The 57,671-nt window shown below is 61.3% G+C and carries 55 protein-coding genes, 1 tRNA gene and 1 riboswitch (2 of these 57 cut by a window edge); of the genes, 23 read left to right on the top strand and 33 right to left on the bottom strand.

Annotated features, from left to right (window positions below):
• The 16 genes from glmM to secA all read right to left on the bottom strand — a co-directional run.
• Window positions 1-1,027, bottom strand: the 5' portion of a protein-coding gene (gene glmM, locus JK176_RS00840) for a phosphoglucosamine mutase (RefSeq protein ID WP_211585941.1). The gene continues 332 nt to the left of window position 1, outside the view; only the first 1,027 of its 1,359 coding nucleotides appear in the window; the start codon lies at window positions 1,025-1,027; the stop codon falls past the left edge of the window.
• Window positions 1,028-1,123: 96 nt separating this feature from the next.
• Window positions 1,124-3,028 (bottom strand): ATP-dependent zinc metalloprotease FtsH, encoded by a 1,905-nt coding sequence (ftsH, locus tag JK176_RS00835; RefSeq protein ID WP_099285457.1) that lies wholly within the window; start codon window positions 3,026-3,028, stop codon window positions 1,124-1,126.
• Window positions 3,029-3,199: 171 nt separating this feature from the next.
• Window positions 3,200-4,381, bottom strand: coding sequence for a tRNA lysidine(34) synthetase TilS (tilS, locus tag JK176_RS00830; protein WP_211585939.1), 1,182 nt, complete (start codon window positions 4,379-4,381; stop codon window positions 3,200-3,202).
• A 62-nt stretch (window positions 4,382-4,443) separates the two neighbouring features.
• The gene (locus JK176_RS00825) at window positions 4,444-5,319 is read right to left on the bottom strand and encodes a tol-pal system YbgF family protein (protein WP_211585938.1); all 876 of its coding nucleotides are present in this window, start codon (window positions 5,317-5,319) and stop codon (window positions 4,444-4,446) included.
• A gap of 144 nt (window positions 5,320-5,463) precedes the next feature.
• Window positions 5,464-5,943, bottom strand: a complete 480-nt coding sequence (gene pal, locus JK176_RS00820; protein ID WP_062029150.1) for a peptidoglycan-associated lipoprotein Pal — start codon at window positions 5,941-5,943, stop codon at window positions 5,464-5,466.
• Window positions 5,944-6,229: 286 nt separating this feature from the next.
• Window positions 6,230-7,741: a glycoside hydrolase family 32 protein gene (locus JK176_RS00815; RefSeq protein ID WP_211585937.1), complete on the bottom strand. Its 1,512-nt coding sequence runs from the start codon at window positions 7,739-7,741 to the stop codon at window positions 6,230-6,232.
• Window positions 7,742-7,846: 105 nt separating this feature from the next.
• On the bottom strand, window positions 7,847-9,208 hold the full coding sequence (gene tolB / locus JK176_RS00810; RefSeq protein ID WP_194261903.1) for a Tol-Pal system beta propeller repeat protein TolB: 1,362 nt from the start codon (window positions 9,206-9,208) through the stop codon (window positions 7,847-7,849).
• A 16-nt stretch (window positions 9,209-9,224) separates the two neighbouring features.
• Entirely contained in the window at window positions 9,225-10,220 is a 996-nt protein-coding gene (locus tag JK176_RS00805; protein ID WP_099285462.1) for an energy transducer TonB, read from the bottom strand.
• Between the two features lie 12 nt (window positions 10,221-10,232).
• A complete protein-coding gene (gene tolR, locus JK176_RS00800) occupies window positions 10,233-10,673 on the bottom strand; it encodes a protein TolR (protein ID WP_211585936.1) in 441 nt (146 codons plus the stop codon).
• Window positions 10,674-10,676: 3 nt separating this feature from the next.
• On the bottom strand, window positions 10,677-11,468 hold the full coding sequence (gene tolQ, locus JK176_RS00795; protein ID WP_194261901.1) for a protein TolQ: 792 nt from the start codon (window positions 11,466-11,468) through the stop codon (window positions 10,677-10,679).
• 29 nt (window positions 11,469-11,497) lie between these two features.
• Entirely contained in the window at window positions 11,498-11,923 is a 426-nt protein-coding gene (ybgC, locus tag JK176_RS00790; protein WP_062029163.1) for a tol-pal system-associated acyl-CoA thioesterase, read from the bottom strand.
• 52 nt (window positions 11,924-11,975) lie between these two features.
• Entirely contained in the window at window positions 11,976-13,025 is a 1,050-nt protein-coding gene (gene ruvB / locus JK176_RS00785; protein WP_211585935.1) for a Holliday junction branch migration DNA helicase RuvB, read from the bottom strand.
• Window positions 13,022-13,624: a Holliday junction branch migration protein RuvA gene (gene ruvA, locus JK176_RS00780; protein ID WP_077802342.1), complete on the bottom strand. Its 603-nt coding sequence runs from the start codon at window positions 13,622-13,624 to the stop codon at window positions 13,022-13,024. Before ruvA ends, ruvB begins: the two co-directional genes overlap by 4 nt.
• Entirely contained in the window at window positions 13,621-14,127 is a 507-nt protein-coding gene (ruvC, locus tag JK176_RS00775; protein WP_041111979.1) for a crossover junction endodeoxyribonuclease RuvC, read from the bottom strand. The genes ruvA and ruvC overlap by 4 nt, the downstream gene beginning before the upstream one ends.
• Window positions 14,124-14,873, bottom strand: coding sequence for a YebC/PmpR family DNA-binding transcriptional regulator (locus JK176_RS00770; RefSeq protein WP_194261898.1), 750 nt, complete (start codon window positions 14,871-14,873; stop codon window positions 14,124-14,126). Before JK176_RS00770 ends, ruvC begins: the two co-directional genes overlap by 4 nt.
• A 34-nt stretch (window positions 14,874-14,907) precedes the next feature.
• Complete coding sequence (gene secA / locus JK176_RS00765; protein WP_211585934.1) at window positions 14,908-17,673, bottom strand: preprotein translocase subunit SecA; 2,766 nt, start codon at window positions 17,671-17,673, stop codon at window positions 14,908-14,910.
• Window positions 17,674-17,985: 312 nt separating this feature from the next.
• Between secA and JK176_RS00760 the strand changes: the two genes are divergently transcribed.
• The 5 genes from JK176_RS00760 to JK176_RS00740 all read left to right on the top strand — a co-directional run bounded on the left by JK176_RS00760 (window position 17,986) and on the right by JK176_RS00740 (window position 22,945).
• The gene (locus JK176_RS00760; protein ID WP_211585932.1) at window positions 17,986-18,918 is read left to right on the top strand and encodes a peptidylprolyl isomerase; all 933 of its coding nucleotides are present in this window, start codon (window positions 17,986-17,988) and stop codon (window positions 18,916-18,918) included.
• Window positions 18,919-18,925: 7 nt separating this feature from the next.
• Window positions 18,926-20,161 carry a bifunctional glutamate N-acetyltransferase/amino-acid acetyltransferase ArgJ gene (gene argJ, locus JK176_RS00755; RefSeq protein WP_211585931.1) on the top strand — a complete coding sequence of 412 codons (1,236 nt, stop codon included), beginning with the start codon at window positions 18,926-18,928 and terminating at the stop codon, window positions 20,159-20,161.
• A gap of 132 nt (window positions 20,162-20,293) precedes the next feature.
• Window positions 20,294-21,523, top strand: a complete 1,230-nt coding sequence (locus tag JK176_RS00750; RefSeq protein WP_211585930.1) for an NAD(P)/FAD-dependent oxidoreductase — start codon at window positions 20,294-20,296, stop codon at window positions 21,521-21,523.
• Between the two features lie 80 nt (window positions 21,524-21,603).
• Entirely contained in the window at window positions 21,604-22,353 is a 750-nt protein-coding gene (locus JK176_RS00745) for a 2OG-Fe dioxygenase family protein (protein ID WP_211585929.1), read from the top strand.
• Between the two features lie 52 nt (window positions 22,354-22,405).
• Entirely contained in the window at window positions 22,406-22,945 is a 540-nt protein-coding gene (locus JK176_RS00740) for a hypothetical protein (RefSeq protein ID WP_211585928.1), read from the top strand.
• Between the two features lie 22 nt (window positions 22,946-22,967).
• Here JK176_RS00740 and JK176_RS00735 read toward each other — a convergent pair.
• Window positions 22,968-23,041, bottom strand: a tRNA-Gly gene (locus tag JK176_RS00735).
• 117 nt (window positions 23,042-23,158) lie between these two features.
• Window positions 23,159-23,238: riboswitch (SAM riboswitch) on the top strand.
• Between the two features lie 73 nt (window positions 23,239-23,311).
• Here JK176_RS00735 and metZ point away from each other — a divergent pair.
• The 3 genes from metZ to JK176_RS00720 all read left to right on the top strand — a co-directional run bounded on the left by metZ (window position 23,312) and on the right by JK176_RS00720 (window position 26,271).
• The gene (gene metZ, locus JK176_RS00730) at window positions 23,312-24,505 is read left to right on the top strand and encodes an O-succinylhomoserine sulfhydrylase (protein ID WP_211585927.1); all 1,194 of its coding nucleotides are present in this window, start codon (window positions 23,312-23,314) and stop codon (window positions 24,503-24,505) included.
• 41 nt (window positions 24,506-24,546) lie between these two features.
• Window positions 24,547-25,020, top strand: a complete 474-nt coding sequence (gene apaG / locus JK176_RS00725) for a Co2+/Mg2+ efflux protein ApaG (protein ID WP_211585926.1) — start codon at window positions 24,547-24,549, stop codon at window positions 25,018-25,020.
• A gap of 84 nt (window positions 25,021-25,104) precedes the next feature.
• Window positions 25,105-26,271 (top strand): bifunctional 2-C-methyl-D-erythritol 4-phosphate cytidylyltransferase/2-C-methyl-D-erythritol 2,4-cyclodiphosphate synthase, encoded by a 1,167-nt coding sequence (locus tag JK176_RS00720; RefSeq protein ID WP_211585924.1) that lies wholly within the window; start codon window positions 25,105-25,107, stop codon window positions 26,269-26,271.
• Window positions 26,272-26,347: 76 nt separating this feature from the next.
• Here the strand turns inward: JK176_RS00720 and JK176_RS15070 are convergent, their stop codons facing one another.
• The 11 genes from JK176_RS15070 to aat form a co-directional block, all read right to left on the bottom strand.
• Window positions 26,348-26,479, bottom strand: a complete 132-nt coding sequence (locus tag JK176_RS15070) for a hypothetical protein (protein WP_264815912.1) — start codon at window positions 26,477-26,479, stop codon at window positions 26,348-26,350.
• 154 nt (window positions 26,480-26,633) lie between these two features.
• Complete coding sequence (locus JK176_RS00715; RefSeq protein WP_211585923.1) at window positions 26,634-27,329, bottom strand: ATP12 family protein; 696 nt, start codon at window positions 27,327-27,329, stop codon at window positions 26,634-26,636.
• The gene (locus JK176_RS00710) at window positions 27,326-29,857 is read right to left on the bottom strand and encodes an AsmA family protein (RefSeq protein WP_211585922.1); all 2,532 of its coding nucleotides are present in this window, start codon (window positions 29,855-29,857) and stop codon (window positions 27,326-27,328) included. The genes JK176_RS00715 and JK176_RS00710 overlap by 4 nt, the downstream gene beginning before the upstream one ends.
• Window positions 29,854-30,861 (bottom strand): RluA family pseudouridine synthase, encoded by a 1,008-nt coding sequence (locus JK176_RS00705; protein ID WP_211585921.1) that lies wholly within the window; start codon window positions 30,859-30,861, stop codon window positions 29,854-29,856. Before JK176_RS00705 ends, JK176_RS00710 begins: the two co-directional genes overlap by 4 nt.
• On the bottom strand, window positions 30,858-32,243 hold the full coding sequence (locus JK176_RS00700; RefSeq protein WP_211585920.1) for a replication-associated recombination protein A: 1,386 nt from the start codon (window positions 32,241-32,243) through the stop codon (window positions 30,858-30,860). Before JK176_RS00700 ends, JK176_RS00705 begins: the two co-directional genes overlap by 4 nt.
• 96 nt (window positions 32,244-32,339) lie before the next feature.
• A complete protein-coding gene (locus tag JK176_RS00695; RefSeq protein WP_249194081.1) occupies window positions 32,340-35,537 on the bottom strand; it encodes a DUF3971 domain-containing protein in 3,198 nt (1,065 codons plus the stop codon).
• 128 nt (window positions 35,538-35,665) lie between these two features.
• Complete coding sequence (bcp, locus tag JK176_RS00690) at window positions 35,666-36,169, bottom strand: thioredoxin-dependent thiol peroxidase (protein WP_211585918.1); 504 nt, start codon at window positions 36,167-36,169, stop codon at window positions 35,666-35,668.
• Window positions 36,170-36,232: 63 nt separating this feature from the next.
• The gene (locus tag JK176_RS00685) at window positions 36,233-36,622 is read right to left on the bottom strand and encodes a hypothetical protein (protein WP_099285587.1); all 390 of its coding nucleotides are present in this window, start codon (window positions 36,620-36,622) and stop codon (window positions 36,233-36,235) included.
• Between the two features lie 164 nt (window positions 36,623-36,786).
• Window positions 36,787-37,383, bottom strand: coding sequence for a hypothetical protein (locus tag JK176_RS00680; RefSeq protein ID WP_211585917.1), 597 nt, complete (start codon window positions 37,381-37,383; stop codon window positions 36,787-36,789).
• Between the two features lie 8 nt (window positions 37,384-37,391).
• Window positions 37,392-38,312 (bottom strand): hypothetical protein, encoded by a 921-nt coding sequence (locus tag JK176_RS00675; protein WP_211585916.1) that lies wholly within the window; start codon window positions 38,310-38,312, stop codon window positions 37,392-37,394.
• A complete protein-coding gene (aat, locus tag JK176_RS00670; RefSeq protein WP_211585915.1) occupies window positions 38,309-38,986 on the bottom strand; it encodes a leucyl/phenylalanyl-tRNA--protein transferase in 678 nt (225 codons plus the stop codon). The genes JK176_RS00675 and aat overlap by 4 nt, the downstream gene beginning before the upstream one ends.
• 130 nt (window positions 38,987-39,116) lie before the next feature.
• On the opposite strand from aat, the gene JK176_RS00665 reads away from it, so the two are divergent.
• On the top strand, window positions 39,117-39,335 hold the full coding sequence (locus JK176_RS00665) for a hypothetical protein (RefSeq protein WP_194261960.1): 219 nt from the start codon (window positions 39,117-39,119) through the stop codon (window positions 39,333-39,335).
• Between the two features lie 11 nt (window positions 39,336-39,346).
• Here the strand turns inward: JK176_RS00665 and JK176_RS00660 are convergent, their stop codons facing one another.
• Complete coding sequence (locus JK176_RS00660; protein ID WP_194261880.1) at window positions 39,347-40,186, bottom strand: EcsC family protein; 840 nt, start codon at window positions 40,184-40,186, stop codon at window positions 39,347-39,349.
• A 154-nt stretch (window positions 40,187-40,340) separates the two neighbouring features.
• Here JK176_RS00660 and JK176_RS00655 point away from each other — a divergent pair, with 154 nt between their 5' ends.
• Window positions 40,341-40,859 (top strand): hypothetical protein, encoded by a 519-nt coding sequence (locus tag JK176_RS00655; protein ID WP_211585914.1) that lies wholly within the window; start codon window positions 40,341-40,343, stop codon window positions 40,857-40,859.
• 12 nt (window positions 40,860-40,871) lie between these two features.
• On the opposite strand, the gene JK176_RS00650 is transcribed toward JK176_RS00655, so the two are convergent.
• Window positions 40,872-41,288: an EVE domain-containing protein gene (locus tag JK176_RS00650; protein ID WP_211585913.1), complete on the bottom strand. Its 417-nt coding sequence runs from the start codon at window positions 41,286-41,288 to the stop codon at window positions 40,872-40,874.
• Between the two features lie 212 nt (window positions 41,289-41,500).
• Between JK176_RS00650 and JK176_RS00645 the strand changes: the two genes are divergently transcribed.
• From JK176_RS00645 to JK176_RS00590, 12 genes are all read left to right on the top strand, one after another.
• Window positions 41,501-42,262: a heme ABC transporter permease gene (locus JK176_RS00645; RefSeq protein ID WP_099285589.1), complete on the top strand. Its 762-nt coding sequence runs from the start codon at window positions 41,501-41,503 to the stop codon at window positions 42,260-42,262.
• Entirely contained in the window at window positions 42,259-42,426 is a 168-nt protein-coding gene (locus JK176_RS00640; RefSeq protein ID WP_211585912.1) for a hypothetical protein, read from the top strand. The genes JK176_RS00645 and JK176_RS00640 overlap by 4 nt, the downstream gene beginning before the upstream one ends.
• Window positions 42,423-42,926 carry a cytochrome c maturation protein CcmE gene (ccmE, locus tag JK176_RS00635; RefSeq protein WP_172492861.1) on the top strand — a complete coding sequence of 168 codons (504 nt, stop codon included), beginning with the start codon at window positions 42,423-42,425 and terminating at the stop codon, window positions 42,924-42,926. The genes JK176_RS00640 and ccmE overlap by 4 nt, the downstream gene beginning before the upstream one ends.
• A gap of 7 nt (window positions 42,927-42,933) precedes the next feature.
• Complete coding sequence (locus tag JK176_RS00630) at window positions 42,934-44,913, top strand: heme lyase CcmF/NrfE family subunit (protein ID WP_211585911.1); 1,980 nt, start codon at window positions 42,934-42,936, stop codon at window positions 44,911-44,913.
• A 12-nt stretch (window positions 44,914-44,925) separates the two neighbouring features.
• Entirely contained in the window at window positions 44,926-45,480 is a 555-nt protein-coding gene (locus JK176_RS00625; RefSeq protein WP_194261876.1) for a DsbE family thiol:disulfide interchange protein, read from the top strand.
• Complete coding sequence (locus JK176_RS00620; protein ID WP_211585910.1) at window positions 45,477-45,947, top strand: cytochrome c-type biogenesis protein; 471 nt, start codon at window positions 45,477-45,479, stop codon at window positions 45,945-45,947. The genes JK176_RS00625 and JK176_RS00620 overlap by 4 nt, the downstream gene beginning before the upstream one ends.
• A 5-nt stretch (window positions 45,948-45,952) precedes the next feature.
• A complete protein-coding gene (gene ccmI, locus JK176_RS00615) occupies window positions 45,953-46,693 on the top strand; it encodes a c-type cytochrome biogenesis protein CcmI (RefSeq protein ID WP_206033016.1) in 741 nt (246 codons plus the stop codon).
• On the top strand, window positions 46,690-46,971 hold the full coding sequence (locus tag JK176_RS00610; protein ID WP_211585909.1) for a hypothetical protein: 282 nt from the start codon (window positions 46,690-46,692) through the stop codon (window positions 46,969-46,971). The genes ccmI and JK176_RS00610 overlap by 4 nt, the downstream gene beginning before the upstream one ends.
• Window positions 46,972-47,049: 78 nt before the next feature.
• The gene (locus JK176_RS00605; protein ID WP_211574008.1) at window positions 47,050-47,946 is read left to right on the top strand and encodes a DMT family transporter; all 897 of its coding nucleotides are present in this window, start codon (window positions 47,050-47,052) and stop codon (window positions 47,944-47,946) included.
• Window positions 47,947-48,072: 126 nt separating this feature from the next.
• Window positions 48,073-49,476 carry a lyase family protein gene (locus JK176_RS00600; protein ID WP_211585908.1) on the top strand — a complete coding sequence of 468 codons (1,404 nt, stop codon included), beginning with the start codon at window positions 48,073-48,075 and terminating at the stop codon, window positions 49,474-49,476.
• Between the two features lie 119 nt (window positions 49,477-49,595).
• Entirely contained in the window at window positions 49,596-51,092 is a 1,497-nt protein-coding gene (locus tag JK176_RS00595) for a S10 family peptidase (protein ID WP_211585906.1), read from the top strand.
• 132 nt (window positions 51,093-51,224) lie between these two features.
• Window positions 51,225-53,495 carry a histidine kinase dimerization/phosphoacceptor domain -containing protein gene (locus JK176_RS00590; RefSeq protein WP_211585904.1) on the top strand — a complete coding sequence of 757 codons (2,271 nt, stop codon included), beginning with the start codon at window positions 51,225-51,227 and terminating at the stop codon, window positions 53,493-53,495.
• Between the two features lie 70 nt (window positions 53,496-53,565).
• Here JK176_RS00590 and purF read toward each other — a convergent pair whose 3' ends face one another.
• The 3 genes from purF to JK176_RS00575 are packed head-to-tail and all read right to left on the bottom strand — an operon-like array spanning window position 53,566 to window position 55,898.
• Complete coding sequence (gene purF / locus JK176_RS00585; protein WP_077802325.1) at window positions 53,566-55,005, bottom strand: amidophosphoribosyltransferase; 1,440 nt, start codon at window positions 55,003-55,005, stop codon at window positions 53,566-53,568.
• 25 nt (window positions 55,006-55,030) lie between these two features.
• Window positions 55,031-55,594 carry a CvpA family protein gene (locus JK176_RS00580; protein ID WP_211585903.1) on the bottom strand — a complete coding sequence of 188 codons (564 nt, stop codon included), beginning with the start codon at window positions 55,592-55,594 and terminating at the stop codon, window positions 55,031-55,033.
• Window position 55,595: 1 nt separating this feature from the next.
• Window positions 55,596-55,898: a hypothetical protein gene (locus JK176_RS00575; RefSeq protein ID WP_194261868.1), complete on the bottom strand. Its 303-nt coding sequence runs from the start codon at window positions 55,896-55,898 to the stop codon at window positions 55,596-55,598.
• A 280-nt stretch (window positions 55,899-56,178) separates the two neighbouring features.
• Between JK176_RS00575 and JK176_RS00570 the strand changes: the two genes are divergently transcribed.
• A protein-coding gene (locus JK176_RS00570) for a Hint domain-containing protein (protein WP_211585901.1) crosses the window boundary here: on the top strand, window positions 56,179-57,671 show its 5' portion. The gene runs 370 nt beyond the window's last position; the window shows 1,493 of its 1,863 coding nt (coding positions 1-1,493); the start codon lies at window positions 56,179-56,181; its stop codon lies off the right edge, out of view.

Genomic DNA, 57,671 nt, shown 5'->3' with positions numbered 1-57,671 from the left:
TGGCATAATTCGACAAAACCATATGTCCGGACTGCTCACCTCCGAGATTGGCCCCAATCTCGCGCATCCGCTCCACGACATACCGATCACCAACCGATGTCCGCTGAAGCTCAAGCCCTTTTTCCGCCAGAGCTTTTTCCAGCCCCATATTGGACATCACGGTCGTAACCACAGTGTTGCCGCGCAACCGTTCATGTTGCTTCCAGAAGGAAGCGATCAAACCGATGATCTGGTCTCCATCAACGAGATCACCATTTTCATCTGCGATCAGAACCCGGTCCGCATCGCCATCCAGGGCAATGCCGAAATCCGCACCATGCTCCCGCACCGCCGCGCACAGGGTTTCCGGATGGGTCGATCCCACGTCGTCGTTGATGTTCAGGCCATCGGGCTCACAACCGATCTTGATGACCTCTGCCCCCAACTCCCACAATGCTTTGGGTGCCACGCGGTAAGCAGAGCCATTGGCACAATCAATGACGATCTTCAGGCCATCCAGACGCAACCCTCGTGGGAACGACGCCTTTGCGTTCTCGATGTAACGACCAGCCGCATCCGTCAGGCGGGAAGCGCGTCCAATCCGTTCCGGAGAGGCCAGTCGGGCAGAAAGATCCTGAGCCATCAGGTCTTCGATTTCGCCTTCAACTTCGTCCGAAAGTTTGAAACCATCCGGCCCGAACAGCTTGATCCCATTATCCGTAAAAGGATTGTGGGACGCTGAGACCATGACCCCAAGATCGGCCCGGAGAGAACGGGTCAGCATGGCGATGGCAGGCGTGGGCAGCGGACCAACCAGGATGACGTCCATCCCTGCCGACAGGAAACCCGCAACCAGAGCACATTCCAGCATATAACCTGAAAGGCGCGTATCCTTGCCCAGAACGACACTGTGTCGGCGATTCTGGCTTCGCATAAAATACAGACCCGCCGCCTGCCCCAGTCTCTGCGCGATTTCAACCGTCATGGGCGCGGTATTCGCCGTTCCCCGGATGCCATCAGTACCGAACAGAGACCTCTTGGTGGCCATAATGAAAAATCCTGCCTGTCTGCCAGAAATAAAAAAGGCGCGGCACCGGGGATAATTTCCTCGATGACGCGCCCGTTGGTGCGATTGGTTGCCTGATTAACCCGCCTGAGGCGCCGGATCAAACGCGCCAGGACGTGTGGTCGGAACGGATGCACGACGGTTATCAGGCACCTGTTCGTCATCCGCAGTCCGCTCGATAGCCTCACCGCGCATAATACGACCGACATCGTCACCCGTTAGCGTTTCATATTCCAGAAGCGCTGCGGTCAGACGATGCAGATCATCAAGACGGGTCGTCAGCAGATCATGGGCCTGCTTATAGGCCGTATCGATCAGAGCTTTGACTTCCTTGTCGATCTCTCGCGCGGTTTCTTCGGAAATGTTCTTGTTCTGCGTCACGGAATGACCAAGGAACACTTCCTGACCGTTATCGCCATAGGCGATCATGCCCAGCGTGTCGCTCATGCCCCATTCGGTCACCATGCGCCGTGCGAGATCTGTCGCACTCTTAATGTCACCCGATGCACCGGCGCTGACTTCCTCACGTCCGAAGATGATTTCTTCGGCAACGCGGCCACCCATGGCGATGACCAGTCGGGCCAGACACCATTTGCGGCTATAGGAAATGTTATCCTTCTCTGGCAGCGTCATGACCAGACCCAGCGCACGACCACGCGGCACGATTGTCGCCTTGTGGATCGGATCGCTGCCAGGAGTAAAAATCGCGCAGATGGCGTGGCCAGCTTCGTGATATGCCGTCGAACGCTTTTCGTCTTCGGTCATAACCATGGAACGGCGCTCCGCCCCCATCATGACCTTGTCTTTGGCTTCCTCGAACTGTGCCATACCCACGGTCCGGCGTCCCTGACGGGCAGCCATCAGGGCCCCTTCGTTCACGAGATTGGACAGATCCGCACCCGAGAAGCCCGGCGTTCCGCGCGCAATCACCTTCGGGTCCACATCCGAAGACAGGGGCACTTTCTTCATGTGAACGCGCAGGATCTTCTCACGACCGGCCACATCGGGGTTCGGCACCACGACCTGACGGTCGAAACGACCCGGACGCAGCAGAGCCGGGTCCAGAACATCCGGACGGTTGGTCGCGGCAATCAGGATAACACCTTCATTGCTCTCGAAACCGTCCATCTCAACCAGCATCTGGTTCAGAGTCTGCTCACGCTCGTCGTTACCGCCCCCAAGGCCTGCACCACGATGGCGGCCTACGGCGTCGATTTCGTCGATGAAGATGATGCAGGGCGCGGACTTCTTGCCCTGTTCGAACATGTCACGCACACGCGATGCGCCGACACCGACGAACATTTCCACAAAGTCCGAGCCGGAAATCGTGAAGAACGGAACGTTGGCCTCGCCCGCAATAGCGCGCGCCAGCAGCGTCTTACCTGTACCCGGAGGACCAACCAGCAGCGCCCCCTTGGGGATCTTGCCGCCTAGACGGGTGAATTTCTGCGGGTCGCGCAGGAACTCGACGATTTCCTGAAGCTCGGATTTCGCTTCGTCGATGCCCGCAACGTCTTCAAACGTCACACGGCCGGTCTTTTCCGTCAGCAGCTTGGCACGGGATTTGCCAAAGCCCATGGCCCGGCCACCACCGCCCTGCATTTGGCGGAAAACCATGAAACACAGACCCACCAGCAGCAGAACCGGCAGGTAAGCGCTGGCATAACGCAGAATCGGGCTTTCTCCGCTGTCCATCGGCTTGGCGGTCACTTCGACGCCAGCAGAAGTCAGACGGCCCGGAAGGCTCGGGTCAAGTGGGGCATAGGTCTCGAAAGACGTGCCGTTCGTCAGGGTTCCGGAGACATTCTGCTCCTGAATCACAACCGAACGCACCTGATGCTGGTCCACATCGTGAATGAAATCGGAATAGGCGATCTGCTGGGCTGCATGCTGTCCGCCACCGGGCTGGAAGGCTGTCAGCACTGCCATTCCGACCACGATGATGACCGCCCAGATCGCGACGTTACGGCCTAAATTGTTCATCTCGCTCTCTGTCGTCCTTCAGACTGTTCCGTCAGATGCAGTACGGGATCACCCCTCACAACTGGCCGACCGGTCACATTCTGCGTTGACTCCATAACATAAGCCTCCGCGTCCACGATCCTACCCCATCAAGGGCAGGAAAACGCATTTCTTGCATTTTTGAGGATCTTTTTATGCTGTGAGATGATTTTCTCCCGTCACGGGAACCGCGACAGCCCAGACAAAATCGGCCTCACCGGGCATTTGCCCTATTCGTGGCCACAGGATCAGCCGACCCTGATGCCACACACCCGGAAGACAGCGGGCAGCGGCATAGGGAATACCCAGCCTGCGCAGATCCAGTCCATGCACGGCGTCACCCAAAGGTCCGATCACACTGTCTGCCGGAATATCATGCGTCAGAAGACGCCAGCGTCCGTCCCACACACAACCTTCCCGTGCCACAACCGGGGCTGCAAGAGCGCGTTCCTCTCGAACGAGGATCACGCCGTTGCCAAAACGCCCGGCCGATTGAAGCTGAACTCCCGACAGCGTGCCGCATTCTTTTTCCAGCAACAGCCGCACGGCCTCTCGCGCGGGGCGGTACGCATGTCCTGAAACAAGCCGGATCAGAGCGGACAGAGTCTCTTCGTTCATCCCGGCCTGTTCCAGAAAAACCCATCCCTCGGGATGCCAGACGGCGTGGGATGCAAGATTTTTGGCCAGTACCGCCTCACGACTCCGGTTTTCCTGGCGTGCAGTCAGATGAAGGGTCTGGATATTGCGCCTTTGCTCAGGTGTCAGATCCTGCCGCCACCGCACCCGCTCGAACCGTCGGTTGGCATTCGACGGGTCCTCGATCCATGGCAGACCCGCGGCTTTCAAAGTCAGTCTCAGGCGCGATGGGTCAAGCGTTAAAAGCGGGCGGCACACCCGGATACGCCCCCGTACGGCACTCGGTTGAATACCGACCAACCCCAGAGGGCCGCTCGCGCGCAGGCTCCGCATCCAGACGGTTTCGTCCTGATCGCCCGCATGATGCGCCACAAGAAGATCCAGACACCCTGCTGCAACGCAGGCCGCCTCCAGCGCCTCGAACCGTGCCTCGCGCGCCCGTTCCTGCAACCGCCCTTTCGGAAACGGCGCGAGCGTCAGGAGGCGGGCGGGTACATCCATGACGGCAAGCCGTTCAACCGTTAGTCGTGCTTCGGCAGCCGATTCAGGCCGCAGGGCATGATCAACCACGAAAGCCACAATATTGCGGCGCCAGCGACGAGCCAGAAACGCGAGCGCCATAGAGTCGGCGCCCCCCGAAACGGCAAGGGCGACTGGCGCGTCCGGGATATCAGGTGGCCAAGGACCGAGACCTGACATCAGGTCCTGAAATTCGCATTCCCCGACCGGATGATCGGATCCTGCTTCCAACAACGAGGGTTTCAGTGACAGGCCGCACGGCTCCGGAATGTCGTCTCGGCGCTCTTCACCCGCGGCGCAGGGGCTGGGAATTCCGATTTCAGCTTATCAAGAGCCTGACACGCGGAGTTCTTGTCACCCAGCGCCAGCATCGAAGCGGCCACACCCAACAGGGAATCCTGCGCCTTCTGGGACTTCGGAGCCTTCGTATAGGCGTCATAATAAGCGACCGCAGACTGGCGATACTGCTTCTGCCCTGCCAGAGACTGGGCCAGAAGGAACTGGGCATCGACCTTGCCGGACAGACTATGGGCAGTTTTCACGGCAAAACGCGCATTGCTCTCTGCATCCGTATAATTCCCGGACCTGAGGGACGCATTCCCAACCTTCAACGCATCCAGAGCGGTTTTCGGCTGCTCGGCAGCGTCGGGAGTAACAGCGGAGCCTTTGTCCTCGGCTGCCGCAGGAGTTTTGGCTGGAGCAGGTGTCGAAGCCCCGCCACCGCCATTCTGGGAGGCAAACTGCATGTCCGAAATCTGTTTGGACACATTGGCCTGATTGTCGCGGACGGAATTGCTGAGCTGATCCAGTTCGCCACGCATCTGGCGGTTCTGTTCTTCCAGAGCCGAAACGCGTTCCAGAAGCTGCGCCGTCAGGTTGCCGTCACCCGCCGAAACCGGAGCCGCTGCCGTCGCACTGGGGGCACTCAGGCCGCCGCCATTCTGAACCTGTGAGAGCTGCTGACGCAGGGAGGCAATCTGGTTCTGCAAAGCAATCGCTTCGCGTGAGGAAATTTCCCCGCTATCCGGCGCATCCTGCGCCACGGCCGGAAGGGCGGGCGAAAGGACGGAAAAAGCTGTGCCCAGAAAGACGGCACGCAGGGAACGGGACAGCACCATAACGGATCTCCTGAGACAAACTCGCACTCACGGGCACGCAGGCAGGTCATGCGCACAACATGCGCCCAGTCATAAAACAGAAACGGCCGGGGGATAATCCCCCGGCCGTTCATCATCCCAGTCCGTCAGGCCTGAAACGTCGGTTCAGCGAACAGACGTGATGGCGTTACGGTTCTGTGCCCAGGCCTGCTCGTCGTCGCCATCGGCGGTCGGACGGTCCTTGCCGTAGGAGATCGTGGTGATGCGCGAAGCGCTCACGCCCTTGGCGACCAGATAGTCGCGGGCTGCGTTTGCACGACGCTGGCCGAGAGCAATGTTGTACTCTTCCGTGCCACGGTCATCGCAGTTGCCAGCGACCTGGATGCTGACCTGCGGGTACTTGGCGAGCCATGCAGCCTGCTTGTCCAGCGTAGCGCGGGCTTCTTCAGAGAGCTGGGACTGGTTCAGCTCGTAGAAGACGCGGTCGCCGACATTGGCAACCAGATCGGCTTCGCTGCCGGGCGTCGGGCCAGCTTCCTGAGCGACGGCGCCTGCGCCGTTGCTGTCACCCTTGTTGGTGTTGCCGTTGGAACAGGCTGCGAGAACAAGCGCCAGACCAAGCGCGCCAAATACCTTGAACTTCATGTGTCTCAATCCTGAGAACGGCCCCACAGCGGGAACCGAATGCGGAAAATGCCGCGTTATTCCGGACCACCTCTTTCCTGTTCGGAACAGACAGGAATCGGTTCCGATCCCTGCATGCCAACCTTGAAAATCAGTGGCCATAAGCGCCCATACTCATGACTCGAATCACCGGTCAAGTGCCGTGTTAACGCCGGTTAAATGTGAAAAGTTCGATTCATAATCGGAACCAGAAATTTCGGCATAAATGTCACAGCTATTCTGAAGAATGTGGCAGAATTCTGCCACATCATCGAAACCAGCGTGCTTTCACGCTCCTGAAACATGCGCTGCCTGCGTAGCTGCCCAGCGTTACAGTCGTAGCATGAGGAGAGGGAAAGACCACCTCCGTCATCCTGACGAGTCCGTCAGCAGCGAAAATCTCGACCGAACTCCGGTCCACAATAACTCTCAGACGAACACCCCCATCCTGTGGAGGAAGGGGTGCCACATGGCGCGTCGTAAAGGTCGTGTCCGGTACCAAAACCCCTGACCGACTGCGGTCTACAACCAGTTCCCGACGTGTGGGGTCGTAGAGGATCTCGGTGCCAAACATGCCATCCTCCGTCGCCGCCACAGTCAGCACCGCCACGTCTCCGTCAGGCTCAATAATCAGTTGGAGTTCAAGCACCGCATCCGCGAAATCCGTACAGTCCGCAACGCTATCGGGCAGCTTCCAGACCACTTCTGCTTCCGGGCGGATGTCGCTGGCCACAAAGACCTCGACCGGAGCGCCAAGACTGACTGGGTTTTGCTTCATCAAAAGCGTACCGTCCTCCTGCCGCACAAGGGACAGATGCGTCGGAAGCGTCATCTGGCCGCGCCATGGAACGGTCGGCGTCTGGTTGGCGTAGTTCCAGTTGCCCATCCAGCCGATACTGACGGGTGTGGGCGTTCCGGCGAAGCAGACAATCGCATAATTGTCCGGTCCATAATCCATCCAACGATACTGCCAGGGATCATCTGTGGCCGTTGGCTGCTCTGCGGGCGTGAAGATCGTGCCGTCGAACTCTCCGACGTAATAGAACGTCCCAGATCCACCTGTCAGACCACCGGGATTGACGCTGACGATCATCACCCAGCCGGAAGCCCCGGCCTCCCCCTCAATCGGGAGCCGCGTCAGAACCGGCACTTCCCACAACATGTCCGGCGTATGATAGCCGGGCGGCCGAAAGTCGCTGAGGAACTCCCAGTGCAGAAAATCGGTTGAGCGGAAGAGCTTGACCACCTGCTGTTCGGCCTCGACCGCCGTCAGCACCCAGTATCCACCCTCTTCATACCAGCACAGTGCCGGGTCCCGGAAATTTTGCGAGGGCGGATCAAGTGTCAGAACGGGATTGTGAGCGTAGCGCGTCCAGGTCGCGCTATGATCCAGACTGACCGCAACTGAAACCGCCTGCGTGCCGTCTTCCTGCTCACCCGGCATGTCGCGAAATACGCTGGTGTAAAGCGCCAGAAGCGGAGGATTTTCGTCTGTGCCCAGACCACTCCGATTATCCCGGTCATAAATCACCGTGCCGGAATAGATCTGCTCCTGCGGTGTGGACGGCAGCGCAATCGGTTGCTCTTCCCAATGCAGCAGATCCCGACTGGTCGCATGCCCCCAGGAAATATAGCCCATGACGGGCTCGACCGGATTGTGCTGGTAAAAGAGGTGATACACACCATCAATCAGGATCGGCCCGTTCGGATCATTCATCCAGTTCCGGGCCGGGGCATAATGCAGCAGCGGACGCCACTGCCGTGTCTCCTGAAGGGACATGGGGAATTCTCCTGTTCAAGCAGTCTTTGCGACGCCTTACAGGAAAAAGGGTTCCCCACCCTTTTGCAAATCCGCGCCTCCGAACCGGAAGCGCGGAACACAGCCTCAGCCGTTGCGCGGTGACCAGGCCGGGTCGGACGCACCCGTCGAGGTCCGGATCGGACGCTCGTTAAAGCCCGTAATGTCGATCGTCCCGATCCCCGATGCAAAGCCCGCACCGCCCGCACCGGCTGCGCTCTGGCGGCAGAACGCAAGCACACGGCCATTGGGGCAGAACGTCGCGCTATCAACGGTAAAGCCCTGCGTCAGAATACGCTCACCGCTGCCATCCGGGTTCATCACCCCGAGCGAGAATCCGCCGCCGCCGATGCGCGTAAAGGCGATCAGGTCTCCACGCGGGGACCAGACCGGCGAACCATACTGGCCGGTACCATAGGAAATCCGCTTCGCCGGACCACCCGACGCACTCATGATATAGAGCTGCGGGCTGCCACCGCGATCCGAGTTGAACACGATCTGGCTGCCATCCGGGCTGAAGCACGGGCTGGTGTCGATTGCGCCATTGGAATTGGTAATCTGACGCTTTGCACGTGAGGCCAGGTCGACAATGAAAATATCCGACCCGCTGCCACGCGTAGCGGACAGCACGACGGAACCGCCGGTCGGCGAAAAGCGCGGCGCAAAGGAAATGCCCGCGAACTCACCCAGAATCTGCTGACGACCGGATGCCAGATCGAACAGATACACGCGCGGACGGTTGTTGGCGTAGGACATGAACGCAATCTGGTCGCGCACCGGGTTGAAGCGCGGCGTCAGCGTCAGCCATTCGCCGTTCGTCAGCATCCGTTCGTTGGCACCATCCTGATCCATCAGGGCCAGACGCGTGATCTGATGATGGCGCGGACCAGTACGGGCGATGTAAGCGATGCGGGTGTCGAAATAACCCTTCTCGCCCAGCATCCGCTCATAGATCACGTCTGCAATAATATGCGCGATGCGACGCCAGTTGGATGTCGAGGCCGTATAGGCCGTGCCCTGAAGCTGCTGGCCGGACAGCACGTTCCACAGACGCATCTCAACGCGCACACTGCCCGAACCGATCGCCTGTCCGGACACGGCCGCACGGGCACCCTGCGCCTTGAGCGCGCTGAAATCGGGCGTAGAGCCGGGCGGCACGTCGCCGCTCATGACCTTGAACAGGCCGGTGCCATTCAGATCGGACGTGATGACACCGGAAATCTGCTCACCCAGACCCGCCCCGAAATTCGGAATGACAATGGGGATCGGCTCCTGACGGGCCTGATCGACGGTAATTTCAGCCTCACCGGGGCCAGAGGCAGCTGCGGACTGGGCAAAAGCGGCCAGAGGCGTTGCCAGAAGACCACCAGCAGCGGTAGCTCCCAGAACGGAGCGGCGCGAAAACAGCGCGCTCAGGGCCTCGGCGTCAGTATCGGGAATGAAGGACATGAGACTTCCTCGTGGATTACGGCCTGAAGACAAAACGCAGCTCATGCGTCTGACCAAGCATCTTGGAGGGAATGGGCAGATGGGCACAGGTGGGGCTCAACACCGCATCCCGCGCCCGCTCCGCCAGAACGCGGTAAGACGGGTCGGAGGCCATTTTCGCAGCCGTATCAGGCGCAAATTTGACAATCCGCGCCTCACCGGTCGCATCGACGGTCACGACCATATGCGCGACAAAACTCGCATAGTTCCGTGCTTCGGTATCTTCAGTATAGCAACGGCGCACGGAGCCGCCGATAGCCTTCTGATCCGCCATGGACAGCGACTTGGTGATGTCGCCGTTCGGCACACCACCCCCGTTCGGCGCACCGCCCTGCGGCGGATTGGCCTTTGCAGTCGGCGCATGGGTCTGCTTTTGATCGGCGCGGAAATTATCCAGCGTCGCCAGCAGCGAATGGCTGTCAGCTTCCGTTTTCTTCGCCGCGTTCGGCTGCGTCATATGCGAAAATTTCGGCATATCCGGCAGCTTGTCGGCTTTCTGTGTCTGCGGGCTCGGCGGCGCAACCATCGTCGATTTCGACGGCGGTGACGGCGTGGGCGGTGACGCTGGCACAGGCTGCGGGGACTCATCCGTCATTTTCGGCGGAAGCTTGATATCCGGCAGCTTCTGCGGCGGCGTCTCCGGCGGAGGCGGCACAGGCTGGGGCGGCGGAGGTGGCGGAGGCGGTTCTTCCGTCGGCGCCTTCAGAGGGGGCGTCGGAGACGGAGGGGCCTCGTTCTTCACGGGTGCGGGAGCCGGAGCGGGCGCAGGAGCCGGATGATCGGCCTTGACCGGGTGGGTCGGCGGACCTGCCTGCTCGAACTCCATCTGCACCGTGGGTGGTTCAGGCGGTTCAGGCGGTTTTTCTGGCGGGATTTGAACGATCAGATACGCGATCAGCCCCAGATGAATGGCGACTGATCCGTAAAGCGCATGACGAAAGCGCCTGTTGTCAGAGCGGCGTGGACGGACCACGGCAGGCGCCTCTTACTGGCCGCTCTGGGGCTGCTGCGCGAGAAGCGCAACATGCGTGAAACCGCCCGACGTGATCTGGCCCATGACCTGCATCACCTGTCCGTAGTCGATATGAGCATCGGCACGAACAAAGATGCGGTGGGTCGGATCGTTCTGCGACTGCGCCTTGAGCTGCTCGATCAACTGGTCGGACGTGACCTGCTGGTCTCCCAGATACAGCGAGCCATCCGTGCGCAGAGACACGGTGATCGGCTTGGAATCCGAATTGACCGGGCTGGCATCCGTCTTCGGCAGATCCACATTGACACCACTGGTCAGCATCGGCGCCGTCACCATGAAAATGATGAGCAGCACCAGCATGACGTCCACCAGTGGCGTGACGTTGATTTCCGAAGCGGGCCGACGCTTGCGGCGTCCGCCTCCTCCAGTCCGTCCTCCCGCAGACATCCCCATGGTTCAGGCCTTCCCGCCGGTCGTATCGTCCGCACGTTCCTCGGACTGACGCGACAGGATGGCCGCGAACTCGGTGCCGAAGGCTTCCATGCGGTCCGTGAACTTCTCGAACGAGTTGCTCAGACCGTTATAGGCAATATAGGCCGGAATAGCCGTCACGAGACCAATGGCCGTTGCGAACAGGGCTTCGGAAATACCCGGCGCCACAACGGAAAGATTCGTGTTGTGCATCTGCGCGATGGACGCGAACGAATGCATGATGCCCCAGACCGTTCCGAAAAGACCGACAAACGGCGCCACTGGGCCGATCGTCGCGAGGAAGATCAGGCGGCGCGTCAGACGGTCGTTCTCACGCATGATGGTGATGTCGATGGCGCGGTCCACGCGCTCGCGTACGCCACCTCGCGACAGATCGATGCCACCGATGCGGGCGGAACGGCGCCACTCGCCCATGGCTGCGCCGAATACAGCCGCCATCGGATGGGTGGGGCGCGCACCGTCGGATTCGTAAAGATCGTCGAGCGATCCGCCCGACCAGAAACGGTCCTCGAATTCCGTCGCCTCGCGGTTGACGCGACGGATGAGAATGATTTTTTCCGCAATGATCGCCCATACGCCAGCGCTGCACAGCAGCAGACCCAGCATCACCAGCTTTACAACGATGGAGGCGTGCAGGAACAGGTCCAGAGGCGAAAGACCGGTCGCACCGACCGCCCCAAGCGCACTCGAACTTACCTCATGATCCACTGTTCTCTCCTGTACAGATCCTGTCCCTTGCGGGTCAGGACTCTCCATTGCACTTCACGCGGAAACAGGAAAGTGGGTCAGACCTCTCCTGCCTCCAGTTTTCTCACTGCATCACGCCAGCGAGGCGGAATTTTGGCAGGTTTCATGTCAACGGCACTCAGACAGGCCAGTTCCACGTCGATAACCGTAGCGGTTTCGCCACCGCCGGAATAATTCCGGACGGTCTGACAAAGTTTGAGCCGCGTCGGGGTCATGGCGTCCAGCGCCGTCTCAATTTCCATTTCATCATCGAGTCGGAGCGGAGAGCGATACCGGATCGCTGCCTGACGCACGACGAAGACCAGTCCAAAATCGTTCAGAAGTTCCGTCACGGATGCATCCGCATCGCGCATCGCCTCGCTTCGCGCGCGCTCAGCAAAACCCAGATAGCGCGCGTGATAGACGATGCCACCCGCATCGGTGTCTTCGTAATAAACCCGGAACCTGATCTTGTGCGTGGCCATACTGTCTCTCCAGTCATGGTGCGCCCATCCCCCGAAGCGCGTTCAGGATCATTCAGGGCGCGGAATCGTCCTGCTCCAGCGTGGAAAGCAGGTCCACCTGGCTCGCTGGCGGCGTAAGACCGAGATGACGCCATCCCGCCTCACCCAGCATCCGCCCGCGCGCCGTTCTCAGAACGAGCCCTTCCTGAATGAGATAAGGCTCGATCACGTCTTCCAGCGTATCGCGTGCTTCGGCAAGTCCCGCCGCCAGTGTTTCCACACCGACCGGGCCACCGTGATGATGCTCGGCAATCCGCTTCAGATAGCGCCGGTCCATCGCATCCAGCCCGCGCCCGTCAACCTCAAGCCGCCCCAGAGCCGCATCCGCCAGCGCCCGGTCCACAACGGCCTGTTTCGAGACGAGCGCAAAATCCCGCACGCGGCGCAGCAGACGCCCGGCAATCCGGGGCGTGCCGCGCGAACGACGGGCAATTTCTTCGGCACCATCATCCGTCAAACGCATCCCGAGCTTCACAGCCCCGCGCGAGACGATCGCCCGCAGTTCTTCCGGCGTATAGAATACCAGCCGCAGCGGAATCCCGAACCGGTCCCGCAGAGGCGTGGCCAGCAACCCGGCCCGTGTGGTGGCCGCCACAAGCGTGAACGGCGCCAGATCAATCCGCACAGAGCGCGCGGCAGGCCCTTCGCCGATAATCAGATCGAGCTGAAAATCTTCCATCGCCGGATAGAGGACTTCTTCGATCGCAGGCTGAAGACGGTGAATTTCGTCAATGAACAGCACATCGCGCGGCTGGAGATTCGTCAAAATCGCCGCCAGATCGCCCGCACGCTGGATGACCGGCCCGGAGGTCGCCCGGAAACCCACGCCCAGTTCCCGTGCCACGATCTGCGCCAGCGTCGTCTTGCCCAGACCCGGCGGTCCGTGCAGCAGAACATGATCCAGCGCCTCACCACGAGCCCGCGCGGCCTCGATGAAAATCGCGAGGTTCTCACGGCTGGCTTTCTGGCCCGTAAAATCCGCAAGCGTTTCAGGACGCAAACCGCCCTCGCCCGTATCCTCAGGCTGACGGGACGGATCGGTTTCGCGATAGGTGTCACTCATCGCGCAAGATCCTTCAGGCTCAGACGGATTGCCAAATCCAACGTCGCATTCTCGTTCTCGGCCAGAACCTTGCTCAGAACCGGCCACGCCTCAGCCCGTCGGAAGCCAAGCCCCGCAAGCGCCAGCAGTGCATCATTCTCGACACTCGGCCCAGAGACGATTCCCGGCGCGGACACAGTCCCACCGCCGCCCGGCATTTTCGCAACTTTGTTGCGAAGCTCGCTCAAAATCCGATCCGCCAGACGCGGCCCGACACCCGCAGCCCGCGTCAGCGAGCCTTTGTCCCCGGCATTGATCGCCAGCAGAAGCTCGCCCGGACTGTTGGCCGACAGGATCGCCAGCGCCACTTTTGCACCCACGCCCTGCACGGTCGTCAGCAGACGGAACCAATCCCGCTCATCCGTCGTCGCAAAACCGAAAAGCTGGATCGCATCCTCGCGCACGATCGTTTCGATCAGCACGCGCGCCACGGATGGCGGCTGGGGCAGTGCCGCCAGCGTGCGGGTCGAGGCCGACACCACATAGCCCACGCCATTAACATCCACGATGCAACGCTCGCCCTCGATCTGCCCGACAAGTCCAGTCAGTTGCCCGATCATGCCATCCGCTTTCCGGCCACGACATGTGCCGCACTGGCCCGGTGATGGGCATGACAGATCGCAACGGCCAGCGCATCGGACGCATCGGCCTTGCGAATTTCCGCGCCCGGCAACAGCCGCTTCACCATCATCGTCACCTGTTCTTTGGTGGCAGACCCGGTCCCGACCACGGATTTCTTGACCGTCATCGCACCATATTCCGCAACCGGCAGCCCTTCATAGGCAGGCGTCAAAAGCGCCACCCCGCGCGCATAACCGAGCTTGAGCGTCGAAGAGCCATTGCGGTTGACGTAGGTTTCTTCAACGGCGGCTTCCGCTGGCGCATATTCGCGGATCAGCTTCTTCAGCGCCCCGTGCAGCTCGCACAGGCGCAGCGGCACGGATTCGGACCCATCGGTCCCGATGACACCCGACGCCACATGCTTCAGGTGATTGCCGTCCACGTCGATGATGCCCCAGCCCATGAACCGCAGGCCGGGGTCAATGCCCATCAGACGGATCAAGCAGCCAGCGCCTCGGCAACGTCGTCAGGAATATCGAAGTTCGCGTAGACGGCCTGAACGTCGTCATTATCTTCCAGAACGTCGATCAGCTTCATGACCGAACGTGCCTTGTCCTCGTCCAGCGTCACGCTGTTTTCCGGACGCCAGTCGAGCTTGGACGACTGCGGCTCGCCAAAACGGCTTTCAAGCGCATCGCGGACAGCAAAGAAATTTTCCATCTCGCAGGTGACTTCATGGCCGTCTTCGGTGGTCACGGCATTGTCCGCACCGGCTTCGATCGCGGCTTCCAGCATGTCGTCTTCGGACGCCACATCCAGCGGATAGTTGATGACGCCCAGACGCTGGAACATGAACGAAACCGAGTTCGTCTCACCCATCGACCCGCCATGCTTGGAGAACGCTGCGCGCACTTCGCCCGCCGTGCGGTTGCGGTTATCCGTCAGGCCTTCAACGATGATCGCAACGCCAGCCGGACCATACCCCTCGTAACGGACTTCGACGTAATCGTCGCCACCCGCCGTGCCGGATGCCTTCTTGATAGCGCGCTCGACATTGTCCTTGGGCATGTTGACTTCGCGCGCCATGGACAGCGCCGCACGCAGACGCGGATTGGACGCGGCTTCGGGCAGACCCGAGCGCACCGCAACCGTGATTTCACGCAGGACCTTGGCGAACTGCTTGGCCCGCTTGGCATCCTGCGCACCTTTGCGGTGCATGATGTTCTTGAACTGTGAATGACCGGCCATCGGTCGCTCCTTCCTCTATCGTCGCGTCAGAGGCTCAGGCGAGCCTGCCATGACAGTGTTTGAACTTCAGACCAGACCCACACGGGCACAGGGCATTGCGCGGCGTCTCGGCATTCCAGCGCTGAAGCGTCTCGGCATCAGGCTCCTGCCCTGCCGAAACAGGCTGCGGGCGCGGCGTGAACGGCATTGCAGGTGAGAAAGACGCCACCGGACCGGGCGCCGGAATTTCAGAACCCGTCGTACCCTGCGCGAACAGTCCCGCAGGCTCCTCGGATGGGCCGGACGTCTCGGTATTGATGACAGGGAACGGCGGCGGCTCGGACACGGCCTGAATGCGGCACATCGTCTCCGTTACGCGAACCCGCATGTCATCCAGCATCGCCGTGAACATCTGGAAGGCTTCCTGCTTGTACTCGTTCAGCGGATCGCGCTGACCATACGCCCGCAGACCAATACCCTGACGAAGCTGGTCCAGCCCGTGCAGATGCTCTTTCCAGACCGCATCGAAGGTTGTCAGCACGACCTGCTTTTCGATCAGACGCATCAGTTCGGGGCCCATATTGGCCGTCCGAGCCGCCTGCGCCTTCGCGGCTTCGGCCTGAATGCGCTCAATCACGCTCTCCGCATCCATGCCGTCTTCCTTCGCCCAGTCTGCGATTGGCAGATCCAGATTCAGAATACGGGAGACCTCGCGGGTCAGCCCTTCCGTATCCCAGGCTTCAGCGAAGGATTTTTCCGGAATATGGGCATGGACCAGATCTTCGATCGTGTGTTCACGCAGTTCGGCGATCACACCCGAAAGGTCTTCCGTCGCCATGTATTCGCGGCGCTGGGCGTAAACCTCCTTGCGCTGGTCATTCATGACGTCGTCATATTTAAGCGTGTTCTTGCGCATGTCGAAATTGCGGGCTTCAACCCGCTTCTGCGCCTTTTCCAGAGCCTTGTTCAACCACGGATGAACGATCGCCTCGCCTTCCTTGAGGCCCATTTTCTGCATCATCGCGCCCATGCGATCGCTGGCGAAAATGCGGATCAGATCGTCTTCAAGCGACAGGAAGAAGCGTGAATTGCCCGGATCGCCCTGACGTCCTGAACGGCCGCGCAACTGGTTGTCCACGCGGCGGCTTTCATGGCGTTCCGTACCAATCACATACAGACCGCCTGCGTTATGAACTTCCTCGTGATGCTCCTCGACGCTTGCGCGGATGTCCTGCTCGACAGCCTCGCGCTGCGCCTCGTCTTCGACGTTCTCGATACTGGCCTTCACCAGCATCTCGATATTGCCGCCCAGTTTGATGTCGGTTCCGCGGCCCGCCATGTTGGTCGCAATCGTGATCGCACCCGGCGCACCCGCCTGCGCGACGATAATGGCTTCCTTTTCATGCTGACGGGCATTGAGCACGTTATGCGGAATGCCGCGCTGCGTGAGGATATGGGAGAGATATTCGCTCTTCTCGATGGACGTCGTGCCCACGAGAATAGGCTGACCCGTCTTGTGGATATCGCGGATCAGATCGGCCACGGCATTGAACTTTTCCGCCGCCGTCAGATAGACCTCATCATCCGTATCGATCCGCTGAACCGGCAGGTTCGTCGGGATTTCCACCACATCGAGATGATAGATTTCGGCGAACTCGTCGGCCTCGGTCATGGCCGTACCGGTCATGCCCGAAAGCTTCGGGTAGAGACGGAAATAATTCTGGAACGTGATGGAAGCGAGCGTCTGGTTCTCCTGCTGGATCTCCACATGTTCCTTGGCTTCCAGCGCCTGATGCAGACCGTCCGAATAACGGCGCCCGTCCATCATACGACCGGTAAACTCGTCGATAATGACGACCTTGCCCTCACGCACGATATAATCCACATCCCGCGTGAACAGCGTATGCGCCCGCAGGGACTGCTGGACGTGATGAACGACAGCCACGTTGTGAATGTCGTAAAGGCCACCTTCCTGAAGCACCCCGGCCTGCGCCAGAAGTTCCTCGACGCGGTGCGAGCCTTCTTCGGTCAGCGTGACCGAACGCAGCTTCTCGTCCTTGTCGTAAACATCCGGCTCCTGAACGAGCTTCACGACCACATCATCGACAGAGCGATACAGGTCGGAGCTGTCATCCGCAGGACCGGAAATAATGAGCGGCGTTCGCGCCTCGTCGATCAGGATGCTATCCACCTCATCCACGATCGCGTGGTTGAACGGACGCTGCACCATGTCGGCGAGCGAATATTTCATATTGTCGCGCAGATAGTCGAAACCGAACTCATTGTTCGTGCCGTAGGTGATATCCGCCGCGTAGGCATCGCGACGCTCCCCATCCGACAGGTTCGGGATGATCACACCCGTCGTAAGCCCAAGAAAGCTGTACAAAACAGACATTTCCTCGGCATCACGGCGCGCAAGATAGTCGTTCACCGTGACGACATGCACACCCTTGCCACTCAGCGCATTCAGGTAGACCGCAAGCGTTGCAACAAGCGTCTTGCCTTCGCCGGTCCGCATTTCCGCGATCCGACCGCCATGCAAGACCATGCCGCCAATGAGCTGCACATCGAAATGGCGTTTGCCCAGAACCCGGCGCGATGCTTCGCGGCAGACCGCAAAGGCTTCCGCCAGCAGGCCATCGAGGGTTTCGCCCTTCTCAAGCCGCTCCCTGAACTCGACTGTCTTGTGCCGCAGCTGTTCGTCAGAGAGTGCCTGGACCGCAGGCTCCAGTGCATTGATCTCGGGCACACGGCGCTGATACGCCTTGAGCGTGCGATCGTTGGCAGAACCGAAAAGGGCGCGGGCGAGGCGTGCGAACATGCTGAACCTTGAGATGCCGAAGACCCGGAACGCCAGATCTTTCCAGAACCGGAAAGACCCGCACACCGTGCCGTCAGGATTTTCACGTCTGCTGGAAATAGGACCGGGGCCGCGTAGGGTCAATGGAGAGGCCGCAGAGAACCTTGAGGAAATGTCCTGATTGTCATCGCGGTGTCACATCAAACCCGTAGACCGCACCCATCCGACACCCTCGTGAAGGAATGGTAACGGACCGCACCCTTGCAGGGCGGACCAGCCTTTGTCATGGTGCAGACCATCCTTATTCTCAGGTTACATCCGAGGTAGTCCCACATGCGGCTTTCCCGCTCCACTTTCGCTCTCGCAGTCCTCATGGCCGGCACATCGGTTACGGCATCGACGGCTTTCGCCGCTCCTGCTGCCGCTCCCGCAGCGGCCCCGGCCACAACGGCTCCTGCAGCAGCCCCCGCCGCCAACCCGGACATGCTGATCGCGACCGTCAACGGTTCAAAGATCACGCTCGGTGACGTGCAGCGCGCTGCTGGCAACCTCCCGCCGCAGGCCCGCCAGATCCAGCCGTCCGTTCTGATCCCGCTGATCGTCAACCAGCTCGTTGACCAGAAGGCCGTTCAGATCGCCGCCGACAAGGAAGGCCTGAGCCGCAAGCCGGACGTGAAGGCCGCCATGGACGCTGCCTCTGCGAACGCCCTGCAGAACGCCTATCTGGAAGAAAAGGTCGGCCCGCTGGTCACCGATTCCACGCTGCACGACTTCTATCAGACGCATTATGCGAACAAGAAGCCGGAAGAAGAGATCCACGCCCGCCACATCCTCGTGGACAGCGAAGCGCAGGCCAAGGACATCATTGCCCAGCTCAACAAGGGTGCTGATTTCGGCAAGCTCGCCGCACAGCTTTCCAAGGACAAGGGCTCCGCTGGCGCAAATGGCGGCGATCTCGGCTGGTTCAAGAAGGCTGACATGCTGCCGGCCTTCTCTGCTGCCGCCTTCGCCATGAAGCCGAACACGATCTCCCAGACGCCGGTCCACACCCAGTACGGCTGGCATGTGATTCAGGTTCTCGCGACCCGCACGGCCCCGATTCCGACCTTCGATCAGGTCCACGACCAGGTCCGTCAGGAACTGATCCGCGACAAGGTCCGTGACATCGTACAGAACGCCGAATCCCAGGTGAAGGTCGTTCACTACGACTCACAGGGCAAGATTATCCCGGACGCAGCTCCGGCTGCCGCACCTGCAAAGAAGTAAGACCACCATGGCAAAGCCGCTCCCCGTCTCTCCGCTCGCTCGTCCGCTGCCGGACCTTGCAACGATTGCGGGCGTGCGGCTTTCCGCCGTCGCCGCGGGCATCCGCTATCAAGGCCGTACGGACCTGATGCTGGCGGAATTCGTCCCCGGTACGGTCGCGGCAGGCGTCTACACCAAAAACGCCTGTCCCGGCGCCCCGGTGCTCTGGTGTCGGACCGCGCTGACAACCCCCTATGCCCGCGCGCTGCTCGTCAATGCAGGCAACGCGAACGTCTTTACCGGTCGCGCCGGAATACAGGCGTGCTCCGACTGCGCTGACGCCACCGCACGGCTTCTGGACTGCCCCCCGCAGGACGTCTTTCTCGCGTCCACAGGCGTGATCGGCGAAAAACTGCCTCAGGATCGCATTATCGGCGCCCTCCCCGCTGCCAAGGCTGGTCTGGACGAAAACGGCTGGGCTGATGCCGCCCGCGCCATCATGACGACGGACACCTTCCCCAAGGCCGCACGCCGCGATGTAAAAATTGCCGGAACGCCCGTCCGCATTCAGGGCATCGCCAAGGGATCGGGCATGGTTGCCCCTGACATGGCCACGATGCTGGCCTATGTCGCAACCGACGCGAAACTGCCGCAGAACATTCTTCAGTCTCTGCTGTCCTCGGGCTGTTCCCAGAGTTTCAACGCCATCACCGTCGATTCGGACACCTCCACGTCGGACATGCTGATGCTGTTCGCCACCGGACTGGCTGACAATCCCGAGATCGACGACATCAACGACCCCGCTCTCGCCGAGTTTACCCTTGCACTGAACGACCTCCTGCTGGAGCTCGCGCTCATGGTGGTCCGCGATGGCGAAGGCGCAACGAAGCTCGTCCGCATCGGCGTTACCGGCGCTGAAAGCAATCTCTCCGCCCATCGCATTGCGCTCTGCATCGCCAATTCCCCCCTCGTAAAAACCGCCATCGCGGGCGAGGACGCCAACTGGGGCCGCGTAGTCATGGCCGTTGGAAAAAGCGGCGAACCTGCGGACCGCGACCGGCTTTCCGTCGCCATTGGCGGAACATGGATCGCCAAAGAGGGTGGCGTTGTCGAAAATTACGACGAAGCCCCGGTTGTGGCCCATATGAAGGGTCAGGAAATCGAAATCGTCGTCGATCTCGGCCTCGGTGACGGCGAGGCCCGTGTGTGGACCTGCGATCTGACGCATGGCTACATCGACATCAACGGCTCCTATCGTAGCTAGACGCTCCCAACACGTCAGCGAGAGCGGGGCTTGTGCGACCCCGCCTCTGTCGATAGCAAAATCTGTCGTTGATCTCCTTCAGGCGCTCGCAAAACCGGGTGCCGTTTCGCACCTGATATAAGGAAAATGTCCATGTCTGCTGCAGCTCGCGTGCTTGTTCTTGGCGGTGGCGTCGGTGGGCTTGAAGCCGCTGCGGCTCTGGGCCGTCACCAGAATATTTCCCTGACACTCGTTGATCGCAGCCCCGTCCATTACTGGAAGCCGGCCCTTCACGAATTCGCTGCGGGCACCATGCAGCATCAGGGCAACTGCATCCCCTTCACCGAGACGGCAGCCAAATTCGGCTTCACCTTCGTTCAGGGCAGCCCCACGACGGTCAACCGCGACAACAAGACGGTCTCGCTCGATACCGGTGCCACGCTGCCCTACGACTATCTGGTGGTGGCGCTTGGTTCGCGCGCGAATGATTTCGGCATTCCCGGAATCGTCGATCACTGCATGTTCATCGACAATCTGAACGACGCCGACACCCTGTTCGCGACCTTCCGCGAGGCCGTCCAGAAAGCCCGGACGGCAGGCGAAAAGCTCTCCATCGGCATCGTTGGCGGCGGTGCAACTGGCGTGCAGCTCATTGCCGAACTGTGCAAGTCTATTGACGACGCCCGCGGTCTCGGCCCTTCCGTTCGCAAATCCCTGCTGAACGCTGTGCTGATCGAAACCGGCCCGCGTATCCTTCCGGCTTTCCCGGAAGCCGTCTCCTCGGCCGCCGCACGCCAGCTCGAAAATCTCGGTATTGCCGTCCGAACTGAAGCCATGGTGGTTGGTGCGGACGAAACAGGTTTCAGCCTCAAATCCGGCGAACATATCCCTGCCAGCCTCCGCGTCTGGGCTGCGGGCGTTCGTGCTTCGGATGCCACGAGCCTTCTGGAAGGCCTCGAACGCGGCCGCTCGGGCCAGCTTGGTGTCACCACGACGCTTCAGACCACGCAGGACCCGGCCGTCTTCGCGATCGGTGACTGCTCCCGCATCGACGCCGCACCGATTGCCCCCACGGCACAGGCCGCACGCCAGCAGGGCCAGTATATCGGTCGTGCTCTGCCGGAGATCATCGCAGGCAAAACGCCTGCCCCGTTCGCCTATAACGATCGCGGTGCCGTCGTGGCCCTTGGGGATTATAACGGCTGGGGCATGCTGGATGCCAAGCGCAGCTTCGGCGGCGGTCTGCTCTCGGGTCTGGCCGCACGCCTGATCCATGAAGGACTGTACCGGCAGCATCTCGCAGGCATTCTGGGCATCACGCCGACGGCCTGCAGCACGCTCCGCGAGCATCTTTCTCCGGTCAAACCTGATCTGGGGGGCTGAAAACCCTTTTCAGAATTCCGTCAAAGGGGGAATGTGGAACGTAGTGTCCCCAGACCCTGCGTCCCCTGTTCCGAGGATTCATGAGCCCTACCGATCTCTCCCCGCCCTTTGACAGGGTTCTGACCGACATCGAAGACACCCTGCTGGAAAAAGGGTTCGCCTTCCTTCAGGCCCAGACCACACAGCCGCTGCTCGACCATGAAGGCCTGACTGACTGGCAGGGCTTCGCGGAAAGCTGGAATCATCTAGGTCTTGATCGCTACATGGCGGATGGTGGCCGCTACCGCCGCCGCCGTTACGCGACTTTCGCGGTCTCGGGCGAGACCATCACACGCAAAAAACATCAGCCCCATTACCAGAGCCGGGACTACAACCTCCTCAATGGCGGGGTTGAACGCTGGTTTCCGGCTGTGTCGGATTCGATCGCATCCCACCCGGCCATGACCGCCGCCATCCGCACCATCAGCACAATCGCGGATGCCCTGACGCCACCCACGGAAAAGCCCCCATCCTGGCATGTGGAAGTGCATCAGTTCCGCATCGAGGCCCGCCCCGGCAATGAAGGACGCCCCACGCCCGAAGGCCTGCACCGCGACGGTGTGGACTGGGTTCTGGTCCTCATGGTCGCCCGTCACAACGTGGAACAGGGCGTCACTACGATCCACGATATGCGGAAGGAACCGCTGGGGTCCTTCACCCTCATCAACCCGCTCGATGCCGCCATTGTGGACGACCATCGCGTCTATCACGGCGTTACGGCGGTGCAGCCTGTCGATCCAGCCCAGCCGGCCTATCGGGACGTGCTCGTGGTCACGCTGCGCCATGAATGACATCAAAACCTTCACAGATGCCCGTCTTCAATTTCGTGTTATGATTGGTGCCATGTCGATCCAGCAGATTCTTTCCCGCCGCGCGGCAGTTCTGGCCCTGTCCTTCATGCTCCCCGCAGCGCTGTCCGGTGCGGATGCCGCCACGGGCAAAAGCCATCACCACACGCGCCACGCCGCGCAGCCCGCCAATGCGGGTGCAGCGCCCGTCATCCTGACAGCGCATCCGGGCACGAAGCTGGATGAAGACGCCCGCAAACTGAACGAAGACGATCTTCAGGACGCGGCGAAACATCACGATCAGCCGGTCGTGCTCGTCGGCTCCGCATCGCTCTCGTCCGGCAAGAATGACGAAGCCCTGTTCGTCCAGCTTCAGTCCGCCCGCCTCTGCGGTTCCGCAGGCTGCACGACGTCCGTATATCTGAAGCACAACGACACCTGGAACACGGTTTTGGACTCGGTGAACGGCGATATTTCCGTCCTGCCCACACGCCATAAAGGTATGCACGACCTTCTGGTCAGCCCGAATGACCGCTGGATCTGGAACGGCAAGGAATATCAGGACACGCTCAGCGCCCCGCCGATGCCAAAATAATCACTGATTTTTCTGGAAGATCTGGAGCGGGCGAGGGGAATCGAACCCCCGTATGCAGCTTGGGAAGCTGCCGTTCTACCATTGAACTACGCCCGCACTTGGCGTGAACATAACCGCTCCGCCCGTCTTCCGCAATCCACTCCACCCGAACTTCTGGGTGTTGACGCAAAACCGAAATACAGCCCATAGTCCGGGTGTCACAAACGCTTCGGCGTGACTGACCCTCGTGATTTGAGCGGCCGGCTTGCGGCGAGGTTAAAGAATTGCGCTAAAGAGGCCCTGCGTCGTTATCGAACGATTCCCAGGACTTCCACGGCCCGCCACATGCGCCCTTCCTCTAGGGGGCGTCTTATGGAGGGACACATTATGTCTTCAGAAAACTGGCGCACAGCCACCCGTCTCCTGCACGAAGCTCCGAACCGTACGGAATTCGGTGAAACGTCGGAAGCCCTCTTCCTGACCTCCGGCTTCGTCTATGACAGCGCCGAACAGGCCGCTGCGACCTTTACAGGCGACGTCCAGCACTTCCAGTATTCCCGCTTCGGCAACCCGACCGTCGACACGCTTCAGGAGCGCCTCGCACTCCTTGAGGGCGCCGAAGCCTGCGTTGCCACCGCAACCGGCATGGGTGCGGTCTCCTCTGCCATCCTGTCGCATGTGAAGGCGGGCGACCGCGTCGTGGCCTCCCGCGCCATTTTTGGTTCCTGCTACTGGATCGTGACCAACCTCCTGCCCCGCTATGGCATCGAGACCGAACTGGTGGACGGCACGGACTACGACGCCTGGGAGCGTGCCCTGTCCAAGCCAACCGCCGCCGTGCTGATTGAAAGCCCGTCCAACCCGATGCTCGACGTCCTCGACATCGCGCGTGTGGCCGAACTGACGCATAAGGCTGGCGGCCTGCTGATCGTGGACAACGTGTTCGCCACACCGCTCGGTCAGTCCCCGCTCAAGCTGGGCGCGGATGTGATCGTCTATTCCTGTACGAAACATATCGACGGTCAGGGCCGCGTTCTTGGAGGCGCGGTGCTCGGTTCCAGTGCATGGATCAACGAGACACTTCAGCCCTACACCCGCAATACCGGCAATGCCCTGTCGCCGTTCAACGCCTGGGTTCTTCTCAAGGGTCTGGAAACGCTCCAGCTCCGTACGGATGCCATGGCCCGCAATGCCGCTGCCGTCGCCGATGCGCTGGCCGAACTTCCGGGTGTTGTTCAGGTCCGCTATCCGGGGCGCGCCGACCATCCGCAGCATGAACTTGCCAAAGCACAGATGAGCAATGGCGGCTCCATGGTCGCGTTCGTGGTGGACAAGGGCCGTGAGGGCGCATTCGCCTTCATGAATGCCTTCAAAATCATCGCGATTTCCAACAATCTCGGCGACGCCCGCAGCCTTGCAACTCATCCCGCCACGACGACCCATATGCGCGTCAGCGAAGACGAACGTGCGCGTCTGGGCATCACGGACGGGGCCATCCGCCTCTCCGTCGGTCTGGAAGATCCAGCAGACCTGATCGACGATCTCAAGCGCGGTGCCGCAGCAGTTGCGGCCCTTGCATAAGTTTTCCTGACAAAAGACCGGGATGGCTTTACAATGGCATTATGCCTGACAAGTCATCCCATCCCCTGCTCCATGCCGATCCCGAGACAGCCCTCGCCGAAGCCATGGAAACTGCGCCCTGCTTCAGCAAAACCACCGACGACGTAACAGTCACGGTCCGGACCTTCTGGCTGGACGACCAGTCCCATCCTGAAGACCACCAATATGCGTGGGCCTATCACATCAGCATCGAGAACGAGCGGAAGGACACTTTCCAGCTCCTGTCCCGGAGTTGGGAAATCGTGGATGGTCTTGGCCGCAAGGAACATGTTCACGGCGATGGCGTCGTCGGCGAACAGCCCGTAATCGCCCCGCAGGAACAGTTCGACTATACGTCCGGCGCCATGCTGAACACGCCCTCGGGCTTCATGCACGGCACCTATCACATGCTGGAGCCACGCTCGGGCCACCGCTTCGACGTCAGCATTCCCGTATTCAGTCTCGACAGCCCCCATGACAGCACGCTGATCCACTGACAGGCCGTATCGGGCGTCTGTGAAGAACGGCGCGGGCAACATCGCGACCTTGACGTCCCTGCCGTCCCGGCCCATTCCTCCCCCATGCGTATCGCTGCCCTTCTTCTCGCTGCCGGTCGTGGCCGGCGCTTCGATGAGTCCTCACAGAACGGGGACACTTCTTCCAAGCAGTTCCGGATGCTGCGGGGCAAACCCGTCATCCGCAGAGCCGCCGAAGCCCTATTGCCGCATGTGGACGTGCTGCTGCCGGTCGGCGACGATCCCCTGTTAGCCGACAGCCTGAAAGGGCTAAACGTTCTGGCACCTGTCAGCGGTGGTGCGGAACGCCATGACAGCGTGCGCAACGGCCTTGAAGCTCTCGCGGCCCTCCCCGAGCCGCCCGATCTGGTGCTGGTCCATGACGGCGCCCGCCCCTGCGTCCCCGCAGAGGTGGTGCAGAACGTCATCGAGGCCCTGAAAACCCATGAGGGCGTGATCCCGGCCGTCGCCGTCATCGACACGATCAAGAAAGCCGCCGACGGCATCATCATCGATACCGTCCCGCGTGACGGGCTGTGGCGTGCCCAGACCCCGCAGGGCTTCCGCTTCGGCACCCTGCTCGAACTTCACCGCACCCTGCGCGATACCCGCACCGACGACGCCGCCCTGCTCGAACAGGCTGGCCATCCGGTAGCGATCGTTCAAGGGTCGGAAGACAATATCAAACTGACTGTTGCGGAGGACCTGATGCGTCTTGAAGGTGTGATTGACCGGAACCTGCTGCCCCGCGTCGGACTGGGCTATGACGTCCATGCTTTCGAGGAAGGCCGCACGCTGATCCTGTGCGGCATTGAGGTGCCCCATACGAAGGGCCTCGCCGGACATTCCGACGCCGATGTCGGCATCCACACTCTGTGTGACGCCATTTACGGCGCTCTGGCCGAAGGCGATATCGGCCGCCATTTCCCGCCTTCCGACAATGAGTGGAAGGACATGGATTCGGCCCGTTTCCTGATCCACGCCGGCGAGCGCATCCGCGAGCGCGGCGGCTTTCTCGTGAACGCGGACGTCACGCTGATCTGCGAACGCCCCAAGATCGGCCCACATGCCGAAACCATGCGCCAGCGCCTCGCCGATCTGCTGAAGGTTAGCGTCAGCCGCATCTCGGTCAAGGCCACGACCTCGGAGCGTCTTGGCTTTACGGGCCGCGAAGAAGGCATTGCCGCCACCGCCACAGTGAGCATTATGGTCCCGGATAACGGGGAAGCCTGATCCGCAGTTCCGATACGAAAAAGCCCGGTTCCTCTGAGGAGACCGGGCTTTTTTATTGCCTGAATTGCCGAAAAAATCAGCCGTGAATGGCGCAGACCACCACGATCAACGGTGTCGCAGCCAGAAAAAGCCATGCTCCGATAGAGCAGGTCTTCACGATACGGGTACCCATGTGACGCAGCAGGGGCCTACGAACGGATACGGACATAACTTCCTCGACTCTGACAGTGTTCGACAGAACCGGGGATAGCGCCCGCTCCCCGGTCGGGGCGAGTCACCAATCATCTCGTTCTGTCACATGGCGAGGCCTTCAATGATCCCCGAATATGGCAAGATCATGCCCCATTCAGGGCATTTTCCTCTTAGATCGAAACCTTGCGCCCCAATGTCAGAAACAGTCCCGCATCGAGAATATCCTTCTCGCGATTTTCCATCGTGCGGACGAGTTCATCATCCTGCCCCCATGTCGCAAGCTGGGATTTTTCGTCGTTATTGGCCCACAATACAGCATCCACAAGGCTGACAGCGCCTCCCACGACGGCAAGCGCCAGAAGCAGACTCCCCGTCGCCTGTGCCAGCACACCCATAACCGCAAGCTCCAGATCACCCTGCGCTGCCAGTAGCTGCGTCAGAGCAGCCAGATATCCGTCCGGCTGCGCTACTGGCATGAGACCATCTGTTACACTCGGGTGGATCCCGTAACCCGAAAGCCAGGCGAAAACCTGCTTCGCAACCGGCCCGATCCCGTCTTCACAATAACAGAGCCCGTCATCCACCCCGAGTCCGAGCAGCATATCCCGTGCGGCCTGCGGATCAGGCGCGATCCGCTCGATCATCGTCCCGGCAATCCGGGTCAGGGGCAGCGCGTCCGGCGTGAAGGACGCATGTTCTGCAATCCCTCCCCACTCCCCGGCAATAGCCTCGGCCAGAGCGGACGAACGGACGGCCAGAACCCGACCCTGCGGCAGACGGATCGGTCGCCCATCCAGACGCGGCTCGAACAGGCCACCCTCAGATACGACCGAGACCGCTTTCCAGAAACGCTTGTGCCCGCTCAATGCAGAACTCCCAGAGCCCGAAGGATATCCCCGGCCTTTGAATGATGAGGCTTGACTGCCTCAGGCGTTGGACCGGGCTGTCCTTCACGTGCAGCAGCCAGAGGGGCCGTGCATGGATCGGCAGCATTGCCGTCCCCGCCGATCGTGACATGGAAATTGCCGCCAGCATCCCGGTCCTGCGCGACATGCGGGGCCGCGAGCGTTCCCGTCAGCACAACCGGTGTGGAGGCCCCTGCCCCTTCAAAATCCACCACAGGCAGAAGGCGCAGATCCAGAACCTGCGTCCCAAGACCGACCGTACCATTGCCCGAAACGGAAAAGCGCCCGGACTGGAGCCCCAGCGTGTCAATATGCGCCATGTCGTTTGCAATGGTCATATGCAGCCCCAGACACCGCAGCGAGCGGTCGCCTTTCCCGAGAACCACACTGGCCGCAGACCCTGCCATCTGCCCAAGCAGCGCGCTCTGCACCTGACCCTCCACCATCGACAGGCCCAGATGCCCGTCCAGCGACTGCCTCAGTTCGTCAGCGTTGTTACCCTTGGCCGAAAGATACCCCACGACCTGCACAGGCCCCTGAAGCAGCAGCGGCATTCCAAGACGCGTCTCCAGCAGACCGGCTGGCAGAATAAGCGGTTGGAAGGTCACGTTTCCCGAGACAGGCAGCGCACTGGCATCCAGTTCCACCATTCCCGAAAGCGCCAGACCCTGCGCCTGCCCGGAAATCGGGTCCAGACGCAGATGACCGCCTGACAGCGTCAGTCGCGTCGACAGATCGGTATAGTCCCGCCCCGCAAACACGACGTGATCCGTGGCCAGATGCAGGTTCACATCCTGCGCCCGCAGCCGTTTGACCCAAAAGGGCGTCAGGTCCGGCGCATTCTGTAGTGCGACAGGATGCTCATCTTGCGCCGGAACAGTCTTGTTACCCTGCGTCGTCGTTGCCGTCGTCGTTGCCGTTGCCGTTGCCGTTGCCGTTGCCGTTGCCGTTGGAACAACCACTGCCGGAGGCGCTGGTGCAAGCCAAAGCCCCTTGAGCACGTCCAGATCCATTTTTGCAGCATGAATATTTCCGCTCACAACGGGCGGCACATCCTGCCCCAGAACCACCTTGAGCGCCCCATCCAGAGCCAGTTCCTGACTGCCGAACGTCAAGCCATCAAGCGAAAGGCTCTCGCGGTCATGCGTCTCCAGCGTGCCATGCAGGCTCACATCATGCAGAAGCGCACCCGGCAGATGGAGCGTCTTCCCGCTCCCGTCCGCCGTCAGATGCCCATTCTCCGCACCGATCGTTCCCGAAACGGCGACGCGGGCCTTGTCTTGCGCATTGAAGGATGGCGCACCGGAAAGGAGCGTAGTCTGGCTACGCAGTTCCGCCGTCAGCGGCACTGCGGTCTGCAGGCCGTTCCGCCATGCAGCAACCGCCTGCTGCATCGTCCCGGCTCCGGCTTCCACATGCCACGCCGTATCGCGCCACTGCGTATCCGCCGTAACCGTCAGCGCTGCATCCGGACCCGCAGAATCAAGATGAAGATTCTGTACCGCACCCTGCTTCAGCACAACAGAGCCGGCATGCAGATGAACGCGCGTGGGCGTCATCGTCTCCGCAAGACGGTGCAGCAGCGCATTTCCGTCCAGACCAGTCAGCGGACCCGGACTGCCCTGAAGCGCAACATCGCCGCCCAGTGCCGGAACATCCGGCAGATTGGCGTGAGGGAACAGACGATGCGCGTCCTGAAGGTTGGGCCACTCGCCCTGAACCGTCAGCAGCACGTTTTCCATCTTAGACGGATTGCCGATCCGCCCGTCCAGATTCAACCAGTCGCGCCTGTCGCCCTCACCCAGCGTTGTGCCGATGCTGAACGCCCAGGGTTGAGTGCCCTGACGTTGCGACAGAGTGCCGACATGCCCCTTGAGCGTGAAGGGCGTCCCGGCATGATGTCCCTGAAGGCTGATCCACGGACTGGGACTGCGGAGTCCCGCCAGATCAAGCGAATCCAAACCGAACGATCCACTCGTATGGCTCAGGCGATCGTTCCAGAGCACTGCCGTCTGCGCGACATGCAGCCCATCAAGCGCCAGAGTCCAATGCGCCTGAATCCGCTGGCCGCTCTGAGCCCTTACCGGAAAGGCGGCATCCTCATCCTCACGATCCGGCGTCAGAGACCAGTTGGCCTGTCCATCCGAACCGCGCACGAGATTGACGGTCGCTTTTTCGATGACGACATCCTGAAACCGGACCTCGCGATGCAGCAGGGCAAAGACGGCAATTCCGGCATGGATCGTATGAGCCTTGAGAACCGGCGTCTGCCCATCGCGCTTCAGCACGACGTCGGACGCCTCAAAGGCTGGCCAAGGCAAAAGCTGCACCGACGAATGACGGACCTGCATCGAAAGCCCTGTCTGGTGCTGAAGCGCCACGGCCACGCGCTCGCGCAGCGCGTCCTGATCGATCAGGACATGCGTGGCCACACTCACACCAACAAAAGCAACGATGACGGCAATCAGACCGCCGGTGAGCTTCTTCATTTCGCAGGCCCCCTGCCCTTGCTGCTGCCTCCGCCGCGAACGCGCTTGGGCGCGGGCGTTTCACCCGGCACAAAGCCCAACGTCCGGAATGTCTCGCGCATATGCGGCGGCAGAGGGGCCGTCACGATCAAACGCCCACCGGCGGGGTGGGGAATATCAAGCTGACGCGCATGCAGGTGCAACCGGTCGATAAAGCCTTCCGGATGTGCGGCCTTTCCGCCATAGCGCGGATCACCAAGGATCGGCGTGCCAATGGATTCGGTATGCACGCGAAGCTGATGCGTTCGCCCCGTCAGCGGAGACAGCTTCAGCCAGCTCAGCTTCTTTCCGGCGGCATCGAGCGTCGCATAATCCGTCTTGGCCGAAGCCGCGTCTTCCTCATCGCGTGACGCCGCGATCACCAGCGCCGCGCCACCCGCACCGATCTTGGCCAGAGGCTGGTCGATGATGCCGGATTCCGGCGATGGCCGTCCGACAACCACAGCCCAGTACGTCTTCTCCACATCGCGCCCACGGAACGCAGCCGCAAGCTTCGCCGCCACACCCGGCGTCCGCGCAATCAGAAGGATGCCGGACGTGTCACGGTCGATACGATGCACCAGACGCGGCCGATCGCCGCCCTCAGGCCGCAGGCCGTCAAGCATCATGTCCACATGTTTGGTAATCCCCGGACCGCCCTGCGTCGCAAGGCCCGATGGTTTGTCGAGAACAAGCAGGTGCTCGTCCTCGTAAATCACCATCTTGCGGATCTCGCGCTCCAGCATCGGATCCGGCGGCGGCAGGGGTGCGGGCTTGTCCACATCCGGCAAAGGCGGGATGCGGACGGTCTGTCCGGGGATCAGGCGGGTATTGGTCTGAACACGCCCTCCCTCCACGCGGATCTGTCCCTTACGGCACAGCTTCTGGAGCGCGCCCTGCGTCAGATTGGGGTAGTGACGTCTGAACCAGCGGTCGAGGCGAATATCGGCCTCATCCTCGGTCACGATGCGGTTGGTAACTGTCATGGTTCGCGGGATGCCCTCTTGGCGGCCCGCATGTCCAGAAGTTTTCTGATCCGCCCCTCATGTCCGCGGTCCGTGGGATGATAAAGAGACGCTCTGGGCATCCCGTCCGGAAAGTAGTTCTGGCCCGAAAATCCACCCTCGCTGTCGTGGTCGTATTCATAGCCCTTGCCGTATCCGATATCCTTCATCAGGGATGTCGGTGCATTCAGGATATGCGACGGCGGCATCAGACTGCCGGTATCGCGCGCCAGAGCACGGGCTGCCTTATAGGCCGTGTAAACCGCATTGGATTTCGGCGCGGTCGCCAGATGCACCACGACCTGCGCCAGCGCCAGTTCTCCTTCCGGCGAGCCCAGCCGCTCATAGGTCTGCCACCCCGCCACGGCCATCGGCAGCGCGGACGGATCGGCCTGCCCCACGTCCTCAGCCGCAAACCGCGTCAGACGCCGGGCGATGTAACGCGGGTCCTCCCCGCCCTCCAGCATCCGCGCGAACCAGTACAATCCCGCATCCGGATCGCTGCCGCGCAGTGATTTGTGCAGCGCGGAAATGAGATTGTAATGCTCTTCCCGGTCCCGGTCATAAAGGATTGCCCGGCGCGACAGGATCGCCGCCAGATCGCGCGGCGTCAGAACTTTCGACGGATCAAGAGCCACAAGCTGCTCGACCATATTCAGCAGATACCGCCCGTCCCCATCCGCCATGGCCCGCAGACTGGCCCGCGCCTCCGGATCAAGCGGCAACGGACGCCCGACTTCCTCTTCCGCATGCACAAGCAGGCTCTCAAGGCTCGCATCATCCAGCCGGTTCAGCACAAGAACCTGACACCGCGAGAGCAACGCCGCATTCAGCGCAAAGGACGGGTTCTCCGTGGTTGCCCCCACCAGAACCACCGTCCCACGCTCCACATACGGCAGAAATCCGTCCTGCTGCGCGCGATTAAAGCGATGGATTTCGTCCACGAACAGCAGCGTACCCTTGCCCGTCGCCGACTGTTTCTGGTCCGCTTCCTCAAACGCCCGGCGCAGATCCGCCACGCCAGAAAAGACTGCCGAAATCTGGGCGTAAAACAGCCCGGCCCGTCCTGCGAGCAGGCGCGCAATCGTCGTCTTGCCACATCCCGGACCGCCCCACAGAATCAGGCTGGACAGCGTGCCGCGCTCCAGCATCCGGGTCAGCGTCCCCTCAGGGCCAAGCAGATGATCTTGCCCCCGTACATCTTCCAGCCGCTTCGGGCGCAGACGGTCTGCCAGAGGCTGGGTGCGCGAGGGTGGCCGACGTTGCACTTGCGGCGCTTCGACCGAACGCTCCTGCCGTGCAGAGTGCGGCGCATGTCCGGACGGACGCTTCGCCCCGGGAGCGCCGCCGAAAAGATCTGTCATGTCCGTCACTGGCGTCCCGCGCTCCCCGAAATGTTCTTCGACTTCCCGATCAGAGATGGGACTTCCGACCCGTCAGGATAATCCCCAAGCCCAACCTTAATGCAGAATACGCCGAAGCACGCCCGGCAACAGCATCGACAGCGGATTGACTGACAGATCGGGTTTTTCAACCGTTCCATGCAATTCAAACGTCGCGGCCAATAGTCCGCCCCCCTTCTCGGGAGACATCAGATGCCCCAGAACCGGCAACTTCCCCGGAAGCGCATTCAGCCCGAAAACCGGCACGATCGTCCCGTTGAGGTTCAGCCCGGACGTTTTCAGATCAATCGGCCCTTCCATCGTGGCACCCAGCGCCTGATTGCCGATCACACCGTCACGCAACACCAGCATATTCCCCGCCAGACTGAGCCGCGTGGACAGATGGGTGATTTCAAACCGGTCCAGATGATTGGTCAGCCAGTGCAGCGGCGAGAGGTCGGAGACTGCCGTCAGCGTCAGCGGCGGCCGCAGGAACTCGGATGGTCCCATGTCCACATGCCCCCGGAACGGCGGCAAACCGCCCCACAGCCCTGCCGATTTGGCGCTCCGTCCTTCCGGAACTTTCCGAACACTGGTTTCATCCGGCGTGAACACCCCGTCCAGATGCGTCTTCCCCCCCCGGATGCGATCATACAGCCCCAGATTTTCCAGCAGCAGACCCAGATTGTCGATATCCAGAACGAACGGATGCTCCCGCCCCGTATCGCCCAGAACCGCCCGCACCCGGGTCGGCGCGTCCAACGCAAAGCGCCCTGATGTCAGATGTCCGTTGCGCAGCTCGATCTGCGAGACGACACCGCCCACCTGCGCTTTAGGGCCGTAATAGACATGCGGCGCGTTCAGGGAGATGGACCAGCTGTCGCCCATGGACGCGCTTGTTCCGCCTGATGCGCTCTGCGTTCCCGTATCCGCCACCGGGGGATGCGGCGCGAACATCGGCGCCAGATCCAGCGGGTCCGCATCGACTGTCACACCAACAGGCTGTTCCGCACTCTGCGGCAGGGCAATGCGCGCATCTCCCTGTGTCCGACCGATACGAAAGCCTTCCAGAACGATCCCGGTCAGCTTGCCTGCATGCGTGACGCCCCTGCCCGCCACGGAAAGATCAGTCCCGTGCGCCTGCAATCCGTCCAGAACGGACATTTTCCCGTCCTGAAACCCGATATGCACCATGGCCGTCGCAGGCTCACCCAGCGGCTTGGCCCAGATCGGCACGCTCAGAGCAGCCTGGGCCATGTCCAGCGACAGTTTCAGATCGGACGTTTCGTTCGCCTGCTGCACAAAATGCGCATTCAGAACCGCATGGCCATCAAACAGACCAACTGGCGCGATCCGGGCCTTTGCCGCAGATTGCGGGTCCAAAACCGAACGCGCGTCAATCGTCTGCAACACGCGCGACGGCGCACCCCCTCGAAAATTCTCATACAACACGACATGCGTGGGAATGCCCGCAAGCTGGCCGTCTCCCGTCAGGTCAAGCGCATCCTCGGTGGCGGACATCTTGCCCGAAGCCCCGTCCACCGCATGCCCCATCAGGACATTTCCCAGATGCACGCCCGAAAACGCCGCCTGCGTCCAGACATGCAGTGCCCCGTCCGGGATATGCGCCACCAGCGGCAGCGTCATACGGACATGCGCGTCCACCGTGCCTGCTGGTTGCGTGAACGGCAGTGGATGTCGTGACAGCAGATGCAATCGCGGATGCGCCAGAGCAGACATGAACCCCGCCAGAGGCCCCGTCAGATGCGCGGAAATATCGCCCGTCTGGTCTTTGTCATAGAGCTTGCCGATCCGGATTTCTCCATCCGGCAGCAGCACGTTCTGCTTTATATCCGTCGGCTGAACGCCCCGGCTCAGATCAATGACAAGCGTTTCCGGACCATCGAAATGCAGAGACGCATCAAGCCCCGTGGCCGGAGGGACTGGACGCAGCCAATGGACCGTCAGGCCATGGCCTGTCAGCTGTCCCTCAACCGAAGTCGGCAGGATCTTGTCCGGCCCATGATCGCTGTGCAGATGGGCTTTGACGTGTAGATCCCGCCCGGTCCCGTCCGTGATGTTCTTCGAAACCCAGCGTCGCCCGCCTTTGACGATCGTTGCAGGCCAGATGGATCCCACCGTTGCAAAGCGGATCGCATCCAGCCCGGCCTCCGCGTCTGCGTCCAGCACTGTCGGCTTGAGCAGATTGTCCAAGCTGGCACTGGCCGAAGCCTTCAGATGGGTTAGCGTACCGTCGGTATCCGCCACATCCAGCGCTGCTGAAGGAACGTCGAGCCGCGCACCACCCTTCAGGCCCGGACGGTCCATCCGCAGATGCACGCTCGCCTGCCCTGCATGAAGATGGATCGGATCGGCGGTTTTCTGAAAAACCTTCCCGTCCCCGAGAGACAGGTTCAGCGTCAGTTCCGATGGAAGTGCATCCATCCCCTGCGGCACAAAAACCGCATCTGCCCCGATGGACACCGGAACATGCCAGTTCGCAGCTTGTGGATTGAAAACCCCGAGTTGGGCCGGCTCAAATGGCGTCGCCTGCAGATGCAACAGTCCATTATGCCCGACTTGACGGGCCTGTGCCGTCAGGATGGTATGGAATCCATCGAGCGCAACCGCGGCCCGCCCGGACCCGACCCACACGAAATCCCGTGAATGTGGCGCCACCCGGATCCGGCGCGCCTTCATATCTACGTCGCCGATCACGGCGGTCCGGTCCTGTGGAAGCCCGGCGAATGTGATGGAAACATTGTGGATATCCACGGCGCGCAAGCGGTCAAGCCGCGTCGGCACACCCCGGCCGCCCCGTTTCTGCTCTGGCAGATCCATATCCACATCGCCGTCAGGCAAACGGCGCAGGGCCAGAGTGGCGCCTTCGAGACGCAGGGTGCGCGGTGCAATCACGCCTTCAAACAGCGCACTTAGCGACAGAACGGCATCCGCCTCGGTCGCGCGTTCCGCCACCAGATTGTCAAACCGGGTGACTTTCAGCCCGCGCGCCATCAGCACAAGCCCAGCCGGAACGCCGCCCGCGCTCGGCTGCCACTGGATCCAGAGCCTGTCCCAGCTCAGCCGACCAGCCGGATGTCCGGGGCGTTTGCCCGCCGCAATCGAGACCGGCTCCACAAGATGGGAGACGCGCGTGATCTCCACGGGGCCGTGGGCCAGTTTCCACAGGAACACACTGCCCGCAGCCGCTACGAGCGCAACCGGCGCAACACAGATCAAGGCAACCCAGCGCGCCACATGCCAGTGTCGCGGCATGTGTGGGCCTGGGCAAAAAGAAGGATGCAAACGCCTGCGGGGAGGACGCGGGAAGTCGTGGACGGCCATAGACGGTCATCGGCGCGTTTCCGGCCTGTCTCCCTCGTGAGAGTTGGAGGTATAAGCCCTCAGGCTTTCGGAAGGTTCCGGAAAGCCTCCGCCACCAGAGCAGCATGTGTCGCGGGTTTTACCTTGCGCCACACATTCCGGATGACGCCCTGTCCATCCACCAGAAAGGAACTGCGCTCCATCCCCATATAGGTCCGGCCATACATGGATTTCTCGACCCATGTTCCGTAAGCTTCGGCGACGGCATGGTCCTCGTCCGAGGCCAGCGGGAACTTCAGACCATATTTCGTGGCGAATTTTTCAATTTTCGCCACCGGATCGGGGCTGACGCCGATGATCGTCAGACCCTCGGCGTCGAACTCGGGCAGAACCTCCTGAAGACCACAGGCCTGCGTCGTACAGCCGGGGGTGTCGGCTTTCGGATAGAAGTACAGCAGATAAGGCTTCCCGCTCAGCGCGGCACTGCTCACAGTGCGCCCGGCAGAGGCGGGAAGCGTAAAATCTGGCGCCCGGTCGCCCGGTTGCAGGTCTGTATTCTGTGCAGAAACGGTCATAAGCCACATGATTGCCCGACCCGTCCGATCCGATCAAGGCAAACCGGACGAAAACCGTTCAGTATTCCGGGATCAGTATCCCGGATACATCACAACGGGCGGCGGTCCGTAAACAACCCGTGGCGGCGGCGCATAGACGACCGGCGGGGGAGCATACACGACCTGCGGCGGCGGAGGGGGCGGCGGACCATAAGGTTGGGCCAGCAGCGCGCCGCCTACGGCTCCAAGAGCCAAACCACCTAGAATGCCGCCGACGATGGCGCCGGAATGGTCATGATGCCAGCCACCGCGCCCACCGCCCGGAGGCCCGCCATATCCATACCCGCGACCGTAACCCGGACCATAGCCCGGCCCGCCCCCATGCCAGTGAGCCTGTGCCTGCGGCACGATGGCATTCGGGACGATTGCGGAACCGATCAGCAGCGGAGCGGCCATAAGAACTGCACGTGTGATGCGACGCATGGCATCTTTCTCCTCGAAACACGCGGAGCAGAAAAGCCGGTTAAAACAGGCTCTTCCGTCCATGAGAAAGATTATGCCCGCTGAAAATGGCAGCAAGAGGCACCAATCATGGCAGGAGCCGGACAAATTGTAACAGACAACCGTCCAGCCTCAGAAAGCGCCCCTCAGTGCGGCGACTCGACCCGGTGATAACCCGGCGGCGGGTCAAAAACATCGAGGGGCTGCGGAGAACGACTGACCGAGACCGCTTCCACGACCGGCTTTCCGTCATGCACCGCCCCCAGCATCAACCCGTCCTCCGTGTAACAGAAGGTGGTCGGATGACGGTCAGTGTCGGCACTTTCCCAGATCGTACAGGCTTCCCCAGCGATCCGGCCCTGACCCATTTGGCGCCATGATCCTGCTGCGGGCGTTCCGGGCGCCGCGAAACTACCGCCCGGCGCTGGCATGACCGTCGCCGTGCGCTTGGTCCCATCCAGCACCATCAGAATATGGGTGCGGTAATCCGTCAGCATGACCGTTGCTGACCCTTCGGGCTCGATCCGCTGCCGCCACGACGTGGACGTCCAGCGCATCCGCTGATGCAGATGCTGTCCGGCCGGGCCCGTCAGAACATAATCGATATCGGCATCATGCAGCGGCGTCACGAGCGGAGCCTGTGCCTGAAGCGGCGCGGGAGTTGCAGGAACATCCGCCTTTGCGGAAAATCCGCCCACAGTCCCCATCAACAGACAGGCCGTCATTCCGGCTGCACGCAGCATCCTCGTTCTCATTTGTGGTTTCCGTCGGCCGGGCCACTCGGCGGCTGATCCGGCGCAGATACGGAACCATCTCCTGAAGAATCATTCGAAACGGAGGGCTGCGTCGTATCGGGCTGAGCGCTCTGGCCCGGCAGCAGTGCCGTATGCCCACCCGGCGTTGTCGTGGCTGGCGCGGGCGCATCCCTGTCCCCGATGACGGGCGCGTCAGAATCTGACACGTCAGGCGTCGCGGCCTCATGCGTCGTCGTCTTCATCTCTGTGCCCGAGGCTTCCGGCACCGGCGATGGCGTCGCACTCCCTGCCTGGCTCTGATGCGCGGGACGCATTTTCGGCTCCAGCATATGAAATCCTGCCGGCGGCTCGAACGTGGAGGACGGGATGTCCTGATAGGATACCGAAAGCGCCTTGATGGAGCCTTCCACACCGTCCGCATCCACGCCGTTTTCCGCCAGAATGACGCCATCCGGCGTCACACAGGCGGTGGCCGTGCCGTGGCTGCTCTGGATGGTCCAGCGATCGCAGGCCACCCCCGCCACGGTGTCATGACCAGCAGCCTTATACTGCATGTCCAGATCAAGCATGAACGGATTGTGCAGACCATGGCTTGGATGAAGGCGCGTATAGAGCTGCTGCTTCATCATCACGAGCGTGACCTGCTGCGCCGGGCGATCAAGGATCGTCACTCCGTTGCCATCCTGCGAATCGATCCGCAGCAGATCGCCCGCGCCCGAGAACGCGACTTTGACACTCTCGGGATGACCTTTCGTCGCACTCGACAGCGTGGAAAGCTCATACACGACCGTCACATCCCGCGTCGGCGTCAGGCGGGGATGATCGTCCGCATGAGCCGGTGTCATCACAGACAAACCGGCCACCAGCAGCCCGATCGGCGCGGCGCTCAGAAAAACAGGACGTGTAAAAACAGTCATGGCGGATCTCCGACAGGCACGCGCCCGGGAAGCGCGCGCAGGGACGCAATGGATTCACGCAGGGCCTGAAGGCTGAAATCGTCAGGCCAGACCGCACGCACGGTCAGCGCCTGATGAAGCAGGGACTGATAATCCTCCGCTGGAATGCCGACCCCACCCAGCCCCGTCAGATGCGGCGTGGTGTATTGCGTATCCAGCAGCGTGTATCGCCCCTGTCGCAGCCCTGCGACAAGATGGACCAGCGCCACCTTAGAAGCATCACGTTCCCGCGAAAACATGCTCTCGCCGAAAAAAGCCCCCCGCAGGGACACGCCATACAGGCCACCCACCACAGCCTCGCCGTCCCAGACTTCAATGGAATGGGCGTTTCCCTGACGGTGCAGGTCACCATAAAGACTGCGGATACGCCCGCTGATCCATGTCGTCTCCCGCCCGGGAGCCGCTTCAGCACAGGCCAGCATGACGTCATCGAATGCCCGATCCGCCGTCACCATCATCCTGCCCGACATCACGAGGCGCATGAGCTTTTTGGGAACATGCATCCCGTCCAGCGGCATGATCCCGCGCTCTTCCGGCAGATACCATGTCAGTTCCGCGCTTTCCGCATCCGGAGCCATGGGAAAAATCCCCGAGGCATAAGCCTGAAGCAGAAGGTCCGGCGTTATCTCATCCATGACGACACAGTTTCTACCCGTTTCCTGAACTGAGGCGCCGCAGAGCACATGGATGGATCCTGTCGTGCGAAATCATGGCCGTGGAGACAACGACCATGATAAAGGTGGCCTGCCATCAGGGAGACCGCCAGTGCCGCTTGCTTTCATTTACGCCATCATCCTCGTCATACTTGGCGCCCTGCGCCTGCTGATGCCCGAAATACACGGCCTGTTGATGGTTCTGGCCAAAATCAGCGCGGCCTGTCTGGTTATCTCCGCGCTCGTGGATCTGTGGACGATGCGCAAAAACGTCGAACCTGCGACGATGACCGAAGCGTCCCTGACCACAGAAGGAGCAACGGAAGCCTGAGACTCCTGAGCTCAGGAAAATGTCTCAGACGTACCCATCCCACCGGCCCGCAGATCGGCAGCAGCCTCCTTAACGGCCAGCCCATGCGTGCGTTCCAGACGACGGATCGTGAAATGGGCCCGTGCCAGCGCGCGGTAATGCGCCAGAAACGCCGTGTTGAGAGACGCCCCACACAGCGCGCCCGCAACCGGCACCATCTGCAACGCGAACTTGCGCGACAGACCGATTCCGTAATGCGACGCCACTTCCGCCATCAGCATCACGATAGGCCGTCCGCGCAGCAGCGCACGCGCCGAGAAGAAACCCAGTTCGCCTTCCTCGTCGCTCTGACGCGCCGGAAAACTGCGGAGCGCAAAAACTTCCAGACAGGCCCGGCGCGTGTCTTCGTTGCGCAGATCCTCGCCTTCCTCGCGCGCAATGCGGGCGATTTCGCGCATGATGGTCAGCGTTGTGAAGCCGACATCCGGCGCAAGACCGAAAATTCCCCCGAAACCGCCCAGCGCACCAGAGACGGCCACGGCGGCCTGTCCCAGATTCTCACGCATCGGATCACGCGGGGCCGGCGCATCGTTGTCGATACCCAGAACAGCCACACGAAACGCCCGTTCGATGGCAGCTTCCGCCGTCTTGTGGAATTTTTCCTGCACCGCCGGGGCCAGTCCGAGTCCCTGCATGCCGAGTCGCGTGGCCTGTCCGACCGCGCCGCCCATCAGGTCGGCCAGACGCACGAGAACTCCACGGCCCTGCTCCACCTTTTCAAGAACGGACTGAAGCTGTGCAAGGGAATCCCCGTCCAGCGCCGTCGAGGCGAAATTGCTGGTCGGAAGCTGCGTGTCATTCACTGAGGTCATGACGATCAAAACTCCTGTTCGTAAGACCCGAAACCGTTTACCGGATAGCAGGTTTCATATCCTAACATGGCACCATCATGGGGATATCGGCGCCAGAAGACTACCCGGGCCAACTATCCGGACGAGCACCGTCGGGGTGAGGAGAATTACACCAATGACCGCATTATCGCGCTTGATCCTGTCGGCCCCGCTGACAGCCACCCTCCTCGTTCCGGCGGTTTCTCCAGCTTTTGCCGCCCCGAGTCACAGCCACCACCATGCCGCTCACGGCACGGCCAATCTGCCGCAGATGGTCCCAACCTCCGGTCAGATCGTCGGCGCGCCCGCAAAACCCCTGACCCCGGCCCAGACGGCAGCCCTCCCCGATGAAGGCGCCCCGCCCCCGCCGCATGGCTATACGGAAGTGGAAGACTCGGAAACCGCCCTCGCCAGCTACAGCGACCGGGTCCGGACGCATCTGCCGGTCGGCATGCCCGGCCCGAACGCGCAGCAGAAAACCAACGGCCCCAACAACCTACCGTCCCATTTCACGCTGTTTGGTATGCCGGTGAAGTTCAACGCCCCCGTGCAGTCGCCTTATGAAGACGAAGACTCACCGACGAGCTATGCCGGTCATCCGGTCAATGGCCAGACGAACATCCTCGTGAACGGCGACGCCTCTCCCATTCACTAAGAAATACGGTCTTCAGGGGCGCACCCAGTCCCCGATCTGCGTCAGGTGTCGGAACTCCTCCTCCGTCACCGGCGCTACAGACAATCTGGACTGTTTGAGCAGCGCCATCTCCGCCAGAGCCGGATCGGCCTTGATCTCGGCAAGGCTCACGGGACGGCCAAAAGCCCCCATCGCCTTCACATCCACACAGACCCAGCGCGGATCTTCCGCAGTCGGGTCCGGATAGGCCTCCCGTACGACTTCCACCACGCCCACAATCCGTTTTTCGCTAACGGAATGGTAGAAAAACGCCAGATCGCCGTTTTTCATCGCCGCAAGATTGTTGCGCGCCTGATAGTTGCGTACGCCGGTCCACGGCTCGACATTATTATGCACCTGCTGCGCCCATGAGAACGCCTCGGGTTCCGATTTCACCAGCCAGAAAGCCATCTCTCACTCCCGCCACAAAGGCTGCCCCAAGGGACGCCCCAAAAGCCGCCCTTGGGGCATTTTGCGCTCAATTCCGTGAAACGTGATAACAGTGATCGGAACAATGGGACAACGCGCCTCTTCCGAATATGATTGCTTCGGACTATTTCAATGGGGAACCTGTCGCGGGGAACCCATCGCCGCGTTGCCACTCTGCCGAGGTCCGTGTCCCAGTGCGCCCTACCCCCAACCTGCTCCATCGCTATGCCAATCCGGGGCAGTTCCTGCGTCTGGCGCGCACCCTGCTGCCTTGGCTGACCGGTGGCGCAATCGTGTTTCTCGTGGTCGGTGTGATCTGGGGTCTCTTCATCGCCCCGGCCGACTGGCAGCAGGGCGACACCGTCCGCATTATGTATGTGCATGTCCCAATGGCGTGGCTGGCATCGTCCTGCTACCTCGGGCTTGCAACCTGCGGCGTGCTTTCGCTGGTCTGGCGCCATCCGCTGGCCGATCTGGCCGCCATAGAAATCGGACCCGTCGGCGCCTGCGCCGCCGCTTTGTGCCTGATTACCGGCTCGCTCTGGGGTGAGCCAATGTGGGGCACATGGTGGGTCTGGGACGCGCGCCTGACATCCATGCTGGTGCTGTTCTTCCTGTATCTCGGCCATATTGCCCTGATCCGCGCCTTTGACGAACCCGCCCGCGGCCAGCGCGCCGCCGCGATCCTCGCTCTGGCCGGTGTCATCGACCTTCCGATCATCAAGTTCAGTGTCCAGTGGTGGAACACCCTGCACCAGCCCGACAGCATCACCCTGACCGGCGCACCCACCATGTCCATGATGATGCTCTGGCCGCTGCTGATCTGCACGATCGGCTTTACGCTCGGTGTTGCGGCCGTCATTTTCACCCGGCTCAGCGCCGCCATCCATGAAAGCCGTGCGCGCCAGATGATGGCCCGTTCGCGTCTCGATCGCAGGGACAGTCAAGCAGCATGATGCATCTCCCGAATCACTGGCCCTATATCGCGGCCTCCTATGCCCTGACGCTGGGCTGCTCCCTTGTCCTCGGTGTTGGTGCCGCTCTGCGCCTTCGGAAGTCCAAGGCCCGTCTGGCCGCCGTCGAAAGCCATGCCCGCCGCCGTGAAAGGTCAGCCTCATGACCCGCAAGACCCGTCGTCTCTGGATCGTCATCGCCTGTCTGGCCTGTGTCGGTTCCGCCGCTGCCCTGACGCTGCGGGCGTTCTCGTCCAACATCGTGTTCTTCATGGCCCCTTCGCAGGTAAAGGCCAATCCGCCCTCACCCGATCGCACCATCCGCCTCGGCGGCATGGTCATGGCCGGCAGCCTGCACCGCATCAACGAAAACGGCACACCCGTGAACGCCTTTCAGGTGACGGACGGACAAGCCGCGGTCGAGGTCCATTACACCGGCATCCTCCCCGACCTGTTCCGCGAAGGACAGAGCGTCGTCGCCCTCGGCACCGTGCAGAAGGATGGCGGCTTCACCGCCAGCGAAGTCCTCGCCAAGCATGACGAGACCTACATGCCCAAGGAAGTCGCGGACGAACTCAAACGCACCGGCAAATGGGATCCGCGCTTCGGCAAAGCGCCGGATGCCTCAAGCTGGGACACCATGACCGCAAAGAAAGCAGGGGGCTGATCGCCTGATGTTCGGACCAGAACAGGGCCATTTCGCCCTGGCCCTCGCCTGTGTACTCGCCCTCGTGCAGTTCGCCGTCCCACTCTGGGGCGCCAACCGCCGTGACGCGCGCCTCGTAGGGCTTGCACCCTATCTCGCGGTCTCGCAGTTGCTTGCGCTGGGCTACTCGTTCCTGTGCCTCGTGATGTGCGCCGTCAGCGACGATTTCTCGGTCCAGAACGTCGCGGCAAACTCCGCTGTCTCCAAGCCGCTGCTGTATAAAATTACGGGCGTCTGGGGAAACCATGAAGGCTCGGTCCTGCTCTGGACGCTGATCCTCGCCGTCTGCGGTGGTGCGGTGTCCCTGTTCGGCCGTAACCTGCCGGACATCCTGCGCGGGCGCGTTCTGGCCATTCTCGGCGGCGTCTCCGCCGGGTTCCAGATGTTCTGCCTCCTGACGTCCGATCCGTTTGAGCGCGTTTTCCCCGCGCCGATGGACGGTCAGGGCATGAACCCGCTCCTTCAGGACCCCGGCCTCGCCTTCCACCCGCCCATTCTCTACACCGGCTATGTCGGTTTCGCCGTCCCCTTCGCCTTCGCTGTCGCCGCCCTGATCGAAGGACGTGTCGATGCCGCGTGGGGCCGCTGGGTCCGCCCATGGGCCGTGGCGGCCTGGTGCTTCCTGACCTGCGGCATCGCGCTGGGTTCTTGGTGGTCCTATTATGTGCTGGGCTGGGGCGGCTACTGGTTCTGGGACCCGGTGGAAAACGCCTCCCTCATTCCGTGGCTGACGGGTACGGCCCTCGTGCATTCCGCCATCGTCGTAGAAAAGCGCGAAGGCCTGAAAATCTGGACGGTCCTGCTCGCCATCGCGACGTTCTCGTTTTCTCTGTCGGGCACGTTTCTCGTCCGCTCGGGCATCCTGAACTCGGTCCACGCCTTCGCCAACGATCCCGCCCGCGGCGTGTTCATTCTGGCCCTGCTCGCCATCGTCATCGGCGGCTCGCTCGCTCTATTCGCATGGCGCGCGCCTTCCCTGACCTCGACCGGCCTGTTTTCTCCGGTTTCGCGTGAGGGCTCTCTGGTCCTGAACAACATCCTGCTGTGCTCGATCTGCGCCGTCGTCGTGACGGGCACGATGTACCCACCCTTCATGCAGCTTCTGGCCGGGCGCACCATTTCCGTCGGCAAGCCGTTCTTCGACGCCGCAACGATCCCGCTGACCCTGCCGCTCCTGCTGGCCATGGGCGTCGGCACGGCCCTGCCGTGGAAGCGCGCGCAGCTCGCCCGGACGTTCTCGCATCTCTATGCCGCGGCTGGCATTGCTGCGATCGGGCTGGTCCTGTGCTTCTGGAAGCTTTCCGGCATCCTGCCCATCGCCTGCGGTACGCTGGCGGTCTGGGTCATCGCGGCGTCCGTTTCCGACGTGCTGCGCCGGATCGGCATTGGCCATACGTCCGCGCAGGGCGTGTGGGAGCGCATGAAGAACCTGCCGCGTTCAAGCTGGGGGGCGGCACTCGCCCATATCGGCGCAGGCATCACCATTCTCGGCCTGTGCGGCATGTCTCAGGCCGAGCACGCCATCGTTGAAGTCCATATCGGCGAAACGCGCTCTCTGGCCGGGGACGACTGGACGCTTCTGGACGTGCATGACTATATCGGCCCGAACTACAAGGCCATGCAGGCCGACATCGCCATCCGTCGCAACGGCAAGCTCGTGACCATCCTGCATCCTGAAAAACGCGACTTCACAACGCAGAGCCAGACCACAACCGAAGTTGCGATCCACACCAATTTCATCACCGATCTGTACGGTGTGGTGGGTGACCGTCACGGTACAGGCAAGGACACGACCTATGTCCTGCGCCTGCACCGCAATCCGCTCGCGCCCTGGATGTGGCTGGGGGGACTGGTCATGGCGATTGGCGGCGCATTCTCACTGTCTGACCGCCGGATGCGGATCGGCGCGCCCAAGCGTGCCGCCGCCCGCAACATGGCCCGCGCCTGAGGAGAAACGGATATGAGCGTAACACGACGCGGCATCCTCACCGCCGTGCCCATCATTGGCGCGGGCGTCCTCGGCATCGGGTTCTGGCGGATGCTGAGCGACATGCGCAGCGGCGCCTTCGACCCACGTGCGATCAAGAACCCCAATGTCGGCAAACCCATCCCGACCTTCGCCATGCCCGGCCTCCCCGGTCTTGGCGACGGCTTCACAGATGCGGAGCTCAAAGCCCAGCACCGACCGGTTCTGGTCAATTTCTTCGCCTCATGGTGCATTCCCTGCGTGGCGGAAATGCCCGGCCTGCGCGCCATCTCGCGCAACATGCCGATCTGGGGCATCGCCTATGAGGACAAGCCCGAAAACGCCAGCGCCTTCATCCAACGCGACGGCTCGCCTTACGCCCGCGTCGCCTCCGACCGGCATGGCCGCGTGGCCATCGACTGGGGCGTAACCGGCGTGCCCGAGAGCTTTCTGGTCGCACCGGGAGGGCGCATCATCTGGCATGGCAGCGCCGCCCTCGACCCGCAGATCTACGAGGCGGAAATCCGCCCGAGGCTGGCCGGATTATGAAGGCTTCCAGACGCTTTCCGGCCCTGCTGCTCGCGGTCGGTCTGATCGGCGGCGGCGTAGCCCTTGCCGTGGACGATCCCGCCGAAATGCTGCCCAACCCGGCTCAGGAAAAACGGGCCGAAGCCCTCGGCGCGCATCTGCGCTGCCTCGTCTGTCAGAACGAGAGCATCGAGGATAGCAGCGCGCCCCTCGCCCGTGATCTGCGCAAGGTCGTCCGCGAACAGGTCGCGGCAGGCAAAAGCGATCAGCAAATCATGGACTGGATGACCGAACGCTACGGCGAATTCATCCGTCTGGCCCCACAGTTTTCATGGTCTACCGCCCTGCTCTGGCTGATGCCGGCGCTCGCGCTGGTGGCCGGACTTGTCATTGCATGGCGGACGGCCAGACGCCGCGTCGTCGCCACGCCTGCGCCGCTCACGGATGACGAGCGCGCGCGTCTGGATGCCCTTTCGGGCCGGGAGTAAACTGTTTGTTCTGGTTGGGAATCCTGATTATCGCTGCGGTGGCCCTGTGTCCCGCCTTTCTGGGCCTGCGAACCCTTCGTCGGCGCGTCAACGCCCGCGACTCCGCCCTCACGCTCTATCGCGGACAGCTTGGGGATCTGGAACGCGATCACGCCCTCGCCCTCATCAATGATGAAGAATATCAGGCCGCGCGCCTTGAAGTTCAGCGCCGTCTGCTGGCCACGGATGGCGAAGCCGCTGTCGAGGATCTTTCGGCCGAACCGGCCAAGCGCCGCCGGGTTCTTCCCGTTCTGGCGGTCGGACTCGGCATCCCGGTCCTGGCATTTGCCCTCTATATCGTTAACGGCCACCCCTCCCTCCCGCCACAGCCGCTGAGCGAGCGTCAGACAGGGCCGGATGCGAAGGGTCTGGAAATGATCCATAAACTTCAGGCTGAAGTCGCTACGATCCCTGCGACATCCTCGACTTATGCGACCGGACACTTCATGTTGGGGCAGGTCGAAGCCAAATCCGGTCTGACGGAAGATGCGATCCGGGACTGGAAAGCCGCTCTCGACGCCCATTTCGAGCCCGAGCTGGCCATTCGCCTCGCCGAGCTTGAAAGTCGTAACGGCAGCCACATCTCTGGCGAAAGCCTTGACCTCTATCGCCGTGCCCTGGCAGCGGCACCGGCTGATGCGCCCTGGCGTATGGCCGTGGAAGCCCGTATTGCGGTTGGCGAACATCAGGAGAATAACGGTCAGTGAGAAAACCCGAAGCCAACGCCATCGCGCTGTGCCCCGTCTGTCGCAAACCCATGCGCCCGACCTCGGAGAAATGCCCACATTGCGGTGCTGAACGTCATTACGGCCCGCGACTTCTTGAATCCACCGTCTGCGCCTTTGCCGGAATGGTCCTGCTCTCGGCGGTTTCCACCCTGATTCTACCGATCTCGCTGTGGACCATCATGTTCGCCGCCATCGGTCTGGTGGCCGGTTTTCTCTTTTCCCACAACCGTTTCAGTGGCGATCGCTGGCTGCAATAACAGGTTGGGATGAGCGACGCGCTTATCCCACTTTTGCAACTCTTCCCGCTCCCGAAACATTCCTGCTAATAAACAGGAATGACCCAATCTTCCGGACGTTCCCTGCCCTTTTTCGTCGCCGTGGCCATCCTCTCCTGGGCGAGCGCCTATCCCGTCGTCCGAATTGCCCTGCATGATTTTGCACCCGTGCCGCTGGCGGCATTGCGTTATGCCGTCGCGGCCGTCATGGCGGCTCTCTGGCTTTGGTGGAAACGCCCCACACGCCCGCTGACCGCCGATATTCCGCAGATCCTCGCCTGCGGCATGATCGGGATCATGCTCTACAATATCCTGTTCAACTGCGGAGAAATGACCGTCTCGTCCGGAGCGGCCAGCCTTCTCATCAGTGCGGCCCCGCTGATGGCGGGGCTTCTGGCCATGGTGTTCCTCGGCGAGCGTATGTCCCGTTGGGGCTGGGCCGGATCGATTCTGAGCTTCAGCGGCGTCGCCATGATCGCCAAGGGGCAAAGCGGCGGTCTCTCCTTTGGCTCCGGCGCCACGCTGGTGTTCGGCGCGGCCGTCTGCGCGGCGTTCTACACGATCCTCCAGAAAGGCTTGATCCGCCGCTACGGTGCCCTGCCGACAATCGCCTATGTCCTGATTTCGGGTGCGATTTTCCTGACCCCCTGGCTACCTCAGGGCCTCACGAGCTTCTCCCATGCCTCATGGCAGGGACAGGCCGCCGTGCTGGAACTTGGCATTTTCCCGGCGGCGTTCGGTTATGCCGCCTGGGGGTTCGTCATCGGCCATCTCGGTGCCTCGCGCGGTGCGGCGCTGCTCTATCTTCTGCCGCCCGTAACGATGGTTCTGGCCTATTTCCTCACCGGCGAAGTCCCGTCCCTACGCACCCTGATCGGCGGCGCGGTCGTCATGGCCGGTGTGATCCTGACCAATACCTATGGCCGTCATCCGGTAGCCCAGATCGTAGAATCCTGAAGTCGTTTTCTTGCTGTGACGGCATCCGGATTTTCTATGGCTCGGTTCCTTTGTCCTGCGGCGATTGTGCGATAATTTCCCCCGTGAAATGAGCCCGATCACCCGCAGGAAAGCCGAAAACAGACAATGAGCCGCACCGAAACCGATGGCATGGGCCCGATCGACGTCGCTGACGATGTGCTGTGGGGCGCACAGACCCAGCGCTCCTTAAAATATTTCAGCATCGGCCGCGAACTGATGCCGCATGAAATGATCGAAGCCTATGCGATCATGAAGCGTGCCTGCGCGACGGCCAATGCCGCCAGCGGTCGCCTGTCGCAGAACCGGGCGGATCTGATCCAGACCGTTTGTGACGAGATCATCAGGGGCGAGCATGACCGGATGTTCCCGCTCCATGTCTGGATGACGGGTTCGGGCACGCAGTTCAACATGAACGTCAATGAAGTGATCGCGAACCGTGGCTGCCAGATCACCGGCCATCCGCTCGGCAGCAAGACGCCGCTGCATCCGAACGATCACGTCAACATGTCGCAGTCCACCAACTGCAACTTCCCGACCGCCATGCACATCGCGGCCGTTCTCGGCACGCATCGTCGTCTGATCCCGGCCCTGACGCGGCTGCGTGACGCCATGGCTGCCAAGGCCGAAGAATGGCGCGATCTGGTCAAGGTTGGCCGCACGCATCTTCAGGATGCCGTCCCCATCACGCTGGGTCAGGAATGGCATGGCTATGCCGGGATGCTGACGGACAACATCGCCCGTCTGGAGCAGGCCCGCGACGGTCTGTTCTCCCTCGCCCTCGGCGGCACGGCCCTCGGCACCGGTGTCAGCACGGATGAAGGCTTCGACCTCCGCGCCTGCGCCGAAATTGCCCGCCTGACCGGACTTGGCTTCACAGCTGGCGAAAACAAGTTCGCGCTTCAGGGCGCGCATGATGCGCTGGTGCATCTGTCGGGTGCGCTCCGCACAACGGCGGGCAGCCTGTTCAAGATCGCCAACGACATCCGCCTGCTCGCCTGCGGCCCGCGCGCGGGTCTGGGCGAACTGCACCTGCCGGAGAACGAGCCGGGATCGTCGATCATGCCGGGCAAGATCAATCCGACGCAGGCTGAGGCGCTGGCCATGCTCGCCCTTCAGGTCATGAGCAATGATGTCGCGGTGGGCCTCGGCGGGGCTGCGGGTATGCTGGACATGAATGTCTACAAGCCGCTCATGATCCATAACATCATGCAGGGCATCACCCTTCTGCATGACGGCTCGGAAAACTTTCGCCGCTTCCTCGTCGAAGGCACGAAAGCCAATACCGAGAAGCTGAAACAGGATCTGGAGCGTTCGCTGGTTCTCGTCACGGCCCTCTCCCCGGCCATCGGTTATGACCGCGCCGCACAGGTCGCGCATCACGCTATGGAAAAGGATCTGAGCCCGCGTGAGGCCGCGCTGGAACTGGGCTTCATGACATCCGAAGAGTATGACCGCGTCGCCGACCCGCGCCTCATGCTGCGTCCGAACATCATAGCCCCCAAAGCCTGACCGAACACCCGCATCAGACCGCTTCCGCATGACGAAAACTTCATGCGGAAGCGATGGTCGTTACAGCTCAGGACTGATAGGGCGGACTCTTCTGCTTTTTTCCCGGAGATGCCCGTCAGATGATGACCCGCCGCGCAGCCCTGCTCGCTTTAACGCTCCTCACCCCCGTCTGTACGGCTGCGGCGGCCGATGCCCCCAAAACCGACACCAAGGCCGAAACTGGCAAGACAACCGACGCCTTCACGGGTGAGCCCGCCCTGCTCCCTGCGGATTCCGTCACCCAGCATCATCTGAACGGCATCGCCTACACCGCCCATGCCGGAACGCTCATCCTGCGCGGCCCCGACGGCAAACCGACGGCCCGCATGTTCTATGTGTCCTACACGAAAGACGGCGTCCCGGCTGGCACACGCCCGGTCTCGTATTTCTTCAATGGCGGACCGGGTGCGGCCACGGCCTATCTAAACCTCGGCGCGGCTGGCCCCAAGGCCCTGACCATGCCCGCCAAAGACCCAACGGACGGCACCCATGCCCAGCTTGCGGACAACCCCGACAGCTGGCTTCCCGTCACCGACATGGTCTTCATCGACGCCGTGGGCACGGGCTATTCCCGCCCCACCGATACGGCCAAGGCCGGAGACCAGTTCTACGGCGTCAAACAGGATGCCAGCACTTTCGCCAAGGCCATTGGCCTGTGGACGGCAGCGAATGGCCGTGAAGCCTCCCCGCATTATCTCGTAGGCGAAAGCTATGGTGGCATCCGCTCCATTCAGGTCGCCAATGCGCTCCAGATGGAACAGGGCATCCTGCTCAACGGCATCGTCATGATCTCCCCGGCCATCGAGATGCCCCTGCTCGATTCGGACGACAACCCGCTTTCCGCCGCTCTCATGATGCCAAGCCTGATCGCCGCACATCAGAGCCCGAACGTGACGGAAAAGACGGCAGACGAAGCCTATCAGTGGTCCCTGAACACCTACCTGCCGAAAATCGCCGGAAAGCTGCCGTCGGGCAGCGACGGTCAGGCGCTTTATGCCGAGATTGCCCAGCGCACCGGCCTGCCGCAGGACGTGATTGCCCGTCAGCACGGCATTCCCGCCATCGGCTCGCACGACATCATGTCCCGCGACGGTCGTCTGTACGGGCTGTACGATTTCACGCAGTCCATCGCCGACCCCTCGGCTGACGGTCTGGACGAAAGCCCCGATCCGACTCTGTTCGGCTTTGGCCGCGCCTATGGCAATGCCTTCTCGGGCTATGCCGCGAATGACCTCGGCTTCAAGACACCCCTGACCTACGACCTGCTCTCCTTCAAGGTGAACGGAAGCTGGAAGTGGAGCGCGGGTGGCCCGTCGCCCATCCATCAGATCCCAGTTCTGAACCGTCTTCTGGCACTTGATCCCGGCCTGCGCGTTTTTGTAGCAAATGGCTATTATGATGTGGCCTGTCCATTCGCGACCGCGCGCTGGATGAAGGACCATCTGACCGTCGGCGCAGACCGCGTGTCGCTGCATCTCTATCAGGGCGGTCATATGCTCTATACCCGCCCGGCCAGCCGTCATGCCCTCTCGGCAGACGTCGCGTCCTGGATTCAGGCAGACAGCCGCCAGCCCTGAAATAAAAAGTCATAAATTGACAGCAGGCGGTGAGGAACGGATAATGGATATGATGAGTTCCGGGCCTCACCTGACCGGACCTTTCGCGCGGAACACGCTGGCCGCCAATAGAGAGACCTTTATGTCCGCTGCATGTCAGACTGCCTGCAAAATACTCTCTCTGTCCTTCAGGCGGACCACCGTTTGACGATCCAGCGTCCTGCGGGCTCGGAACCGGGTTATTCGCTGGAACATGCGGTCACGACATCCTGTGACCGCGAACCCATCCATCGCCCGGACGCCATTCAGCCGCACAGCCTCCTACTGATCGCCGATAGCGCAACCCGGACCATTCTCGGTGGAGCAGGAGACATCGAAGGCCGTCTGACCCCAGATTGGCTGGGGCGTGATCTTGCGAGCGTCCTGAACGTCCCGCCCGAACGTTTTCAGGACGAAAAACGCGCATCCCTGTCCGATCTTCGTATCCCAGGGCTCGCAGGCGAGACCTTCAGCGTCGTACGCCATACCCAGAACACACATCTTCTCATCGAACTCGAACCCATCGAATCCCACAATCTGCTCACCTGGGATATTTTCGGCGAGATCGACAGAACGGCAGACCGTTTCGAACGCTGCCCCGATATCGCGTCCGTCTGTCGTCACGGTGCGACAATCTTTCAGCGCCTGACCGGCTTTGACCGCGTCCTGATCTATCGTTTCATGGAAGACGGCACGGGCCGCGTCGTAGGCGAAAGCCGCAACAACGCCTTCCCCTCCCTGATGAACCACCACTTCCCGGCCAGCGACATTCCTGCGCAGGCCCGGACTCTCTATGTCCGCAACCGCATCCGCGTCATCCCGGACATCACTTACGAAGCCGCCCCCATTCGCCCGCCCGAAGCCGGGCTTGCAGGGATCAATCTCAGCGACGTGCAACTCCGCAGCGTCTCACCGATCCACCTTCAATACATGGCCAATATGGGTGTGCGGGCCTCGGCGTCCGTCTCGCTGGTCGTCGATGGTGTGCTGTGGGGACTGATCGCCTGCCACAACTCTTCTCCAAGGCGCCTGCCCGAAGATATTCGCGCGGCGTGTCGCACACTGGCAGGCGTCATGTCCCGCCAGTTGCGAAACAAAGAAGAACTGGTGACCTATCAGGAGCGTCTGCGCCTGCGCAACGCGATGGAAGCCGTCACATCCCATTTTGACGTCCGCCGTCCGCTTGAAAACAACCTTCGCAACTGCATCAACGAATTACAGGCCCTTTTTCCCTGCAACGGGTTTGCCGTCATCAGTGCCGAGACCATCAGTGCAACCGGTGTGCTCCCCGATACGGATAGCCTGCACAAGCTGCATGACTGGTTGAGAGCGGGCAGCATTGGCGGAATTTTCAGCACTGCCATGCTGGGAAGGGACTACCCCCCTGCCACCGAGTGGCCTGAACGCTGCGCCGGTCTTCTGGCCATCACACTCCCTCTTCGCACCCCCATCTGTATCGTGTGGAGTCGGGTCGAAATCATTCAGACCATCGAATGGGCCGGTCATCCGCACAAGGACGATACGGGCAGCGACGGCATTCTGCGCCCCCGCACGTCCTTTCGAACATGGGAGCAGACCATCCGCGGGCACAGCACCCGCTGGACCAGCGAACAGAAACAGGCAGCCCGTCGCATCCGCCGCCTCCTGATCGCGGACGACCAAACGCAGCAGCTCCGCGAACTCAACGCAACCCTTGCCGCCACTCTGGAAGAACGCGAAGACCTGCTGCGCCAGAAAGACTTCCTGATCCGCGAGGTCAATCACCGCGTCCAGAACTCGCTTCAGATGGTCGCATCCTTCCTCAAACTTCAGGCCCGAAGCGCGTCAAATGAAGACACCACAACAGCTCTGAAGGAAGCGCAGCACCGGATTGCCGCCATCGGCCTCGTACATCGTCGCCTGTATCGTGACGAGCATGTCGGCGTCGTGGATCTGGGCCGCTATATCGAAGAGCTGATGGAAGAATTGTGCACGTCACTGGGTGAGGGCTGGCACGACCAGATGCATCTCTCCCTCTTTCCAATCCTGATTGCCGCAGACCGTGCCATCAATATCGGCCTGGTCCTGACCGAACTGATCATCAATACCAGCAAATACGCCTATGACGGCCATGCCGGGCCGCTCTATGTCGGACTGACCCAGACCGGCTCCCGACTGGTCCTGACGGTTTCGGATCAGGGTGAATGCACCCCCCAGCTCAAGGGAACGGGCTTCGGGACGCGCATGATGAACGCCGTCGTCAGCAGCCTTTCCGGCACACTGACCTACACAACACTGAACCCGGGCCTGGAAGCCGTCATGACACTGCCTCTGGATTCCCTGCTCCCCACGGAAGTTCCCACCCCTCCAAAGGCCGCCTCACAGACGCCCTATCCATATCCCTGAACACCCAACAAACAAAAAGGCGCCTGACCACTGGTCCGGCGCCTTTTTTATTACTGTCGCAAGAAGAGAGTTACGCGACGAGATTGCCTTCCTTGTCCACCAACTGGATCGGATAATCCCCGGTAAAACAGGCATCGCAATAACGGCGCGCACCCTCGGCGCGGTTCGCATGGCCCAGCGCCCGATAGAGCCCGTCGAAACTGACAAACGCCAGACTGTCCACACCGATGGCTCTCGCCATCTCCTCAAGCGTATGGGTCGCAGCCATCAGCTTGCTCTCTTCAGGCGTATCGATGCCGTAAAAGCAGGCATGTTTGGTCGGCGGAGACGTGATGCGCATATGCACTTCCGTCGCACCGGCAGCACGGACCATGTCCACAATCTTGCGCGACGTCGTGCCACGGACGATCGAGTCATCCACAAGAATGACACGCTTGCCCGCAAGGACCGGCCGGTTGGCCGAGTGCTTCATCTTCACACCAAGGTTACGGATCTGATCCGTCGGCTCAATGAAGGTCCGGCCCACATAATGGTTGCGGATGATCCCCAGTTCGAACGGAATACCACTTTCCGCCGCATAGCCGATCGCGGACGGCACGCCTGAATCTGGCACCGGCACCACAACATCCGCCTCAACCGCGCTTTCACGGGCCAGTTCGCAACCGATCTGGCGACGCGCTTCATAGACCGGCTGGCCTTCAAGCACAGAATCAGGCCGCGCAAAGTAAATATATTCGAACACACAGAACCGGCCGCCCTGATCCCCGAAAGGACGCAGCGAGCGCAGACCGTCATTGTTGATGACAACGATCTCGCCCGGTTCGATATCGCGGACATAATCCGCCCCGATGATGTCCAGCGCACAGGTCTCGCTGGCCAGAACCCAGCCGCCGTTCCCCTGCTCATGACCCGGCATCCGGCCGAGAACGAGCGGACGCACGCCAAGCGGATCGCGCATTCCGATCAGACCATCATCCGGCGTCAGCGTAATCAGCGAATACGCACCCTTGACCTGTTTGACCGCATCAATGAAGCGGTCGAGCACGGTCGTATAGAGCGAAATGGCGATCAGATGGATGAAAACTTCCGTATCCGTCGAGGAATGGAAAATGCATCCCCGCTTGACCAGCGCCTGCTTGAGCGTCGCCGAATTCGTCAGGTTGCCGTTATGCGCAACGGCCAGACCGCCGAACTCATAATCGGCATAAAGCGGCTGAACATTGCGGACATGTGTGCCGCCCGTCGTGGCGTAACGGTTGTGGCCAATGGCGACCGTGCCGGGCAGCGTCGCCATGACGCGGCTGTCTCCGAACACATCGCCCACCAGACCCAGACCTTTGTGCTGGTGGAAGCGTTCGCCATCGAAACTGACGATGCCCGCCGCTTCCTGTCCACGATGCTGGAGGGCGTGCAGGCCCAAGGCTGTCAGGGCCGATGCATCAGGCACACCCCAGACGCCAAAAACCCCGCATTCTTCATACGGGCGGTTGAGACTGTCGGACTGGGTCATGGGGCGCGGCCTTTCCGGACTGGTTTCACAAGGACGCCTCATGGCCGCTTGTGACTTCAGACGCAAGATGCGGTTGCAGGAAATGAGGCAGATAACCTGTCAGATGGGTTGCCCCGGCGGCAATGTAAGGACCGATGAGGCTTCCCTGCATCACATAGGACATCCACGAGCCAAAAAAAGAGCCTGCCAGCAGATAAAGAACAATCAGGGCCACATAACCCCGCGCCACACCGAACACCGCGCCCAGAATACGGTCCACACCCCCAAACAGAACACCCCGCGCCGCGGTCCCGACCCTGGCACCGATCATGGTAAAAAACAGGAGCACGACAACAAACAGAATCGCCGTACTCGCACTGCCCGCCAGCGCAGCCTGATGCAGATAGGGCGTCAGATAAGGTTCAAGCAGCCCATGAAACCGATAGGTCAGGACGATTGCTCCGACCCATGCCAGCAGTCCGGCCAGTTCTGTAGCAAAGCCGCGCGTCAGCCCCCACAGGGCCGAAAGCCCCATGATGCACAAAGCGACAATGTCGAGACGGGTCAGATCCGCAAGCGTGATATGGGAAAGGTCTGGCAGAGGCAGCATGTCACGGCAGCTTCGTCGAACGAAAACGGCCCCCCTTGTAGGGACGTATGCCACCAACGCGCAACTCGTCCGCCAGACGGATGCGCTCCTCGATTTCCGCCCACACCAGCCCGGCCTCGACGTCCCGCGCTTTCCAGATTTTCTCCAGCAGCACAATAAACGCCGCGCTGTCCCGAACCAGCGCCGGACGGTCATTGATCATGACATCAAGCACACAGCTTGCACCCGCAACACCCAGACGCCGCGAGAGCTTTGTTACTTTTCGATTCTTACGGAACGGAACTGATTTTTCCTGTGGCGTCATCACGACATGATGAGCGGAAGGCTGATGTCAGGCAAGCCGTTACCGCTCTTTTCCCAAGGCTGTTCAGGGCGCTTTTACAAAAAAACGACTAATTTCGATATTGGAACGTATTTCACGGGAAATATTTCCGCGATGTTTTGTCATCAATGTTTTTATTTTTGAAATATGCGTGATCTTGAACCTGTGTCATCCAATAATTAACTCTTTTTCTGAAAAATGCTCAACAGGTCAGGTGTGGAACTCTTTCCTCTCGCTCCTGACGCCATCAGGATGCAATGAGATGACAAATTACTGGATTGGCGGCGCAACCGGCGACTGGTTCGCAGCCACAAACTGGAGCGAAGGCACGGCCCCCCCGAACAAGGGATGGGTGGATGTTCTGGCCGGAAAGCAGGACGGAAGCGCGGTAACGATCAACGTTGCGCAGGCCAACGCCACACAGATCACCACTCTGAAGGTTGGCACCAACGCCACCCTGAACATCACCGCGACGTCTGCCACGCCCAGCGCTACGGCATTCTATGCCAACAGCCTGACCGTCGCGCAGGGCGGGACTATGCTTGTCAACACGCCCAGTACCGTCAATCTCGGCAGCAACCCGACCATCAACGGCACCCTTCAGATCTCGGGCAACCCGTCCATTTCGATCAACAGCAACAGCGTCGGCGGCTCAGGCACCCTGATTCTGGATCACACGACGCTGGGCAGCACGAATGCCCAGTTTCAGATGGGTTCGTCCCTGACGACGGTTCTTCAGAATGGCGCGTCTCTGTATGTCAACAACGCCACCGCCGGCGGAAGGATCGTGTTTGGCCGTGATGCCGTGGATGACGCTCCAAACCAGCTCATTCTGGCCGACTACAACCAGACGGTCTCCACCCCGATCACGGGGTATGATGCCACTTCCGTCATCACCATCGGTCACGGTGGATCGCCCCCTATCAGCGCGACCTTCATTGCCAACAGCAACGGCACCTACACGCTGAAAATTGCCTTCGACAACTATAATAACGGCATCACGCTCTCGAACGTCTCCTTCGGGCCCAACTCCACCCCCGGCACCCCGACGATCGTACAGAATGCCAATGGAAGCTGGAGTGTTGTCGGCGGCGCAACCGGATATAATGGACAGATCTGCTATCTGGCCGGATCCATGATCCTCACCCCCGACGGCGAGCGCGCCATTGAGACCCTGAAGGCCGGGGATCAGGTTACGGTCTGCGAAAATGGTGAACGCCACAGCCGGACAATCCTACGCGTCGGCCACTCTCATACGACAGTCGGCACCAGCGGACTGCCAGATATGGACGCCGTGCCTGTTCGCATCCGTGCCGGGGCTCTGGCAGACGGCATTCCCAACCGGGATCTTCTGGTCACGCCAGAGCACTGCATGATGCTTGAAAGCACCTTCATTCCCGTACGAATGCTCGTCAACGGCATGACCATCGCCTACGACCATTCCATTACCGAATACGACTATTATCACATCGAAACTGAACAACACGCCATTCTGACCGCAAACGGCGCGTTGTCAGAAAGCTTCATGGATGTCGGCCATCGCCCGGATGCCCTCATGCAGGGATCTCAGATCGAGCGCCTGCATGCTCTAAGCTGGGAAAAGGATGCTGCCGCGCCATTGGTCACGGATCGCGCCCATGTCGAACCGATCTTCGCAGCAATCGCATTGCGCGCGCAGGCTCTTGGTTACACGGCTCCCCAGCCCCTTCCAACAGCAAAAAGCGTGGATAGAACCCGTCTCGTGCTGGAAGACGG

It is taken from the genome of Gluconobacter sp. Dm-73, from assembly GCF_018256215.1.
Lineage (GTDB): Bacteria > Pseudomonadota > Alphaproteobacteria > Acetobacterales > Acetobacteraceae > Gluconobacter > Gluconobacter cadivus.
The sequence above is the reverse complement of the archived record's forward strand: the minus strand, read 5'-3'. Positions and strand labels throughout refer to the sequence as shown.

Coding starts and splice junctions, on each gene's coding strand:
- ftsH (WP_099285457.1), bottom strand. CDS start 3,028: ATGAACAATTTAGGCCGTAACGTCGCGATCTGGGCGGTCATCATCGTG.
- tilS (WP_211585939.1), bottom strand. CDS start 4,381: ATGTCAGGTCTCGGTCCTTGGCCACCTGATATCCCGGACGCGCCAGTC.
- JK176_RS00825 (WP_211585938.1), bottom strand. CDS start 5,319: ATGGTGCTGTCCCGTTCCCTGCGTGCCGTCTTTCTGGGCACAGCTTTT.
- pal (WP_062029150.1), bottom strand. CDS start 5,943: ATGAAGTTCAAGGTATTTGGCGCGCTTGGTCTGGCGCTTGTTCTCGCA.
- JK176_RS00815 (WP_211585937.1), bottom strand. CDS start 7,741: ATGTCCCTTCAGGAGACACGGCAGTGGCGTCCGCTGCTGCATTATGCC.
- tolB (WP_194261903.1), bottom strand. CDS start 9,208: ATGTCCTTCATTCCCGATACTGACGCCGAGGCCCTGAGCGCGCTGTTT.
- tolR (WP_211585936.1), bottom strand. CDS start 10,673: ATGGGGATGTCTGCGGGAGGACGGACTGGAGGAGGCGGACGCCGCAAG.
- tolQ (WP_194261901.1), bottom strand. CDS start 11,468: ATGGAGAGTCCTGACCCGCAAGGGACAGGATCTGTACAGGAGAGAACA.
- ybgC (WP_062029163.1), bottom strand. CDS start 11,923: ATGGCCACGCACAAGATCAGGTTCCGGGTTTATTACGAAGACACCGAT.
- ruvB (WP_211585935.1), bottom strand. CDS start 13,025: ATGAGTGACACCTATCGCGAAACCGATCCGTCCCGTCAGCCTGAGGAT.
- ruvA (WP_077802342.1), bottom strand. CDS start 13,624: ATGATCGGGCAACTGACTGGACTTGTCGGGCAGATCGAGGGCGAGCGT.
- JK176_RS00770 (WP_194261898.1), bottom strand. CDS start 14,873: ATGGCCGGTCATTCACAGTTCAAGAACATCATGCACCGCAAAGGTGCG.
- secA (WP_211585934.1), bottom strand. CDS start 17,673: ATGTTCGCACGCCTCGCCCGCGCCCTTTTCGGTTCTGCCAACGATCGC.
- JK176_RS00760 (WP_211585932.1), top strand. CDS start 17,986: ATGCGGCTTTCCCGCTCCACTTTCGCTCTCGCAGTCCTCATGGCCGGC.
- argJ (WP_211585931.1), top strand. CDS start 18,926: ATGGCAAAGCCGCTCCCCGTCTCTCCGCTCGCTCGTCCGCTGCCGGAC.
- JK176_RS00750 (WP_211585930.1), top strand. CDS start 20,294: ATGTCTGCTGCAGCTCGCGTGCTTGTTCTTGGCGGTGGCGTCGGTGGG.
- JK176_RS00745 (WP_211585929.1), top strand. CDS start 21,604: ATGAGCCCTACCGATCTCTCCCCGCCCTTTGACAGGGTTCTGACCGAC.
- JK176_RS00740 (WP_211585928.1), top strand. CDS start 22,406: ATGTCGATCCAGCAGATTCTTTCCCGCCGCGCGGCAGTTCTGGCCCTG.
- metZ (WP_211585927.1), top strand. CDS start 23,312: ATGTCTTCAGAAAACTGGCGCACAGCCACCCGTCTCCTGCACGAAGCT.
- apaG (WP_211585926.1), top strand. CDS start 24,547: ATGCCTGACAAGTCATCCCATCCCCTGCTCCATGCCGATCCCGAGACA.
- JK176_RS00720 (WP_211585924.1), top strand. CDS start 25,105: ATGCGTATCGCTGCCCTTCTTCTCGCTGCCGGTCGTGGCCGGCGCTTC.
- JK176_RS15070 (WP_264815912.1), bottom strand. CDS start 26,479: ATGTCCGTATCCGTTCGTAGGCCCCTGCTGCGTCACATGGGTACCCGT.
- JK176_RS00710 (WP_211585922.1), bottom strand. CDS start 29,857: ATGAAGAAGCTCACCGGCGGTCTGATTGCCGTCATCGTTGCTTTTGTT.
- JK176_RS00705 (WP_211585921.1), bottom strand. CDS start 30,861: ATGACAGTTACCAACCGCATCGTGACCGAGGATGAGGCCGATATTCGC.
- JK176_RS00700 (WP_211585920.1), bottom strand. CDS start 32,243: ATGACAGATCTTTTCGGCGGCGCTCCCGGGGCGAAGCGTCCGTCCGGA.
- JK176_RS00695 (WP_249194081.1), bottom strand. CDS start 35,537: ATGCCGCGACACTGGCATGTGGCGCGCTGGGTTGCCTTGATCTGTGTT.
- bcp (WP_211585918.1), bottom strand. CDS start 36,169: ATGTGGCTTATGACCGTTTCTGCACAGAATACAGACCTGCAACCGGGC.
- JK176_RS00685 (WP_099285587.1), bottom strand. CDS start 36,622: ATGCGTCGCATCACACGTGCAGTTCTTATGGCCGCTCCGCTGCTGATC.
- JK176_RS00680 (WP_211585917.1), bottom strand. CDS start 37,383: ATGCTGCGTGCAGCCGGAATGACGGCCTGTCTGTTGATGGGGACTGTG.
- JK176_RS00675 (WP_211585916.1), bottom strand. CDS start 38,312: ATGACTGTTTTTACACGTCCTGTTTTTCTGAGCGCCGCGCCGATCGGG.
- aat (WP_211585915.1), bottom strand. CDS start 38,986: ATGGATGAGATAACGCCGGACCTTCTGCTTCAGGCTTATGCCTCGGGG.
- JK176_RS00660 (WP_194261880.1), bottom strand. CDS start 40,186: ATGACCTCAGTGAATGACACGCAGCTTCCGACCAGCAATTTCGCCTCG.
- JK176_RS00655 (WP_211585914.1), top strand. CDS start 40,341: ATGACCGCATTATCGCGCTTGATCCTGTCGGCCCCGCTGACAGCCACC.
- JK176_RS00650 (WP_211585913.1), bottom strand. CDS start 41,288: ATGGCTTTCTGGCTGGTGAAATCGGAACCCGAGGCGTTCTCATGGGCG.
- JK176_RS00640 (WP_211585912.1), top strand. CDS start 42,259: ATGATGCATCTCCCGAATCACTGGCCCTATATCGCGGCCTCCTATGCC.
- ccmE (WP_172492861.1), top strand. CDS start 42,423: ATGACCCGCAAGACCCGTCGTCTCTGGATCGTCATCGCCTGTCTGGCC.
- JK176_RS00630 (WP_211585911.1), top strand. CDS start 42,934: ATGTTCGGACCAGAACAGGGCCATTTCGCCCTGGCCCTCGCCTGTGTA.
- JK176_RS00625 (WP_194261876.1), top strand. CDS start 44,926: ATGAGCGTAACACGACGCGGCATCCTCACCGCCGTGCCCATCATTGGC.
- JK176_RS00620 (WP_211585910.1), top strand. CDS start 45,477: ATGAAGGCTTCCAGACGCTTTCCGGCCCTGCTGCTCGCGGTCGGTCTG.
- JK176_RS00605 (WP_211574008.1), top strand. CDS start 47,050: ATGACCCAATCTTCCGGACGTTCCCTGCCCTTTTTCGTCGCCGTGGCC.
- JK176_RS00600 (WP_211585908.1), top strand. CDS start 48,073: ATGAGCCGCACCGAAACCGATGGCATGGGCCCGATCGACGTCGCTGAC.
- JK176_RS00595 (WP_211585906.1), top strand. CDS start 49,596: ATGATGACCCGCCGCGCAGCCCTGCTCGCTTTAACGCTCCTCACCCCC.
- JK176_RS00590 (WP_211585904.1), top strand. CDS start 51,225: ATGTCAGACTGCCTGCAAAATACTCTCTCTGTCCTTCAGGCGGACCAC.
- purF (WP_077802325.1), bottom strand. CDS start 55,005: ATGACCCAGTCCGACAGTCTCAACCGCCCGTATGAAGAATGCGGGGTT.
- JK176_RS00580 (WP_211585903.1), bottom strand. CDS start 55,594: ATGCTGCCTCTGCCAGACCTTTCCCATATCACGCTTGCGGATCTGACC.
- JK176_RS00575 (WP_194261868.1), bottom strand. CDS start 55,898: ATGACGCCACAGGAAAAATCAGTTCCGTTCCGTAAGAATCGAAAAGTA.